Source organism: Bacillus sp. AY3-1 (genome assembly GCF_008368785.1).
GTDB lineage: Bacteria > Bacillota > Bacilli > Bacillales > Bacillaceae_G > Bacillus_A > Bacillus_A wiedmannii.
In genome coordinates this window covers 1-57,671 of sequence record NZ_QORZ01000011.1, presented here as the reverse complement: position 1 = coordinate 57,671, position 57,671 = coordinate 1, and the positions used below count along the sequence as shown (strand labels likewise).

General features: G+C 35.2%; 63 protein-coding genes, 5 tRNA genes, 3 pseudogenes and 4 riboswitches (1 of these 75 running past the window's edge). Of the genes and pseudogenes, 18 read left to right on the top strand and 53 right to left on the bottom strand.

The window, feature by feature from the left end; translation table 11 throughout:
* Nucleotides 1-971, bottom strand: the 5' portion of a protein-coding gene (locus DN389_RS07615; protein ID WP_061680157.1) for a DUF871 domain-containing protein. Its footprint begins 118 nt before the window's first position; 971 of the gene's 1,089 nt are visible here — the first part of the coding sequence; its start codon is at nt 969-971; the stop codon falls past the left edge of the window.
* Between the two features lie 319 nt (nt 972-1,290).
* On the opposite strand from DN389_RS07615, the gene DN389_RS07605 reads away from it, so the two are divergent.
* Both DN389_RS07605 and DN389_RS07600 read left to right on the top strand, forming a co-directional pair.
* Nucleotides 1,291-2,493 (top strand): MFS transporter, encoded by a 1,203-nt coding sequence (locus DN389_RS07605; RefSeq protein ID WP_149236984.1) that lies wholly within the window; start codon nt 1,291-1,293, stop codon nt 2,491-2,493.
* 332 nt (nt 2,494-2,825) lie between these two features.
* Nucleotides 2,826-4,481 (top strand): Na/Pi cotransporter family protein, encoded by a 1,656-nt coding sequence (locus DN389_RS07600; protein ID WP_000456277.1) that lies wholly within the window; start codon nt 2,826-2,828, stop codon nt 4,479-4,481.
* Between the two features lie 34 nt (nt 4,482-4,515).
* Here DN389_RS07600 and DN389_RS07595 read toward each other — a convergent pair whose 3' ends face one another.
* Complete coding sequence (locus DN389_RS07595) at nt 4,516-5,514, bottom strand: YhdH/YhfP family quinone oxidoreductase (RefSeq protein WP_149236983.1); 999 nt, start codon at nt 5,512-5,514, stop codon at nt 4,516-4,518.
* Between the two features lie 314 nt (nt 5,515-5,828).
* On the opposite strand from DN389_RS07595, the gene DN389_RS07590 reads away from it, so the two are divergent.
* Nucleotides 5,829-7,037: an LCP family protein gene (locus tag DN389_RS07590; RefSeq protein ID WP_048545734.1), complete on the top strand. Its 1,209-nt coding sequence runs from the start codon at nt 5,829-5,831 to the stop codon at nt 7,035-7,037.
* A 148-nt stretch (nt 7,038-7,185) separates the two neighbouring features.
* A complete protein-coding gene (locus DN389_RS07585) occupies nt 7,186-7,626 on the top strand; it encodes a hypothetical protein (RefSeq protein ID WP_000642361.1) in 441 nt (146 codons plus the stop codon).
* 81 nt (nt 7,627-7,707) lie between these two features.
* On the opposite strand, the gene DN389_RS07580 is transcribed toward DN389_RS07585, so the two are convergent.
* From DN389_RS07580 to DN389_RS07530, 11 genes and pseudogenes are all read right to left on the bottom strand, one after another.
* Nucleotides 7,708-8,472 carry a sulfite exporter TauE/SafE family protein gene (locus DN389_RS07580; protein ID WP_149236982.1) on the bottom strand — a complete coding sequence of 255 codons (765 nt, stop codon included), beginning with the start codon at nt 8,470-8,472 and terminating at the stop codon, nt 7,708-7,710.
* A 33-nt stretch (nt 8,473-8,505) separates the two neighbouring features.
* Nucleotides 8,506-8,985: a DsrE/DsrF/DrsH-like family protein gene (locus DN389_RS07575; RefSeq protein ID WP_000437728.1), complete on the bottom strand. Its 480-nt coding sequence runs from the start codon at nt 8,983-8,985 to the stop codon at nt 8,506-8,508.
* A 72-nt stretch (nt 8,986-9,057) separates the two neighbouring features.
* A complete protein-coding gene (locus tag DN389_RS07570) occupies nt 9,058-9,354 on the bottom strand; it encodes a rhodanese-like domain-containing protein (protein WP_000661815.1) in 297 nt (98 codons plus the stop codon).
* A 14-nt stretch (nt 9,355-9,368) separates the two neighbouring features.
* Nucleotides 9,369-9,728 (bottom strand): rhodanese-like domain-containing protein, encoded by a 360-nt coding sequence (locus DN389_RS07565; protein WP_149236981.1) that lies wholly within the window; start codon nt 9,726-9,728, stop codon nt 9,369-9,371.
* Between the two features lie 30 nt (nt 9,729-9,758).
* Entirely contained in the window at nt 9,759-9,989 is a 231-nt protein-coding gene (locus tag DN389_RS07560; RefSeq protein WP_002006967.1) for a sulfurtransferase TusA family protein, read from the bottom strand.
* Between the two features lie 27 nt (nt 9,990-10,016).
* On the bottom strand, nt 10,017-11,147 hold the full coding sequence (locus tag DN389_RS07555) for an MBL fold metallo-hydrolase (RefSeq protein ID WP_149236980.1): 1,131 nt from the start codon (nt 11,145-11,147) through the stop codon (nt 10,017-10,019).
* Nucleotides 11,148-11,185: 38 nt separating this feature from the next.
* A pseudogene (locus tag DN389_RS07550) lies at nt 11,186-11,747 on the bottom strand (sulfurtransferase TusA family protein).
* A gap of 88 nt (nt 11,748-11,835) precedes the next feature.
* On the bottom strand, nt 11,836-12,099 hold the full coding sequence (locus tag DN389_RS07545; RefSeq protein WP_000456206.1) for a metal-sensitive transcriptional regulator: 264 nt from the start codon (nt 12,097-12,099) through the stop codon (nt 11,836-11,838).
* 137 nt (nt 12,100-12,236) lie between these two features.
* Nucleotides 12,237-13,901, bottom strand: a complete 1,665-nt coding sequence (cdr, locus tag DN389_RS07540) for a CoA-disulfide reductase (RefSeq protein ID WP_098190515.1) — start codon at nt 13,899-13,901, stop codon at nt 12,237-12,239.
* 208 nt (nt 13,902-14,109) lie between these two features.
* Entirely contained in the window at nt 14,110-14,694 is a 585-nt protein-coding gene (locus DN389_RS07535; protein ID WP_098190514.1) for a DUF3238 domain-containing protein, read from the bottom strand.
* Between the two features lie 134 nt (nt 14,695-14,828).
* Nucleotides 14,829-15,413: a DUF3238 domain-containing protein gene (locus tag DN389_RS07530; RefSeq protein WP_149236979.1), complete on the bottom strand. Its 585-nt coding sequence runs from the start codon at nt 15,411-15,413 to the stop codon at nt 14,829-14,831.
* 146 nt (nt 15,414-15,559) lie between these two features.
* On the opposite strand from DN389_RS07530, the gene DN389_RS07525 reads away from it, so the two are divergent.
* A complete protein-coding gene (locus DN389_RS07525) occupies nt 15,560-16,030 on the top strand; it encodes a MarR family winged helix-turn-helix transcriptional regulator (RefSeq protein WP_046960273.1) in 471 nt (156 codons plus the stop codon).
* Nucleotides 16,031-16,092: 62 nt separating this feature from the next.
* Here DN389_RS07525 and DN389_RS07520 read toward each other — a convergent pair whose 3' ends face one another.
* The 5 genes and pseudogenes from DN389_RS07520 to DN389_RS07500 all read right to left on the bottom strand — a co-directional run bounded on the left by DN389_RS07520 (nt 16,093) and on the right by DN389_RS07500 (nt 19,467).
* Nucleotides 16,093-16,479: a DUF2606 family protein gene (locus DN389_RS07520; protein WP_098190512.1), complete on the bottom strand. Its 387-nt coding sequence runs from the start codon at nt 16,477-16,479 to the stop codon at nt 16,093-16,095.
* Between the two features lie 5 nt (nt 16,480-16,484).
* Nucleotides 16,485-16,757: pseudogene (locus tag DN389_RS07515) on the bottom strand (trypsin-like serine peptidase); the annotation flags it as partial.
* Between the two features lie 241 nt (nt 16,758-16,998).
* A pseudogene (locus DN389_RS07510) lies at nt 16,999-17,268 on the bottom strand (neutral/alkaline non-lysosomal ceramidase N-terminal domain-containing protein); the annotation flags it as partial.
* A gap of 108 nt (nt 17,269-17,376) precedes the next feature.
* A complete protein-coding gene (gene spoVR / locus DN389_RS07505; protein WP_001202728.1) occupies nt 17,377-18,792 on the bottom strand; it encodes a stage V sporulation protein SpoVR in 1,416 nt (471 codons plus the stop codon).
* 114 nt (nt 18,793-18,906) lie between these two features.
* Entirely contained in the window at nt 18,907-19,467 is a 561-nt protein-coding gene (locus DN389_RS07500; protein WP_000214808.1) for a nitroreductase family protein, read from the bottom strand.
* 238 nt (nt 19,468-19,705) lie between these two features.
* Between DN389_RS07500 and DN389_RS07495 the strand changes: the two genes are divergently transcribed.
* From DN389_RS07495 to DN389_RS07455, 9 genes are all read left to right on the top strand, one after another.
* Complete coding sequence (locus DN389_RS07495) at nt 19,706-20,302, top strand: hypothetical protein (protein ID WP_060487582.1); 597 nt, start codon at nt 19,706-19,708, stop codon at nt 20,300-20,302.
* 125 nt (nt 20,303-20,427) lie between these two features.
* Nucleotides 20,428-21,945, top strand: a complete 1,518-nt coding sequence (locus DN389_RS07490; protein ID WP_149236978.1) for a spore germination protein — start codon at nt 20,428-20,430, stop codon at nt 21,943-21,945.
* Nucleotides 21,942-23,024, top strand: a complete 1,083-nt coding sequence (locus DN389_RS07485) for a Ger(x)C family spore germination protein (protein WP_098802941.1) — start codon at nt 21,942-21,944, stop codon at nt 23,022-23,024. Before DN389_RS07490 ends, DN389_RS07485 begins: the two co-directional genes overlap by 4 nt.
* A 16-nt stretch (nt 23,025-23,040) precedes the next feature.
* Complete coding sequence (locus DN389_RS07480; RefSeq protein ID WP_098802942.1) at nt 23,041-24,150, top strand: GerAB/ArcD/ProY family transporter; 1,110 nt, start codon at nt 23,041-23,043, stop codon at nt 24,148-24,150.
* A gap of 45 nt (nt 24,151-24,195) precedes the next feature.
* A complete protein-coding gene (locus DN389_RS07475; protein ID WP_000761012.1) occupies nt 24,196-24,705 on the top strand; it encodes a PCYCGC domain-containing protein in 510 nt (169 codons plus the stop codon).
* 120 nt (nt 24,706-24,825) lie between these two features.
* Nucleotides 24,826-25,074, top strand: coding sequence for a YhdB family protein (locus DN389_RS07470; protein WP_001195461.1), 249 nt, complete (start codon nt 24,826-24,828; stop codon nt 25,072-25,074).
* Between the two features lie 164 nt (nt 25,075-25,238).
* Nucleotides 25,239-25,658, top strand: a complete 420-nt coding sequence (locus tag DN389_RS07465; RefSeq protein WP_000532270.1) for a disulfide formation protein C — start codon at nt 25,239-25,241, stop codon at nt 25,656-25,658.
* 12 nt (nt 25,659-25,670) lie between these two features.
* Nucleotides 25,671-26,123 (top strand): thioredoxin family protein, encoded by a 453-nt coding sequence (locus tag DN389_RS07460; protein WP_098190507.1) that lies wholly within the window; start codon nt 25,671-25,673, stop codon nt 26,121-26,123.
* A gap of 72 nt (nt 26,124-26,195) precedes the next feature.
* Nucleotides 26,196-26,411: a DUF1540 domain-containing protein gene (locus tag DN389_RS07455; RefSeq protein ID WP_001115398.1), complete on the top strand. Its 216-nt coding sequence runs from the start codon at nt 26,196-26,198 to the stop codon at nt 26,409-26,411.
* Between the two features lie 33 nt (nt 26,412-26,444).
* Here the strand turns inward: DN389_RS07455 and DN389_RS07450 are convergent, their stop codons facing one another.
* The 3 genes from DN389_RS07450 to DN389_RS07440 all read right to left on the bottom strand — a co-directional run bounded on the left by DN389_RS07450 (nt 26,445) and on the right by DN389_RS07440 (nt 28,498).
* Nucleotides 26,445-26,696, bottom strand: a complete 252-nt coding sequence (locus DN389_RS07450; RefSeq protein ID WP_000834190.1) for a hypothetical protein — start codon at nt 26,694-26,696, stop codon at nt 26,445-26,447.
* Between the two features lie 102 nt (nt 26,697-26,798).
* A complete protein-coding gene (locus tag DN389_RS07445) occupies nt 26,799-27,563 on the bottom strand; it encodes a L,D-transpeptidase (RefSeq protein ID WP_046960268.1) in 765 nt (254 codons plus the stop codon).
* 68 nt (nt 27,564-27,631) lie between these two features.
* Nucleotides 27,632-28,498 carry an SDR family oxidoreductase gene (locus DN389_RS07440; RefSeq protein WP_098190506.1) on the bottom strand — a complete coding sequence of 289 codons (867 nt, stop codon included), beginning with the start codon at nt 28,496-28,498 and terminating at the stop codon, nt 27,632-27,634.
* A gap of 203 nt (nt 28,499-28,701) precedes the next feature.
* Here DN389_RS07440 and DN389_RS07435 point away from each other — a divergent pair, with 203 nt between their 5' ends.
* Nucleotides 28,702-30,003, top strand: a complete 1,302-nt coding sequence (locus tag DN389_RS07435) for an NCS2 family permease (protein ID WP_088121330.1) — start codon at nt 28,702-28,704, stop codon at nt 30,001-30,003.
* Between the two features lie 111 nt (nt 30,004-30,114).
* On the opposite strand, the gene DN389_RS07430 is transcribed toward DN389_RS07435, so the two are convergent.
* Entirely contained in the window at nt 30,115-30,969 is an 855-nt protein-coding gene (locus DN389_RS07430) for a patatin-like phospholipase family protein (RefSeq protein WP_098190505.1), read from the bottom strand.
* Between the two features lie 128 nt (nt 30,970-31,097).
* The gene (locus DN389_RS07425) at nt 31,098-31,547 is read right to left on the bottom strand and encodes a MarR family transcriptional regulator (RefSeq protein ID WP_370512815.1); all 450 of its coding nucleotides are present in this window, start codon (nt 31,545-31,547) and stop codon (nt 31,098-31,100) included.
* 152 nt (nt 31,548-31,699) lie between these two features.
* Here DN389_RS07425 and DN389_RS07420 point away from each other — a divergent pair, with 152 nt between their 5' ends.
* The gene (locus tag DN389_RS07420; protein ID WP_098190504.1) at nt 31,700-32,881 is read left to right on the top strand and encodes an MFS transporter; all 1,182 of its coding nucleotides are present in this window, start codon (nt 31,700-31,702) and stop codon (nt 32,879-32,881) included.
* A 22-nt stretch (nt 32,882-32,903) separates the two neighbouring features.
* Here DN389_RS07420 and kdpDN read toward each other — a convergent pair whose 3' ends face one another.
* From kdpDN to tenA, 23 genes are all read right to left on the bottom strand, one after another.
* Complete coding sequence (gene kdpDN, locus DN389_RS07415; RefSeq protein ID WP_098190503.1) at nt 32,904-34,055, bottom strand: KdpD-like non-kinase potassium sensor; 1,152 nt, start codon at nt 34,053-34,055, stop codon at nt 32,904-32,906.
* Nucleotides 34,056-34,114: 59 nt separating this feature from the next.
* Nucleotides 34,115-34,696, bottom strand: a complete 582-nt coding sequence (kdpC, locus tag DN389_RS07410) for a K(+)-transporting ATPase subunit C (RefSeq protein ID WP_088082142.1) — start codon at nt 34,694-34,696, stop codon at nt 34,115-34,117.
* Nucleotides 34,697-34,712: 16 nt separating this feature from the next.
* Nucleotides 34,713-36,803, bottom strand: coding sequence for a potassium-transporting ATPase subunit KdpB (gene kdpB, locus DN389_RS07405; RefSeq protein ID WP_142343668.1), 2,091 nt, complete (start codon nt 36,801-36,803; stop codon nt 34,713-34,715).
* Nucleotides 36,804-36,816: 13 nt separating this feature from the next.
* Nucleotides 36,817-38,484 (bottom strand): potassium-transporting ATPase subunit KdpA, encoded by a 1,668-nt coding sequence (kdpA, locus tag DN389_RS07400; RefSeq protein ID WP_098190501.1) that lies wholly within the window; start codon nt 38,482-38,484, stop codon nt 36,817-36,819.
* 19 nt (nt 38,485-38,503) lie between these two features.
* On the bottom strand, nt 38,504-38,584 hold the full coding sequence (gene kdpF, locus DN389_RS07395; RefSeq protein ID WP_000972378.1) for a K(+)-transporting ATPase subunit F: 81 nt from the start codon (nt 38,582-38,584) through the stop codon (nt 38,504-38,506).
* Nucleotides 38,581-38,685, bottom strand: coding sequence for a hypothetical protein (locus DN389_RS07390; RefSeq protein WP_088121324.1), 105 nt, complete (start codon nt 38,683-38,685; stop codon nt 38,581-38,583). Before DN389_RS07390 ends, kdpF begins: the two co-directional genes overlap by 4 nt.
* A gap of 99 nt (nt 38,686-38,784) precedes the next feature.
* Nucleotides 38,785-38,930, bottom strand: a riboswitch (cyclic di-AMP (ydaO/yuaA leader).
* Between the two features lie 258 nt (nt 38,931-39,188).
* The gene (locus tag DN389_RS07385; RefSeq protein ID WP_097857501.1) at nt 39,189-39,419 is read right to left on the bottom strand and encodes a hypothetical protein; all 231 of its coding nucleotides are present in this window, start codon (nt 39,417-39,419) and stop codon (nt 39,189-39,191) included.
* Between the two features lie 15 nt (nt 39,420-39,434).
* Nucleotides 39,435-39,821, bottom strand: a complete 387-nt coding sequence (locus tag DN389_RS07380; protein ID WP_142306186.1) for a hypothetical protein — start codon at nt 39,819-39,821, stop codon at nt 39,435-39,437.
* 93 nt (nt 39,822-39,914) lie between these two features.
* A riboswitch (cyclic di-AMP (ydaO/yuaA leader) is annotated at nt 39,915-40,061 on the bottom strand.
* 543 nt (nt 40,062-40,604) lie between these two features.
* Nucleotides 40,605-41,180: a signal peptidase I gene (lepB, locus tag DN389_RS07375; protein ID WP_001230619.1), complete on the bottom strand. Its 576-nt coding sequence runs from the start codon at nt 41,178-41,180 to the stop codon at nt 40,605-40,607.
* Nucleotides 41,181-41,238: 58 nt separating this feature from the next.
* Nucleotides 41,239-41,901 carry an ABC transporter ATP-binding protein gene (locus DN389_RS07370; protein WP_000571593.1) on the bottom strand — a complete coding sequence of 221 codons (663 nt, stop codon included), beginning with the start codon at nt 41,899-41,901 and terminating at the stop codon, nt 41,239-41,241.
* Entirely contained in the window at nt 41,902-43,098 is a 1,197-nt protein-coding gene (locus DN389_RS07365; protein WP_088121322.1) for an ABC transporter permease, read from the bottom strand.
* A gap of 4 nt (nt 43,099-43,102) precedes the next feature.
* Nucleotides 43,103-44,089: an ABC transporter permease gene (locus tag DN389_RS07360; RefSeq protein ID WP_088121321.1), complete on the bottom strand. Its 987-nt coding sequence runs from the start codon at nt 44,087-44,089 to the stop codon at nt 43,103-43,105.
* Between the two features lie 117 nt (nt 44,090-44,206).
* The gene (locus DN389_RS07355; protein ID WP_088121320.1) at nt 44,207-44,548 is read right to left on the bottom strand and encodes a hypothetical protein; all 342 of its coding nucleotides are present in this window, start codon (nt 44,546-44,548) and stop codon (nt 44,207-44,209) included.
* Nucleotides 44,549-45,169: 621 nt separating this feature from the next.
* On the bottom strand, nt 45,170-45,991 hold the full coding sequence (thiD, locus tag DN389_RS07350; RefSeq protein WP_142954018.1) for a bifunctional hydroxymethylpyrimidine kinase/phosphomethylpyrimidine kinase: 822 nt from the start codon (nt 45,989-45,991) through the stop codon (nt 45,170-45,172).
* A gap of 6 nt (nt 45,992-45,997) precedes the next feature.
* Nucleotides 45,998-47,017 carry a thiazole biosynthesis adenylyltransferase ThiF gene (gene thiF / locus DN389_RS07345; RefSeq protein WP_046960253.1) on the bottom strand — a complete coding sequence of 340 codons (1,020 nt, stop codon included), beginning with the start codon at nt 47,015-47,017 and terminating at the stop codon, nt 45,998-46,000.
* The gene (thiG, locus tag DN389_RS07340) at nt 47,010-47,780 is read right to left on the bottom strand and encodes a thiazole synthase (protein ID WP_149236977.1); all 771 of its coding nucleotides are present in this window, start codon (nt 47,778-47,780) and stop codon (nt 47,010-47,012) included. Before thiG ends, thiF begins: the two co-directional genes overlap by 8 nt.
* Before the next feature lie 2 nt (nt 47,781-47,782).
* Complete coding sequence (gene thiS / locus DN389_RS07335) at nt 47,783-47,986, bottom strand: sulfur carrier protein ThiS (RefSeq protein ID WP_001049512.1); 204 nt, start codon at nt 47,984-47,986, stop codon at nt 47,783-47,785.
* A 15-nt stretch (nt 47,987-48,001) separates the two neighbouring features.
* A complete protein-coding gene (gene thiO, locus DN389_RS07330; protein ID WP_046960252.1) occupies nt 48,002-49,111 on the bottom strand; it encodes a glycine oxidase ThiO in 1,110 nt (369 codons plus the stop codon).
* Entirely contained in the window at nt 49,104-49,724 is a 621-nt protein-coding gene (gene tenI, locus DN389_RS07325; RefSeq protein WP_060487564.1) for a thiazole tautomerase TenI, read from the bottom strand. Before tenI ends, thiO begins: the two co-directional genes overlap by 8 nt.
* Before the next feature lie 10 nt (nt 49,725-49,734).
* Nucleotides 49,735-50,736: an ABC transporter substrate-binding protein gene (locus DN389_RS07320; protein WP_098190495.1), complete on the bottom strand. Its 1,002-nt coding sequence runs from the start codon at nt 50,734-50,736 to the stop codon at nt 49,735-49,737.
* Complete coding sequence (locus DN389_RS07315) at nt 50,733-51,485, bottom strand: ABC transporter permease (protein WP_098190555.1); 753 nt, start codon at nt 51,483-51,485, stop codon at nt 50,733-50,735. The genes DN389_RS07320 and DN389_RS07315 overlap by 4 nt, the downstream gene beginning before the upstream one ends.
* Complete coding sequence (locus tag DN389_RS07310) at nt 51,485-52,234, bottom strand: ABC transporter ATP-binding protein (RefSeq protein ID WP_098802953.1); 750 nt, start codon at nt 52,232-52,234, stop codon at nt 51,485-51,487. The genes DN389_RS07315 and DN389_RS07310 overlap by 1 nt, the downstream gene beginning before the upstream one ends.
* A complete protein-coding gene (gene tenA, locus DN389_RS07305; RefSeq protein WP_000666832.1) occupies nt 52,203-52,898 on the bottom strand; it encodes a thiaminase II in 696 nt (231 codons plus the stop codon). Before tenA ends, DN389_RS07310 begins: the two co-directional genes overlap by 32 nt.
* Before the next feature lie 82 nt (nt 52,899-52,980).
* Nucleotides 52,981-53,083, bottom strand: a riboswitch (TPP riboswitch).
* A gap of 60 nt (nt 53,084-53,143) precedes the next feature.
* A riboswitch (TPP riboswitch) is annotated at nt 53,144-53,255 on the bottom strand.
* 269 nt (nt 53,256-53,524) lie between these two features.
* On the opposite strand from tenA, the gene DN389_RS07300 reads away from it, so the two are divergent.
* A complete protein-coding gene (locus DN389_RS07300) occupies nt 53,525-54,679 on the top strand; it encodes an SH3 domain-containing protein (protein WP_060487562.1) in 1,155 nt (384 codons plus the stop codon).
* Between the two features lie 5 nt (nt 54,680-54,684).
* On the top strand, nt 54,685-55,023 hold the full coding sequence (locus DN389_RS07295; protein ID WP_060487561.1) for a hypothetical protein: 339 nt from the start codon (nt 54,685-54,687) through the stop codon (nt 55,021-55,023).
* Between the two features lie 228 nt (nt 55,024-55,251).
* On the opposite strand, the gene DN389_RS07290 is transcribed toward DN389_RS07295, so the two are convergent.
* From DN389_RS07290 to DN389_RS07260, 7 genes are all read right to left on the bottom strand, one after another.
* The gene (locus DN389_RS07290) at nt 55,252-56,403 is read right to left on the bottom strand and encodes a DUF3965 domain-containing protein (protein WP_149236976.1); all 1,152 of its coding nucleotides are present in this window, start codon (nt 56,401-56,403) and stop codon (nt 55,252-55,254) included.
* A 295-nt stretch (nt 56,404-56,698) separates the two neighbouring features.
* Complete coding sequence (locus DN389_RS07285) at nt 56,699-57,118, bottom strand: CBS domain-containing protein (RefSeq protein WP_087985846.1); 420 nt, start codon at nt 57,116-57,118, stop codon at nt 56,699-56,701.
* 130 nt (nt 57,119-57,248) lie between these two features.
* Nucleotides 57,249-57,320 (bottom strand) — tRNA-Glu (locus DN389_RS07280).
* A 1-nt stretch (nt 57,321) separates the two neighbouring features.
* Nucleotides 57,322-57,396: transfer RNA gene (locus tag DN389_RS07275), tRNA-Asn, on the bottom strand.
* A gap of 8 nt (nt 57,397-57,404) precedes the next feature.
* Nucleotides 57,405-57,481 (bottom strand) — tRNA-Ile (locus DN389_RS07270).
* A gap of 1 nt (nt 57,482) precedes the next feature.
* Nucleotides 57,483-57,558 (bottom strand) — tRNA-Trp (locus DN389_RS07265).
* Between the two features lie 10 nt (nt 57,559-57,568).
* Nucleotides 57,569-57,641 (bottom strand) — tRNA-Thr (locus tag DN389_RS07260).
* Nucleotides 57,642-57,671 lie beyond the last annotated feature (30 nt).

Genomic DNA, 57,671 nt, shown 5'->3' with positions numbered 1-57,671 from the left:
AACGCAATTTGTAATTCACCTTTATATTGACCATACTGTTCATTATCAATTAAAAGATCACCGCGTTTAATTTCGCGTGTATTATGCGGTTTGAACTCTTCTTTCTTATATTTCACACGACTTTGTGTCGAGCGAATCATATATTCAGATACATCTCCGCGGTAAAAATGAGGCTCGTCTAATACGATAATTTTTTCTAGTTCTGTTGTTGTATCATATAATCCTATATCAAATGTTTGTTTCTCTTTATTTAATGCACCTAGTGCTTGTAATTCTTCTTCTGATGCATACGCGTTCGCAATAATAACATCATCAATTAATTCTGTCGCAAATAAATGCTTCGCTTGTGTTGTCATCGGTAATTCACGATGCTGCTCTAACGTACATAAGCCTTCTGTTACTGGCCAAGGTCCGTACGTTGCATCAAAGGATGAAATAAACGCAGCCGTTCTCATACCGTAATCTTTAAATTGTTTCGAGCATTTAATGAAATGATCGTATGATAATCCTGAATAACGATGCGGATAAAAATTATGGCAACCAATTAAATTTTCACGGTTTGGTCTATGGCTCATAATGTTATCTACATATTTCGTACCGTTACTCATATTAATTTCAATTTTTAAGCCGTATGGATTGTAAGTCATAATCGATTCTTCTAAACCAGAGAATCCAACATCTAAACGAATGCCGTACGCTCCCAACTCATGGAAGAACGATAAATCATTATATGAAATACCTAGTTGTGTAAAAACAGACGGACTAATATCAACTAATACTTGGAACCCTAATGCATTTGCATGAGAGATCGTTTCTTTAAACTCTTCTATAATTTTCTCTTTTTCTCCATCTACAGACAATAAGCATGTGAATACACGATTAAATCCGTATTTACTTGCTAATGTTAAATATTCCTTATCTTTCTCTACTGTTGAATGTTCTGGATAAATAGAAATACCTAATCGTCTCATATGTACACGCCTCTTTCTTCATTGTTTTGTAAACCTTTTCAAATATATGTAGTGAAAAAGTATATTTCCCCTTCTCATTCACTACTTTTTGAATCCGCTTTCTTTAAAGAAAAACCAATTTCTATCATTCATAACAACTACAAGTCTATACATCTATACTTTACATCTTTTTTTCATAGTTGTGTAGCTTTTACACAAATTTGTCAGTTTTTTCACCGCAAAAATTGTTATACGTTTTCAAGGCACCTTCCTTGACTGTTACATTGACCAATACATATACTCGAAAGAAAAGAGAAAATTTTATATAGGGGATGAATATATGGGAGAAGCAATACTCGTAAAACGAGAATCGTTATGGACGAAAGAGTTTGTCGCTTTAATTTTTGCAAACTTATGTATGTTTTTAGGGTTTCAAATGTTAATTCCTACTTTACCTGTTTATGTGAAAGAAATTGGCGGCACAAGTTCTAATATCGGATTTGTTGTAGGCATGTTTACCGTGGCGGCACTTTTTGTTCGACCACTGACTGGAAACGCCTTGCAAAAATTCAACAAAAAAATCATTTTAATGATCGGTACTGCTATTTGTTTACTCGCTATGGGTAGTTATCTTTTCGCTTCAACCGTCTTCCTATTGCTTGCCGTGCGAATTTTACACGGAGCTGGCTTTGGTATTACAACGACTACATATGGAACTGTCGTTTCAGATTTAATTCCGCAAGCTCGTCGCGGCGAAGGCATGGGATATTTCGGTCTTTCTGGAACGATTGCAATGGCGCTCGGTCCACTTATCGGACTTTGGCTCATGCAAACATATAACTTCACGATTCTTTTTTTATGTGCACTTTCATGTACAATTGTTTCATTAATATTAACGAAACTACTTCAAATCAAAAAATCGCCGCAACCACCACAGCAAACATCTGGTACTTTTCTCGATGGATTTATTGAGCGCAAAGCTTTACTTCCTTCATTATTAATATTATGTATTACATTAATGTACGGCGGAATCGGGAGCTTTATTACATTATTTGCTACGGAAGTCGGAATTGCTGATATAAGCCTCTTCTTCTTATTTAATGCACTTGCAATCGCTGTCACTCGTCCGTTTTCTGGAAAGTTATACGATGCGAAAGGTCATGCATTCGTTATTATTCCAGGGGTTATCATTACGTTTACAGGTATTATTTTATTGTCGTATACAACTACAATTCCGAGTTTAATTATTGCAGCAGCATGCTACGGAAGTGGTTTTGGAGCGATTCAACCTGCACTACAAGCATGGGTGATCGACCGAGTAGCACCACACCGACGAGGAGTCGCAACAGCTACATTCTTCTCAGCATTTGACCTCGGCATTGGCGCTGGCGCAATTATATTTGGATTCATTGCACACTTCACCAACTATGCAACTGTATATCGATATTCCTCTCTATTACTTATTGCTTTCCTATTCATTTACATTACAAGTATAAGAAAGCAAAAGCATGGAGATAAAAACAGAGAAAAAGCTGCTGGATAATTTCAGTGGCTTTTTTTATCGTATTTTTGCTGTTATAAAACTACATGCATTTTCCTACATATTTTTTTAACTTTCATCAAAAAATATACGATGAACTCGCAGACGCCTTCCTTCATATCCACCTGAACAATACTATTCTAAAAAGTGTGATTTATTTACAAAATTAAGATTTATACAAGATGAAAACCAATAAAATACAGCTGTTTCTTTAAAGAATTGTAAACTTTTTGTCCCTTTGTAAAGTTAGTGTAAATTTTACTAGCAAACCGTTTACAGTGCCTCAAGGTTTAGTTAATAATTACAGCGTACATGAAATTTAAGGAGTGGAATGCGTGGAATATAATGTTCAAGATATGATCTTCCAGTTCATTGGTGGATTAGGTATTTTCTTATTCGGGATTAAATACATGGGCGATGGACTGCAACAAGCAGCTGGTGATCGTCTTCGCGATATTTTAGATCGCTTTACAACAAACCCACTTATGGGTGTACTAGCAGGTATGTTAGTTACTGTATTAATCCAATCAAGTTCAGGAACAACCGCTTTAACAGTCGGACTTGTAAGTGCCGGATTTATGACATTAAGACAAGCAATCGGTGTTATTATGGGTGCGAACATCGGAACGACAGTTACTGCATTTATTATCGGAATTAAAATCGGAGAATATGCGCTCCCAGTTATGGCAGTTGGAGCGATTTTACTATTCTTCTTTAAAAATAAAAAAGTACATTCTGTAGGTCAAGTTGTATTCGGTTTTGGTATGTTATTCTTCGGTTTAGAATTAATGAGCGCAGGTATGAAACCTCTTCGTTCTTTAGAGTCATTCCAAGAGTTAATGGTTAGCATGAGTGATAATCCAATTTTAGGAATTATTGTCGGTACAGTGTTCACTTTAATTGTACAAAGCTCAAGCGCAACAATCGGTATTTTACAAGAACTATTCGGTCAAGGTGCAATCGATTTACAAGCTTCTCTTCCTGTATTGTTCGGTGATAACATCGGTACAACAATTACAGCAGTATTAGCAGCAATCGGTACTTCAATTGCCGCAAGACGTGCAGCATTAGTTCACGTTATCTTTAATATTATCGGTACAATTATCTTTACAATTTTATTAGTACCATTTACAAGTTTAATCCAGTATTTCCAAACTTCATTAAACTTAAATCCGGAAATGACAATTGCATTTGCACATGGAACATTTAACGTAACAAATACAATTATTCAGTTCCCATTTATTGCAGTATTAGCATGGATCGTAACAAAAATCATTCGTGGTGAAGATTCATCTATTAACTTCAAACCGCAACATTTAAATCCAATCTTTATTGAGCAATCTCCAGCTATCGCTTTAACTGAAGCTCAAAAAGAGGTTGTGCGTATGGCTGAATTTTCATTACACGGCTTAAAAGAAGCGAATCAATATTTAAATACACAAGACAAAAAGCACGAAAACATGGCTACTCAATTAGAAGGAGCTATTAACAATTTAGATAAAAAAATTACCGAGTATTTAGTTTTACTATCAGAAAAGCCGCTTTCACCTTCAGACTCTGAAAAACACTCCGTTTTAGCTGGTGTTGTTGGGGATATTGAACGTGTCGGTGATCATGTAGAAAACCTTGTAGAACTTGTAGATTTCCAAATTTCAAACCGCGTTTCACTATCAGATGAAGCACTAGCTGAACTAAATGAAATGCTTGAATTAACGATTTCAACATTACAAGACGCAGTCGAAGCTTTAACAAACTTCGATACTGAATTAGCTCAAACTGTTATTGCAAAAGAACGTAAAATCGACCAAATGGAACGTGTTCTTCGTAAACGTCACGTATTACGTCTGAACGAACGTAGCTGTTCAGGTGATGCAAGTATCATCTTCGTCGATATGGTAAGTAACTTAGAGCGTATCGGTGATCACGCTGTAAATATCGCTGATGGTGTTTTAGGTGAACAAGGTAAAATCAATTTAAAACAATCATTATAATAGGAAAGAGACGCTAACGTGAGCGTCTCTTTTTTCATTTCATATTTACAACAGTTCTTCCTTTTAACTTTCCTTGCAATATAAGTGTAAACTTCTCATCTAACTCTTCTAATGTACATTCTTCTGTATAAGATAGTAACTCATTATTCTCCCATTCACTTGCTAAGAGCGTCCACACATCTCTTCTCACATCCACTGGGCATTGCACAGAATCTATTCCTAAAAGACTTATGCCTCGCAAAATAAACGGATATACCGTTGTTTGCAATTCTTGTCCTGCCACATTACCGCACGTCGTTACACAACCACCATACTTTACCGTTTTTAAAGCGGTTTCTAGCATATGTCCACCTACAGTATCGATAACCCCGGCGTATATCCCTTTTAACATTGGTCTTCCTGATTCATCATTCAACTCCGTACGATGAATCACTTGTTTCGCTCCTAGACATAGTAGCATCTCTTCTTCTTCCATTTTCCCTGTCGCTCCTACTACGTTAAATCCTAGCTTACTTAAAATACTAACAGCTACACTCCCTACGCCGCCTGTTGCACCCGTTACTAAAACATCTCCCATACTAGGCGTTATGCCTGCTCCAATAAGCTTATATACTGATAAAGCAGCTGTAAAACCTGCTGTCCCGTACATCATACTTTCCTTTAATGACATGCCCTCTGGTAAAGGGATGATCCAAGATGCTGGCACGCGAATATATTCTCCGAAACCACCAGAAGTATTCATACCTAAATCATATCCCGTTACAATAACTTGGTCTCCTACCTTAATGGTTTCATCTGCACTACTCACAACCACTCCTGCTGCATCAATTCCTGGCGTATGAGGATATGTTCTCGTAACCCCTTTATTACCCGTGGCTGAAAGTGCATCTTTATAATTTAATGAAGAATAATGAACCTGTATTAATACGTCCCCCTCAGGTAAACTACTTACTTCTCTCTCTACAACGTTTCTTACAAACTGCTTACTTTCTGTTTCTTTCACAACGATTGCTCGGAATGATGTATGATTCACTATGCCCTCTCCTTTATCCGTAAAATTCTTCTTTATTATATAGAAGAAATAAGTAAACCTACTCATTTCTTCTTGGCTATATTTCAACAAATCTTACTTCTCTATCACTTTCTCACAATACATGTTTTCATTTCCACTAAAACAACTTATACTTATTCTACATCTGAAAAATAAAATATAGAAAATCTGACTTTTTATAAATATATTGAATTTTTACGAAATGTAAATGATTTGTAATGTCTTTTTTCGTCAAATTTCATTATAATAAGTGGATATGAGTGTCGTATTTCAATCCAAATGAAGGAGTACAGGAAATGGAGCAAAACCCATCTTTGCAAGAAAATACACGCAGTAAACCGAAAAAAAGTAGGAAAAAAACAAAAATTATTATAAGCGTTATTCTATTCTTTTTAATAATAGGTGGCGGTTATACTTGGTTTTTAGTAAATAAAGCATCTTCTGCTGTTCGAAATGCCGCACACGATTTAGCGCGCGGTGATAAATCTGATTTACGTGATAAAGCTGTAAAACCTATCACAAATAACGTCTCCGTCTTAATCATGGGTGTTGATGAAAGCGATGTCCGCGGGAAAGAATATGGAGAAGCTATAAGAACGGATGCACTACTACTTGCAACGTTTAATAAAGATAGCAAAACTGTAAAACTATTAAGTATTCCACGAGATACATATACTTATATCCCAGTGGAAAAGAAAAAAGATAAAATTACACACGCTCATGCATACGGTTCTACTAAAAACGGAAAAGATGGTGGACCCCAAGCAAGCATTGATGCAGTTGAAAAATTAATGAATGTTCCCGTTGATTACTTTGTAAAGTTTAACTTCAAGTCATTTATGAAAATTGTCGACGATTTAGGTGGTATTGAAGTCGATGTACCAGTTGAATTTACTGAACAAGATAGTAATGATACTGCTGATGCGATTCACCTGAAGAAAGGTGTTCAAAAGCTAAATAGTGAAGAAGCTCTTGCCCTTGCTAGAACGCGCCACATCGATAGTGATGCAATGCGTGGACAACGTCAACAACTCGTTATTGAAGCAATTTTAAAGAAACTAACAAGCGTTGGATCTGTAACAAAAGTTGGTAACATCATAGATGATATTAACGGACAATTCGTTACGAACTTAACATTCGATGATATGCTTTCATTCTATAAGTACGGATCGGACTCGGAAATTGAGAAATTACAAATTCAAGGTGAAGACTGCTATATGGAAAAAGGTGACGATACATGTAGCAAATCTGCTGGTGGCGGCCGAACGTATTACTACAATCCAGATAAAAAAGAATTAGCAACTGTTACAAACGAACTTCGTACTCACCTTGGATTACCTGCATATACAAAAACAGACTCTGATTCAAAGAAAACAAGCACAGAGAAAACAAAAGAATCTAAGTCGGAAAATTCAAGTGAACGTGAATCAAGTAACAATGAATCTAAAAATAAGAATAAAAATAGCAGTGAAGATACAGAAACATCATCTAACGACAATGAATAAAAAAGAAGCAGTTCTCTATGGAGGTAGAGTACTGCTTCTTTTTATTTCTTCGGAATCAAAAATCAGAACTTTCTAACTATCTTTTTTAATATTTTTAAATTATAATAAATAGTAGCAATCTATTCCAATTATCAGGGGGCTCATACATATGAAAGCTGCAGTAAAACATAACATCTCAGATTTTAAAGACTACTTAAAATCCAACGATATATACATGGAAGAAAATATAGATGAAAATGACGGTTCTGTTCATTTTTCGGTAGGATTAGAGACCGAAGCTGGCGCAAAAATTCAACTTATCGCTGCATTCCAAAACGAACATCCTACTGTGGATATATACTGCTTCAATGTTGCTCACGTACCTGATGCAACATCAACAAATGATATTTTGCATGTCATCAATGAATTAAACACATCTTACCGATTTGCAAAATTCACGTTAAATAAGCAAAATGCAATTGATATTTCAGCATCACTTGCATTCTCAGAACCAAATTTCAATCCAGCACTTGTCTTTGAACATACGAGAATGCTATATAAATTAGCAAATGACGAATATAAAAACTTAATGAAAGTTATTTGGGCATAAATCAGCCTGCACCAATCGGGCGTTTACTACCTTCAAATAGCGGGATAGATAAAAGGATGGGCTGCAAGCAGCGCCATCCTTTTATTTCGATAACATATCAATCCACATCTTAACAGCAGTGCCTACAATCAAAATCGATAACATATATTGCAATGCTTTTTGATTGATCCTCTTCCCAACTCGTGCTCCAAGCGGCGCAGCAAAGATACTTGCAATCGCAATAATAAGAGCTGGAATTACAACTACTTGCCCAGTTATCACTTTTCCAGTCGTAATCCCTATTGAGGAAATAAACGTAATAGCGATAGATGTTGCTATTGTTGTACGTATCGGCAATTTTAAAATAACTAGCATAATAGGAACTAATAAGAAAGAACCTCCAGCACCTATAATGCCTGATGCGCCTCCTACAATAAACGCTAACAAGCTTGCTAACCATTTATTATATGTCACTTCACCACTATTATTTCGTTTCGGTACGAACATCATAATAGCAGCTATTGTTGCTAACGCTGCATAAACAACATTGACCGTATGTTCCGCTAATACGTTAGCACCAAAACTCCCTATGAAACTTCCTATTAATATACTAGCTCCCATATACACAACTAGCGTTTTATCCATATCATTACTTTTCCGATAGGCCCATGCCCCTGCAAAAGTTGCAAAGAATACTTGAATCGCTGTAATACCACTTACTTCATGTGACGTATAACTAGTAAATCCTAGCAATACCGGAATGTATAGGATCATTGGATAATTAATAATCGCACCGCCAATTCCAACCATTCCTGATATAAACGATCCTATAAACCCAATTATAAAAAGTAATACGACTAAGCTCATCTTACATCCCCTCCCTTCTAAAAAGAAGGTGAATTAAATGAATAAGTTTACATTCCCATCCGAAGCATCTGCTAAATAAGCTCCTACTCCTGCAAACTCTACCCCTTCCATAATCTCTTCCTCTTTTAACCCTAATAAATCTACTGTCATTTGACAAGCTACAAGTTTAATCCCCTGTTCTTTCGCCAAATCGATTAAATCTGGTAAAGGCATCGCATTATGTTTTTTCATAATACCTTTAATCATCTTTGGTCCCATACCGGCAAAATTCATTTTTGATAATCCCATCTTATCTGCACCACGTGGCATCATTTTTCCAAATACTTTTTCTATGAAAGTTTTCTTCACCTTCACATGCTCATCTTTCCTTAAAGCATTTAATCCCCAAAAAGTATGAAAAATAGTTACCTCTTGATCATACGCCGCTGCACCATTTGCAATAATATAAGCAGCCATCGCTTTATCATAATCTCCGCTAAATAAAACGATTGTTGTTTTCTTCTGTTGTTCCATGTTGTGCTCCCTCCAATTACCTATAGGGGTATTTTATTATTTATAAAAAGGCTCAAATCATTTATCTCTGTACTATACGACTTTCCCTTCCCACGCTAACATACCACCTACCATATTGATTGCTTGAAAACCGTAGCTCTCTAAAAACTGAACTGCTCTTGCACTTCTCCCACCAGAGCGACAAACGATAATATACTCTTTCTTTTTATCCAACTCATGCATACGAAATTCTAATAGTCCTAGTGGAATGTTACTTGCTTCTGGAATTTTCCCATCGGCGACTTCTTCTACTTCACGTACATCTACGATATTTACTGCCTCTTTACGTAACAATTTTTCTTCTAATTCTTTTACTGTCATTTCTTTCATTATAAATTCCCTCCTTACAAACCATTCATACCACTCGAAACATTGATAACGTGCTGAAACCCTAATTTCTTTAATACCTTTGCTGCTTGCTTACTTCTCATCCCGCTCTGACAAATAACGATTACTTCCTTATTTTTATCTAATTGATTTGCTTTACTAGCTAACTCATTTAATGGGATATTCTGAAATCCTTTCATATGATTTCCTCTATATTCACCTACTGTGCGAACATCGATAAATTGTTTTCCCTTTTTTCCTGCTATACTCTTTAATTCTTTCCCACTTATATTTTGAACACCTTTTACCGGTAAAAAACGTGAAATAACAAATCCTGCAGCAAGTACAATGAAGAGCGTACTTAATATTGTATTCATATAACCAACCTCTCTACATTTATAAAACTACTACGCCTTCTTAATCCAAAACTTCAGCACATCAGCTTCTTCAACATGCTTTACGATGTCATGACCACCTTTATTTGCCCACGCTGGAATATCCTTAACTGACCCTTTATCCGTTACATGTACTTCTAACACTTCTCCAGTTTGTAAAGTATCCATCGCTTTTTTCGTTCTTACAATCGGCATCGGACATGCTAAACCTGTCGCATCTAATACTTGTTTTACATTCATCATCTATTCCTCCATTTTTTATTTATTTTATTATTCATGAACTGCACAACGATTTGGACCAATTTCCATTTCACGCTCTTCATCTACACTCGGATGAATCTTCCCCATATTCGTTTGACGAATTTCTTCGTAAGCATTCGGCTGAGGTGGTAAATTCTCCGTTACAACTTTACGAAACTCTCCCTCATCCTCAATATTTAGTCCTGCATTATACGCAAATAAATCTTTTAACTTTGCGCTCACAACACCATTCTCATCCATTTCACTTATTTTTGAATAATGAGCTGGTAACACAATTAAACTTTGAGATAGCTCTTTATATCGGCTATATAAAGTATTACGTAAATCACTTACCCAATCTTCAGCCTTTCCAGCAAGATCTGGACGCCCAATTGAATCTACAAATAAAATATCGCCTGATAATAAATAGGAATCATCTACAATAAATGACGTACTTCCAATCGTATGCCCCGGTGAGTATAATGCGTCAATTTCAATTTTAGTACCCCCCACCGTAATAACAGATCCTTCAACAAGTGGTTTATATGAGAACACAACTTCCTCCGCATCTTTTGGCGGCAACCAATACGTACCACCTACTTTTTCTGCTAACTTACGTCCGCCAGAAATATGGTCTGCATGTAAATGTGTATCCATTACATTCGTAATCGTAACGCCATGCTCTTTCGCAAACTCTTCGTACGCTTCAACTGTTCTTACTGCATCAATAACTGCTGCTTCACCGTTTGAAATAACCATATATGATAAGCAACCTTTTCCAAGACGGTTAAACTGATACATACTTCCGCCATCTTTTAAATCTCCCACTTTTATAGGCTTTACATATTCACTCCAAGCCTTCATACCACCAGATAAATAGTAAATATTTTCTAATCCAGCCTCTGTTAATTGCTCTGCTACAAATATAGAAGACCCTTCTTTTGCACATACTACTAAAACATCTTTATCTTTAGGTAGTTCACTGACAATATGATCTACACCCTCTAATAAATCAAAGTACGGCACATTCATTGAAGTAACTTCTTTTCCTTCAATTTTCCAATCTTCATAATCCGCCTCATTACGAACATCTAAAATAAATAACTCTCCGAATAAAACTTTCTCTGCAACATCTTTTGCTTGTAACGGTTTAGCGTTCATCTCATTACCCCCATAGGTATATTTTTATTTAAAAAATTTTATTTTTCCACATTGCCTTGCCACTCTAACATGCCTGGAATGACATTTTTCACATTTGCATAACCTTTCTCTTTCAACATGTTGCAAGCTACATCACTACGGTTACCAGTTCGGCAAACAACATAAATTTGCTTCTTCTGATCTAACGCTGCACTGTCTAATTCTCCTAACGGCACGGAAACAGCCGATGGAATATGACCAAAAGCGAATTCCGCCGCTTCACGAACATCTACTATAATACACTCTTCACCACTTAATAATATCCTCATACAATTCCGAATTCGTAATTGTATGAGGATATTTCACTATTTCATTCATTTCATGCTCATTTGCTTTTCTAACGTAATGCATCAATACATCACCTTCTTGTTTCGTCCCGATATATTGATGACCTACTTTACTCGCCCAACTTTGTATATCTACAGTAGACCCTTTATCTGTTGCCTGAACTTCAATCACTTGCCCTGACGTCAATCCTTCCATCGCCTTCTTCGTCTTTACAATCGGCATCGGACAAGCCAAACCTTTACAATCTAGATTCATATCCACTTTTATACTCATAGTCGATTCCTCCATAATTTATATACATATACCTGTAGGGGTATATTAAAATGTTTTTGAAAATCTGTCAACAATTATGTCTGACAGATTATCGGCTTTTTACAAGTAATTGAACAGCTTCTTTAATTAACTCTTCATTTGAACCATTACCGCTTTCAAACTGCTCACGCAAACATTGCTCTAAATTCGTTCCCACAACAAGTCCAATTGTACGATCAAGTGCAGAACGAGATGCCGTTAACTGTGTAATAACCTCTCGGCAATCTTTTCCTTCTTCCATCATACGAAGCACACCACGAACCTGACCTTCAATACGTTTCAATCTATTTTTCATATCTTGATTATATTCCATTCTATAATCACCTCATTACCATTATGTCACTATTTATAACCTATGACAATATATTATACCCTATAGGGTATTTTGTAAACCCCTATTTTTAATGTTTATCTTATATGTTCACAAAACAAAAAGTGAAAGCTTATGTATTAATACGCAACACGTTCTGGTAATACTGTCCCATACAATTTAAAGCCACCATCTACATTCTTTACCTTATATCCTTTTTCCATTAACATGCGCGCTGCGACATAACCTCTCATACCAAGTTGACAGGTAATATATATTTCTTTATCTACCGGTACTTCATCCAATCGATCACGTAACTCATCTAAGGGGATATTAATAGAACCTTTAATCATTCCTTGTTTGAGTTCATTAGGCTCTCGAACATCAATAAGATATCCACCATTTTCAACAATACGATCTACCTCATGCCATTGTACTGTGTCCACAAAACCATCTACTATATTACTTGCCGCATACCCCACCATGTTTACTGGGTCTTTTGCAGAAGAATAAGGCGGTGCGTATGATAATTCTAAATCAGGCAAATCAATTACAGTTAAATTTGCTTTTATTGCCGTTGCAATAACATCAATACGCTTATCTACACCATCACGCCCTAACGCCTGCGCCCCATACATTTTTCCGCTTTCTTTATTAAAAATTAATTTTATTAACACTGGCGTCGCATTCGGATAATATCCGGCATGTGAATTCGCCTGTACATGTACTACCTCATAGGGTATATTTAATCGTTTTAATATTTTCTCATTTACTCCCGTCGCAGCAACTGTTAAATCAAAAACTTTAGCTACAGAAGTTCCCATCGTACCTTTATATAACGAATCTGTATGGCCATGAATAATATCTGCTAACATGCGACCTTGACGATTAGCTGGCCACGCTAACGGAATCATCGTTTCTGTTTCTGTAACAAAATCCTTTACTTCAATCGCATCACCAATTGCATATATGTGCGGGTCCGACGTTTGAAAACTCTCATCTACCTTTATCGTTCTTCTAACTCCTAGTGCTAACCCTGCATCCTTCGCTAAACTGCTCTCTGGTTGCACACCAATTGCTAAAATAATCATATCTGTCTTTGTGATTGAACCACTTTTTAAACGTACAACAGTCCCGTGCTCTTCTAATGCATCTACACCATCTTCTAAAACAAGCTCAACATTGTGCTTTTTCATATGCTCATGCACATATGCTGCCATTTCATAATCAATTGGTGGCATTACTTGATTTGCCATCTCTACAAGAGTAACATCAATTCCTCGTTCTCTTAAGTTTTCAACCATTTCAACTCCAATAAATCCACCACCAACAACCGTCGCATGACGTGGTTTCTTCTCATCAATATACGCTTTAATGCGATCTGTATCAGGTACATTTCGTAACGTAAACATCGCCTTCGCTTCTTCAATACCTGGAATAGGTGGAACGATTGGTTTTGCCCCTGGTGAAAGAATTAAAATATCATATTCCTCGTTATATGTTTCATTTGTAGTTACATTCTTTATCGTAATTGTTTTCTCTTCTTTATTTATCTTTACCACTTCACTCAATACACGTATATCTAAATTAAAACGCTTTGACATCCTTTCAACAGTTTGTACTAATAACTTTTGTCTTTCTGTAATGACACCGCCAATATAGTATGGTAAGCCACAATTTGCAAATGAAATATATTCACCACGCTCCACCATAATAATTTCATCTTCTTCGCTTAAACGACGAAGCCTTGCAGCTACTGATGCCCCGCCGGCAACTCCACCTACTACTACAATTTTTCTAGACATATTTCAAACCTCCATATTATTTATTATTGAATTCCCTCATGTATCACATATACAAACCATATACCCTTGTGGGTATATGATAGAGTATAAAAAATTTAATTTCAATCAATATGTCTTTCTTTCACAAATTCGAAACAAATAAAAAAGAACTTAGACATCTCCAAGTTCTTTACAAATGAAGCAACCCATCGTTCCATTGCCATACTTCCTATAATCTCTTTGTAAAACTATAATCCATGTTCCCGCCTAGCGCTGCCGCTGTATCACCAGTTTCTCTAAAATCATGTGTATATATTTTTTCAAATGAACCGAAATCTACTTGCTTATAAAATTCAAAACAAGGGAAACCATCATGCTCTCCTTGAACATCAATACTGCCGTCCTTTTTCACACATACATTTAATACATAATCCACAGGAGGTGCATATACATTTAATGGATTACTTGCACTCGCACTCATTTTGAATTGCACACCGTCAGAATTCCATGTGATATTAGTACACACAATATTTTCTGTACTTGCTTTCCCTGTTCTTTTACTCACAGAACCATCTGGACTTGTAACCTTCTCGGTCGTAATACCCGTGTTCGCATATGAAAACACTTCTTCTTTATAGAAATCAATTACTACCTCTTGCTCAACTCTAGAGCGCATCGTATTTACCGCATGTGGTGTAAATTCACGCGAATCACCTTCGAATTGAATTATTTTTCCTGTTTCCATATCCTTCTTAGCTTCTGTCCAAGAAATTGGAATAAAGACACTGGCTCTAATTTTTACGATATTAGTCATAAGAAACACCTCTATAATTTTATTTTAGATACTGAATACTATTAAATAAAACAAACCATAATTTCAATCCTAAAACCAATAGATTTCTCTTTTACTTTTCTACTTCCTTCTAAAAAATAGTGCTATATTTACATTTAGACTGTCATTTTAAAGTTATATTCCATCTCTCCAGCTAGTGCTGCTGGAGTATCATTTGTTTCTCTAAAATCATGTGTATATATTAATTCAAACGAACCAAAATCTACTTGTTTATAAAATTCATAGCAAGGGAAACCATCATGTACACCTTCAACATGCACAGTACCATTTTTATTAACTCGTATAGCCAACAAATAATCAGCTGCAGGTGCTGCCGCATTTAACGGATTACTTGCACTTGCTCTCATTTTAAAGGAAACTTCATCCTCGCCCCATACGATATTAGTACATACAATGTTTTCTGTACTTGTTTCTCCTTTTTGATACTCAGTTGATCCATCTGGATTTGTAATCTTCACTGTGACGATACAAGCATCTGCACATGTGAAAATTTCTCTTTTATAAAAATCAATATTCACTTCTTGTTCTAATCTTGAACGCTTTGTGTTCACAGCGTATGGTGTAAACTCACGTGCATCTCCAGCATATTCAAACACTCTTCCTGTTGCAGGATCCTTAATAGGTTCCAGCGATGCATATGGTGCAAAGACACTCCCTCTAACTTTTACGATATTGACCATATGAAACCTCCATTGATTCTATATTATATAAATCATTATTTGTTCTACCAACACAATATAGTCAATTTGATTGACTATATTGTGTATAGTACAATAAGTATTATATATAGTCAACTTAATTGACTACAAGCGCGGAGGTTATATACATGAATCAAACATTTAACGAGTTAGATCTTACTTCACTTTTATCATTATCCTTTAGTACATTAATTACTGAGCTACATGACAGATTAAGTGAATTGGGATTTGAAGATATTAGACCAGCACATGGTTTTATGTTCAAACGCATCCTTCCTAATGGAGCAACTGGTATAGAGCTAGCTGAATATTTAGGGATTTCCAAACAAGCTATAAGTAAAATGGTGGATTCTCTTGAGAATAGTGGCTACGTTACACGTAAAACACACCCTACTGATAAAAGGGGTAAAATCATTGTTTTAACCGAACGTGGTTTAGCAGTAATGAAAGCAAAAGAAGAAATAGTAGCTGAAATAGAGCAGCGATGGATTGAAAATATAGGTACAGAACGAATGCAAATGCTAAAAGAAGATTTAACAACATTCGTTACTAAAGAAAATACAGAGAAATTATCATCAAATATACGACCTGTCTGGTAAACAAAAACTCCATATAAAAACAAATCCATTTTGATTATTCTTTTTCAAAATGGATTCGTTTTCTACAATAATATATTTATTACTCTCGTTTCATCTCTATCATTGACCCTAACTATTTGCTTCTCACCATTTGGCAAAAATATGATATAATTTCCCTTCCTCACATTCCTCCAAATAACTTTTCCTTCTTCATCCGTTCTCCCTATGGAAATCCCAATTTCTTTACTGGGCTCAGGTGATGCATCTTTCATAAGTATAATTTCAAAATCTTTTACCGGCTGTTTTTCTTTATTATTCACGTAAAAGGTTACATAATTAACAACCTTACTAAACATCTTTTCATTATTTGCTATAAAACTAAATATTATGATTATGACCAATACACAACATAAAATCCATATAAGCTTACTATATTTATTCAGAGCATTTTTTAAGATTATTAAACACATTGTCTGTTATTCGATTTCCGAAAAGACTCCCAATCTTCCCCACCATGTTTACGCCCTTCAAATGAAGGTGAAACAAGATCTTCTCCCCTTCGATCATTACTATACAAAGATTGTTCTTGAAAAAGTACACGTTCTCCCTCATTTGAAACTGATGTCCACGGTACATCTTCTGCATACACCTTCTGATTCACCAAAAATACTATACAAAAAAAGATAACAAGAACACCAAGACTATAACGAGCCAACCTACATTTTATAGAAATAAAGCTATCCAACATAACTTACCTCCTATACAAATGATAGCGAACAATTGAAGATCCCTTTATAAATTCTAGTTTTTCTTTTTTTAGAAGTCAATGTAATTAATAATGATTATCATTATTAATTACATTGACTTAACAAACTCAAACAATAATTCATATTCTTTACTCTAATTATAAATGTAATTAATAATATTATTAATTACATTGACTTAACAAACTCAAACAATAATTCATATTCTTTACTCTGCGTTCAAAAATGCGTATGAGTATAAACAACTGTTATTTGCTCAAATGGCACATGAACCCTACTTGCTACTCGTTCACGAATCATATTCGTATCTTCTACTAACATTCCAATATTATCAATACTTATAAACACAGTTTTCATTTCATCTTTTTCAAATACAAAAACTGTCCCATACATACGCTCTTCAATATTGTTTATTCCTGTCTCTCTATGGTATCCGACAAAATCAATACCTACAGGCGGCGTAATATCCACCTTACATACCCCTATTCTGCTCATTTGAATCTCTCCATTTCTCTATGTAACTCCCTTTTTTCAAGAATAGCATATTTGGCCTTGTTCCAAATAAAAAAGAACGAACATAGCATTCTATGTCCGTTCTTTTCATCACACATACTTCCGATGTACCATCTTCCCATCATAAGAAAATACTACACCCTTACTTTCCACAATAGACTCCATATGCACCGTTCTTCCCCACAGCTGATGAAGATATGGTAATACCTTTTCTAAGTATTTTAAATCAAGCTCGATCCCTTCGTAACTATGTTTAATGTATAATTCTCCGTTCTTTAAGTAGTCACCATCTTCTACTACTAAGTACGGGAAGCCACCATTTGTACGCATATTTACGAGCTGATCACGTACATGTTCCCACTCTTTATCTATTACTTTATATTCTTTTCCTTGGCGCTGGAATAAGTACATATCTTCTCTCATTACGAGGTCTTTATTTAAGTAGTTTCTTAAGAACGATACGTCCCACTCAATTTCGCGTACTTCAAAGATTTTGTCTCGACCAGATCCGGGTTTTACACCGCGTCGTTTCATTTCTTCTGTCGGGTTGTTGTAGCGCTCCTCTATATCTTCAAACATTTTAATACCGAGGTAGTATGGGTTAATGCTTGTTTTTGATGGTTGAACTACACCTGCATTAAGCTTTGCGAATTCAATCGCTTCAGAAGATGTTAAGTCCATTTCACGGAGTATGCGTTGATGCCAGAAGGAAGCCCAGCCTTCATTCATAATCTTCGTTTCAAGCTGTGGCCAGAAATATAACATTTCCTCGCGCATCATCGTTAATATGTCGCGCTGCCACTCTTCTAGCTCACGGCTATATTCTTCAATAAAGAGGAGTAAATCTTTTTCTGGCTGCGGTGGGATTTTCTTCTTTTTATGCATATTAGGTCGTTCCCTCTTTTTGTTTCGATCATCTAAATTCCATAAATCATCGTACTGTGATATCTTTTTCTTTTCTACATCCTCTTCTAAATCTCCAATACTCCAAGCAAGTTTCGGACGCATAAGCGATGGATCAATATGTTCTTGAATGGCAAGTACTGCATCCAAGAACGTTTCTACCTCTTCTCTTCCATACTTATGTTCATACGCCTTCACACGATCTGCTGTCGCTGCCATACTCTCCACCATATCGCGTTTCGTATTAGAGAAACGAATATTATTTTTGAAGAAATCACAGTGCGCTAAAACGTGCGCCACGATTAATTTATTTTGAATTAAAGAATTCGTATCTAATAAAAAGGCGTAACATGGATTAGAGTTAATAACGAGTTCATAAATTTTACTAAGTCCTAAATCGTATTGTAATTTCATTCTGAAAAATTGCTTTCCAAAACTCCAATGCGAAAACCTCGTCGGCATCCCATATGCACCAAATGTATAAATAATTTCCGCTGGACATACTTCATAACGCATCGGATAAAAATCAAGCCCAAATCCAGTCGCAATTTCCGTAATTTCCGCAATCGCATATTGCAGCGCTTTATCTTCACTTGCTCTCATTATTTTCCCTCCTTACACTTTCCCTTAAGAAAGTGTATGATGAGGAACAAGCTTTCATGAGGATTGATTGCATAATAAAAAGACATCCTCATAAAAACGAGAATGTCTCATCTATTAACCTTCAATAATCTCCATCTTCTCAGTAATCGGCGTACGAGCTTTTCCTTCTGGTGCTTTATCGAAATAGCCAAGGTGAAGAATTCCAACGATGCGTTGACCTCTTGTTAAACCAAGTCCTTCTATAAATAATGGATTGTAGTTTAATCCGCCTGATTTCCAAACGCAACCTAAGCCACGTTCCCAAGCAAGCAGTTGGAAGTTTTGCATAAATGCACATGTTGCAGCGTAATCTTCGTCGCGTTGAATTTGACGTGGATCTTCATTAATATAAACAACAATTTGTGCCGGCGTGCTTAAGAAACGATCTGATAAAATTTTGCCGCGTTTCGCTCTTTCTTCTTCTGTGAAAGAGTTTAATACTGCATCTACTAATTTTTTGCGGCCTTCTCCAATGTATAATTTACAATTCCATGGTTCACGGTGTTTATGATTCGGTGCCCACGTTGCGTCGTTTAATAGTTCAATTAATAACTCTTTATCTACAGCTTTATCTGTGAATGTACGTACAGAGCGTCTTTCTTTAATCACATTTGCGATGGAAGTATATGTAGTCATAGTCATATTTTTCTCTCCCTTATTTTCATCTATATGTATACGTTTGTTATTGATATTGATTTTCAATTTCGATTATACCCTAGTTTTTTACTATTAATCAATGTTTTATGTTGGAAAACTTCCAAAAACGTCATTTTATACTGTGAATAAAAAAACTTAGCTTGTTCACAAGTTTTTCACATTTTATGGAAATGATATGTGTACAGTTTTCCACATTATCTATCTAGGAGGAATTTACATGTACAAAAAAATCGTAGTAAGTATGACTATGGCAGCATTATTATGCGGGATATCTACCTTCCCTGCTTCCGCTGCCACGCCAAAAGAAGTAACATTCCATCATCATAAACCAATTTCAGAAGAAGAAATGCAGTCGCTCGAAAAACTCGGCTATAACAAACATGAAATTTGGAAAGCTGCCCACATTGCAAAAATGAGTAAAAAAGAAATGAAAGATGTTTTAGCTTACTATAAACAAAATAAATCTTGGGAAACAACAGCCGAGCATTTCGGTGTAGATCCAAGTAAGTTGAAAAAGCATCATATGAATAAAGAAACAAAAAAAGCACTACTGCAAGAATTAGCAAATATGCAAAAATCTACACCAGACGGACTAAAACAAAAAATGAAAGATTATAATATCGGATTACGTCAGCTCACGGTATTAACAATCATCTCTCAAAAAAGTAACACTCCTCTTGATGATGTACTAAAAATGAAAAAAGACGGAATGGATATTAAACAAATTGCAGAAAAATTAAATGTAAAAAAAGAAGATATACGAGCTGAAATGATTAAATTAGTAAAGTCTATTAAAGAAAAGAAAACAAATTAATACGCCAAAAAGGAAGAGGTATTCACTCCTCTTCCTTTTCTCTATGAACTTTCAATTTTCAAGTATAAATTCCCGTCTTTCCCAAAAACTAACACAAGTAAATGATATATGTTAGGGGTGAGAAAATGTTCGGTTTATCATCTAAGAAATCCAAAAAGACTAATACAAAAACAATTTGTTCTATTCCAGAATTTATAAAAACCATGAAAGAATCTAGCGATTTTGTCTCTTATAACGTACTTGAAGATGAAAGGTTATGCTTGTTTTATTATAAATCTGTCGTGGAAGCAATTATTATTAAACAGTTTATTTTAACTCCTATGAAAAAGGAATCAGAACATATTCAAAATATCTCTGACTTATGTAATATTGTCTCCATTGAAGATATTATTACCTCTCCCTCTATTGATGATATTCGTGAGAAATTATTAGGTGGATATATTTTAGTACGCTTAAAAAGCAATTCGAATCCCGATCAATATGCTTTAATTCGTGCCGAAAGTACTGTTTTAGGAACACGATTATATAACGATACCGAAAATGAGTATAGCGTAATTGGACCTAAAATCGGTTTCGTTGAAAACCTTGATACAAATATACACTTATTGCGCCGAAATATTGTAACGGAGCAACTCATTTTCAAAGAAGTTATCGTTGGATCTATGTCAAAAACAAAAGTAGCAGTTGCTTATATTGAAGGGGTTACAAATGAACAATTTATCAACACTGCAATACAACGACTAGAAGACATTGACTTTGATGTTCCATTTGATTCGACTATGATTGAGCAATTTATTAGTGATAATAGCAATTCCCCATTCCCTGTCCTATTACCTACAGAACGATTAGATCGAGCAGTATTTGCATTAATTAACGGGGAAGTTTTAATTTTAACAGATGGCTCTCCATATGCTTTATTAGGACCGACAACGTTACTAGATTTTTTCATTTCACCAGAAGATTATTATTTACCGTGGATGATTGGATCGTTCTTTCGCGTTATCCGTTTTTTCGGAGCTATATTTTCTCTTTTTTCCTCCGCTATTTATACAGCGGCTTTAACATATCATTATCAAATGATTCCTGCTGATTTACTAGGACCTATTATTTTCTCGAGAGCGAACGTACCTTTCCCGCCTATTCTAGAAGCACTCTTTCTAGAGATTACAATCGAATTGCTTCGTGAAGCGGGAGCACGTTTACCGACGAAAGTCGGACAAACAATTGGTATTGTTGGCGGAATTGTAATTGGGCAAGCATCAGTTGAGGCTGCTTTAACGAGCACCATCTTACTAATTGCAGTTGCTTTATCCGCTCTTGCATCTTTCACAACGCCGACTGTAAAAATGTCTTCTACTATTCGGTTGTTACGATTTCCGCTTATTCTTTTAGCTGGTGCATTTGGTGGATTAGGTCTTATTGTCGGGTTTGTGTTTATTTTAGCTCATTTAATTAAATTAAAATCACTTGGATCACCTTATTTATTACCTTTATACCCATTTCGTGGTTTAGGTACAGCGGAAGGTTTTTTCCGTTTACCGTTTAGCCAAGCTGCACAAAGGCCTTCTTTCCTTAGACCAAAATCTAAATGGCGCTATAATCCGAACAAAGCGAAGCAAAAACGTGATGGTGATAATGAATGAAAAAACTCTTATTGTTCCTTATTATAACCCTTTTTGTTCTACAAACTGGCTGTACACAAACGTATATAGTGGATACACAGCGTATTATTCATATTGCTGGATTTGACATCACAAAAAACAAAAGATTCCAAGGAACGATCTTATTTCCAGAGTATACACATGGTGTGAAATCGAAACCAGAAACTCAATCAACATCTGCCCGCTCACTTGAAACAATCGCTTCACGATTAAATGCAAAATCCCCCCACAATGTTGTTGTAGGTCAAATGCGTGTCGTTCTATTTGGAAAAGATCTAGGAGAACAAGGAATGGGGGAAATTATTACTAACTTACAACGTGACCCAAATATCGGGCGTGATGTACAACTAGCAATTGTAGATGGATCGGCTGAAGAGCTTTTAAATTATGGAAAAAAAAATGGTTCGTTATACATTGCTGATTTACTTGAACAAAATATACGAAACGAGAACATTCCACAAACCACATTAAACATTTTTTTATATAATTACTACTCTTCTGTATGTGATGCGTATGTTCCTTATATTAAAATGGACGATAATCATTCCGTGGCTGTCAAAGGACTTGCTTTTTTAAAAGGTGATAAAGTCGTTATGTATACAGATAAAAGACATTCTGTTTTAGCAAAATTACTTATTAACCCTACGAAAAATGGACGTTACGAAGCAGCGATAAAGAAGAACAAACATAAAGGTATGGTTGTCATACAAAACTTAGCTGGGGAAAGCAAGTATGATATTGATCAAACTGGTGACATACCAAAAGTAAAAATCCATTTAAAACTAAATGGATTAATTAAAAACTCCCCTAATTGGATTGATTTAAGAAAAAAAACAAATATCAATTATATAAAAAAACAAATTGAACGAAACGTTGAACAAGATTGTGAAGAATTAATAAAACAATTTCAACAAAAGAGAATTGATCCTTTAGGAATACGCGATGAAATTAGAAGCCATACGAGAAAATGGAATATAAACCAAATTCGAAATATGTACCCGAATATAGCTGTGGATATAAATTTAGATATTAACATTGTACAATCTGGAATTGGAGAATAGTGAGGTGAAATAAGCAATGCATACAATGAATAAAACAAAGACTGTCTCTCCATATTTTGCATTTGTTTTGTTACATTCTCTTCAAATTGGAATAGGAATTCTAGGATATCAACGGGTAATTTTAAAAAATGCTGGTTATGACGCTTGGATATCTCTAATCATAGCAGGTATTGCAACTCATATTGTACTGTTTTGCATGCTAAAAATGTTAGAAAAAGATGGCGATTTAATTAGCATTCATACAACGAGCTTTGGAAAATGGATCGGTTCTATATTTTCTGTAATTTTTACTCTTTATTGCTTATTATTTTGCCTTACTGTTCTTCGTACATATATGGAAGTAATACAAGTTTGGATTTTCCCTACCATTAAGTTATGGAAACTAACCTTTATGTTTTTATTAGTGACTTACTATATTATAAAGGGAGGATTTCGCTCTGTGACGGGAATATGTTTTTGGGGAGTCGTTCTTCCTATTTTCGTTGTATTCTTTTTAATTTATCCAATGAAATATGCACATTTCCGCAATATTTTACCTATGTTTACACATTCACCTTTTGACATGCTTATATCTGCAAAACACTCTGCGTTAGAGTTTCTTGGTTTTGAGACAATCTTAATCTTCTATCCATTTATTGAAAAAGGAAAATCCTTAAAAAGATGGGCTCATGCAGGTATTGCTTTTAGTACCTTAATTTATGTAGTTTTAGCCATCGTATCTTTTATGTATTATAGCGAGGGCCAATTAAATCACACGATTTGGCCTACTTTAACAATGTTAAAAATCATTAAAGTCCCTTTCATTCAACGCTTTGAATATATTATTATTTTCGTTTGGTTTTTAATTATTTTGCCAAACCTTTGTTTAACCATTTGGTCATCATGTCAAACGATGAAGCGTTCATTCCATATTCCCTTTACATTCACATTACCATTTTTTATTTTCATGGTCTTTACAGCTTCCTTATTTTTCACAAACCGAGAAAGTATCAATGTATTAAATACCGTGCTGTCTCAGGCTGGCTTATATATTGTATACGCTTATATCCCGATTTTATTTTTATTCCATTCACTACGATGGCATTTCAAAAATCAGTCGAAAAAATCTTCAACCGATACACCATAATCTCTGATACAATTTGATTAATACATTTGTAAAGGGGACAAGCGTATGAAGAAATATGTATTTTCTTTACTTGCAGTACTGAGTTTAATTCTTGCTGGTTGCGGAGCTACTAGTACAAATGAAAAAAAATCACCTGAATCAAAAGAAGAGCATGACCACGCATCGCATACTCAACAAGCTGACATTCAAGAAAAAACAAAAGGAGTCGACACACTTCCTACCTTCCTAGACAAGCTTGATCCACAAATGAAAGATATCTACACTGTCGCTGGGCAAAATGCAGAGCTATTAGATTGGATTCCATGTTACTGCGGTTGCGGTGAGAGTGTAGGACATAAAAATAATAAAAATTGCTTTATTCGTGAAATTAAAAAGAATGGTGAAGTTGTTTGGGATTCCCATGCAACGACTTGCGTCAATTGCCTAGAAATCGCAGTTGAATCTGCTTCGATGAAACAAAAAGGAAAATCAACGCTGGAAATTCGCAACTATATTGACAATAAGTATAAAGAAGGATATGGAAAACCAACACCTACGCCAATGCCAAAAGCTTAAAAACGAGGATACACCTCGTTTTTTCGTTTCATTCACTTTTTTTCTTAACAAATTCTTTCAAGTGTATTTCTCCTTACTTGTCACACACTATATATAACTCCTCAGTAAGGAGGGTACACAGTGCAAACATATAACGACTATGACAAAGCTCTCTATTACACATATAGCTGTAATTGGGATAAATTACTCGTTCTTATGGTTCAAACGAACGATCAACTATTTTCTAAGCGTATTGAACATTTTTTACACGCTTATCAATACAGTAAAGAAATGCCAGAAGTTGATAAACAATTGCAGCTCCTATTTCAATATATTGACCACGCATCCCAAAAGTCACATATAGAAGAAGTAGAGCAAATTCAAATGTAAAATATAGCGCTATTCTCTTCAGGAGAATGGCGCTTTTTTAAATATCGATATCAATAAAAGTTTTTCCTTATAAAACTTTTATTGATAAACATATTTTTTCTTTCTTTTCTGTGCCACTTCATACTATAATTTAGTATGTAACTATTATAAGAGAGGTATAAAATATGGGACGAGAAAAAAAGCAAGAATATGCTTTACTTACCGCATGGGGAGCTTCTTTTATCGCTACACTAGGAAGTCTTTATTTTTCCGAAATCATGAAATTTGAGCCTTGTGTACTTTGTTGGTATCAACGTATTATTATGTATCCATTCGTTTTATGGCTTGGTATCGCTGTAGCAAAGAAAGATTATCGCATCGCAAGTTATTCTTTACCAATTGCAAGTATTGGTGCTTGTATTTCTTTATATCACTATGCAATTCAAAAAGTCGCTGCATTTTCAGCAGCTGGGGCAGCTTGCGGCCGTGTACCTTGCACCGGAGAATTCATAAACTGGTTTGGTTTTATTACAATCCCGTTTTTAGCACTTATCGGCTTTATTACAATCGCTGTTTGTAGTTTTATTGTAATAAAAAACAAATAAGGAGATGAACAAATGAAAAAAATGCTTATATTTGGTGGTATTATTATCGCCTTGTTTGTAGCAATTTTCGCTGTCACACAAATAGAAGAAAAAAATGCTACTAGTCAAAAAATTGATAATCCTACTGATAGTAAGACCAATGGCCCTGACTACTACACAAATAAAATCTCTCTTTCAGATCTTCAAAAGAATTTAAAAGAGAAAAAAGAAGAAACAGTATACTTTTATCAAACATCTTGCGTTCATTGTCAAAAGCTATCTCCTGTCGTAGTACCAATGGCTAAAGATTTGAACGTCGATATGAAAGTTATGGATATTGAAAAACTAGATGTTCCTTGGGATGAATATAAAATTAAAGGAACTCCAACAATCATTCACTTTAAAGATGGCAAAGAAGTAAGCCGTATTAGTGGTGAACAGCCGAAAGACAAATTAAAAGAATGGCTTGAGCAAACGAAGAAATAACGAGAAAAGGAAACTCCTTCTACACATGAAATGGGCGTAAAGTCCCAAACTAATGTATAAGGAGGGGGTTTTATGCCAGAAGTGAAATGCTCTGTTTCCAATTGCTCATTTTGGGGACAAGGTAACTTTTGTCAAGCTAGTGCAATCATTGTTCAACCAGATGCACAAGAAACTGGTTCGGATACAAATGATTCATATACAAGCGCGGTTTTAACAAACGAGACGCTAGAAAGTTCTGTAACAACGAGTGTAGAGACTTGTTGTCATACATTTAAGCCAAAATATTAAACAAAAAAAGCATACGAGTACTCGTATGCTTTTTTACATTCCTCTCCAAAAATCATGCATGATAAAAAAGTACAAAATAACGAGAACAACTGTCCCACATAAGGTAATGCGCCGATATATACTCTTCTCTCCTTCTCTTGCTTTCACAAATGCCCAAATAAATCCGAAGAACAATATTAAATCAACATATGGAACATAAAAAGAAAAAACGAGAAACGCATACAAATACACGATGAATAAACAGGTCGTTACTAAGAAAATTTTAAAAGCAAATTCACTTTTCATAATGTAACCGTCCCCCTATCTGTACTGTATTATATTCAGCAAAATACAATAGTTGCAGTTAAACTCGAAGTAGAAATAAGCTACCGTCTATAATACGGTAGCCTATAACGGAACATTATATTTCCGTTTATATATATTACTTAAAACCGAAGAAGGAATTTGCTCATAACGAATTTTTTCTCCTGTTTCATCCACAATATACAAATTGTTTCCTATATAATATATTCCATCTTTTCGTTTTGAATACACTGGATATCTTTCGTTTGGCAATACCGTTTTCACTTTTGTTAACTGCCCATTTGGTTCTTGCCAATATATATCGGCACGGTCTACTAACGTAAGCATGCCAATTTGCTCTTCTTCTACTTTACGACCATTCCAGCTCACAACGCGGTAACCAAGCTTATTCGCTTCATATTCGGGGCTCGTATGAAAGCGAGAAATGATCACTTTTGTTTGCAATTGGACTCGGTCATATAACCATTGTATATCCCTGTCATGCATGCGAATACAGCCATTCGATTCTCGGCTTCCAATCGTCCATTCCCGATTTGTTCCATGAATCGCGTACTCCTTTTTATCCAAACCTAACCAACGCGTACCGAGAGGATTATTCGGTGCACCCCCAGCTATTTTTTTTCGATGATATTCTTTATTTTTAAATTTAGTTATAATACAAAAACTACCTTCAGGCGTAGGTGTACGGTCTCTTCCAGTTGTTACGGGGAATGTCTTTGTATAATTTCCATTTTCAAAAAAAGATAATTGGTTTGTCGTAAGATTCACTAATATTAGATGATCTGTATCAGCAAAAGCACTAACCGGTAGGATGAAAAATAATAGTATGACGAAACATAATTTTTTCATCTATATCCCTCCCCTAGCGCTCAATATAATAAGTGGAATTAGCTTTACTTTGCTCTTATAAATGAAAACTATCCATTTACAATAACGCCCCCATTTACATGTATCATTTGTCCGGTAACATAGGATGAATCGCCAGACGCTAAGTATACGTATGCTGGCGCTAATTCATATGGTTGACCAGGTCTTTGCATCGGGACATTGCTTCCAAACTGAGAGACTTTCTTCTCATCAAAGCTTGACGGGATAAGTGGTGTCCAAATTGGTCCCGGCGCAACACCATTTACACGAATTCCTCTTTGCACTAACGACTGAGAAAGTGATCTTGTAAAAGCTACGATTGCTCCTTTCGTTGCCGAGTAATCAATTAACGTTTCATTTCCTTCATATGCAACGATAGACGCCGTGTTTATAATGACATCGCCTTGCTTTAAATGAGAAAGTGCTGCTTTCGTAACGTGAAAATAAGAAAAAATATTAATACGAAACGTCTTTTCTAGCTGTTCTGCTGTAATATACTCTAGCCCTTGCTGTGGATATTGCTGCGCGACATTATTTACTAAAACATGTAAACTACCTAGCTGCCGGACGGTCTCTTCTACAATATCTTTACAATGTTGTTCATTACTTAAATCACCCGGCAACAATACACACTTTACCCCTTCTTTCTCAACATGTTGTTTCGTCTCATTTGCATCTCCATCTTCATCTAAATACGCAATCGCAATATTCGCTCCCTCTTTCGCAAAAGCGATGGAAACAGCTCGTCCAATCCCACTATCCCCTCCTGTAATTAATACATTCTTTCCTTTTAACTTTTCGCTTCCTTTATAATTTGCATCTTCAAACTGGGGAAGTGGATTCATTAATGATTCAACACCGGGCTGTTTATTTTGATGTTGGGCTGGCATTGTTACAAAGTTTTTTTGCTGTGGCATATCTTCTTTCAACTCCTTTTCCTTATAATATGCGCACAATAAAAACTGAAATTCACACGTCGTTTTACGATTAATATTCGAATTTAAGACACAAAATATGAATTGTTGTAAACTTTTTATGCAAAACTATTGCAAAATAGTTAAAAAACGAATATTATATATAACTGTTGTGAAAATTATTCGTAAACAGAAAGGATGTTTATATGTTTAACCTTTCAAAACATAAAACTTCTATTAAAACTGAAATTATGGCAGGTATTATTACCTTCTTAACAATGGCATATATCATTGTCGTAAACCCTGTCATCCTTGGGGATGCAGGAGTTCCATTTGAACAAGCATTTACAGCAACAATTATCGCTGCTGTTGTCGGAACATTATTTATGGCGATCTTTACAAACTTACCAATCGCAATTGCACCAGGTATGGGATTAAATGCTTACTTCTCTTACTCTGTTGTAAAAGCTCATGAAGGCATGACTTTCGCAATTGCATTCTCTGCTGTATTCGTGGCAGGTATGATTTTAATTTTGTTATCATTCACATCTTTCCGTACAAAATTAATGGAAGCAATTCCTGAAAACTTAAAGCATGCAATTACTGCTGGTATCGGTCTTTTCATCGCCTTTATCGGTTTACGTTTGACAGGTATCGTTACAAAAAACGATGCAAACTTAGTTGGACTTGGTGATCTTCACTCCGCTCCAGTATTACTAGCATTAGCTGGACTTGGAATTACAATTGTCCTTATGTCTTTAAATGTAAATGGTGCACTATTTATCGGCATGCTATTAACTGGTATTATCGCTTACTTCACAGGACAATTATCGTTCTCAAACGGTGTTACATCAATGCCGGGATTACCAGAAGGAATTATCGTTTCAAATCCAATTACTGCTGTATCTGATGTAATTAACTACGGATTATACGGCGTTGTATTTTCATTCTTCCTTGTTACATTATTCGATACAACAGGTACATTACTTGGTGTAGCTCAACAAGGTGGATTTATGAAAGACGGAAAACTTCCAAAAGCTGGACGAGCTCTTCTATCTGACTCATTCTCAGCAACAATCGGTTCTATGTTCGGAACAACACCATCAACAGCTTACATCGAATCATCTGCTGGTGTTGCAGCTGGTGGTCGTACTGGGTTAACAACTGTTACAGTAGCTGTTCTATTCGCACTAGCAGCATTCTTCGGACCATTAGTAAGTGCCGTTTCTGGTGTATCAGCTATTACTGCACCATCATTAATTATCGTTGGTAGTCTTATGATGGGTTCAGTTCGCCACATCGATTGGGACGCATTTGATGAAGCATTCCCAGCATTCTTAGTAATCTTAAGCATGCCACTTACATCAAGTATCGCAACAGGTATCGCACTTGGATTTATTTCATACCCACTTATGAAAGTGGCAAAAGGTAAATTCCGTGCTGTTCACCCACTTGTGTATGTATTCGGAATCTTGTTCGCTTATCAATTAATTTTCTTACCACATTAAAATCCCTCATAAAGAGGGATTTTTTCATAAATAAAAAAGTAGAGCATCGAATTCGATGCTCTACTTTCCTTTTGCAACAATCATACGAAAGTCTTCTCCACAGCCTAATTATTATTGTTGCAAGAACGCCTGTAAATCTACAAATTGTCTCTTTGCATCTTCATAGCCTTGCTCATATAAATTTTGTAGTTTTGCTGTATCTTTTTCCATACGATCTACTTGAAGCGGCACTTCTGGACGAATAACAAATAAGTTCCCAGCTTGCTCTTCTTTTTCAATGTAGTGAAGTGTTTCATTATATACTTCATAACGATTCAACATCGTGTTAACAAGTTTCGGATATTTTTTATAAGCTTTCGATGCAATCCAGCCAAATTTTGATTTTTTCTTCGCATAACCATGGTTTCTCGTCAAGATAACGACTGATTTTTTAAACCCATCTTCCTGTGCTTTACGAACTGGAATCGGATCAGAAATCCCGCCATCTAACAATTGCTTACCTCGGTAATTTACTACTGGTGCAATGAAAGGTAATGAACTAGATGCTTGTAATAAATTTAGTGCATCATCATTCGTTCCTTCTTTTTCAAAATAAATAGACCTTCCTGTTTCACAATCCGTCGTCCCTACAAGGAAACGCTCTGGGCTATTAAAGTATGTTTCAAAATCAAACGGTACATGCTTTTCTGGAATCTCATGAAAAATGAAATCCATATCAAATAGCTGACGTTTTCTCCATAAGTTTTTATATGATAAATATTGTGGGTGTGATGCATAATCAATATTGACCGTTTTATTTCTATTTCTTTGTCTGGAAAGATACGACGCTGCATGACAAGCACCAGCTGATACACCGATTACATATGGAAAATATAAATCTTGTTCCATAAAGTATTCTAATATCCCGCCCGTATATACACCACGCATACCGCCGCCTTCTAATACTAATCCCGTATTTTCAAGCATGTTATTCTCTCCTCTTTATATATTGACTCTTTAAATATTCACTATGTTAAGTATCTTTCTCTATTATATATGAGTTTTTTTAGAAATTATATTCAAAAGGCTTGAAATAAAGGAGTTTTTTCTTCCAATTATATTTCAAAATGTTTGGAGACATCCTTTATAAACCTTTGAATAAAATCTTGCTCTTCTTTCGTATATCCATCTAACAGTAGCAGCCACTTTTCTTCAGCTTGTTTATGCAATTTATCATGAGCTTTATATATTTCATTTCCGCTTTCTGTTAAGCGAAAGAAAATTTCTTTTTGATTATCTAACATTTGCATCTTCTCAACGAATTGCTTTTGAAACAACTTTGTACAAATTTTAGAGATTGCACCCTTTGTCATCCCCATTTCTGTCGTAATAGCAGTTACATTCATCAGAGCATTTTTTCCGATACACTCGATCACATGTAGTTCAGATAAAGACATACCACTTATACCTGTTTCACGAAGAAACTTCTCATTTTGCCCTTTCAAATGTTCTTCTTTTTTATGCAAAAGTGTACGAATGTCCGAAAGTATTTCCACTTGTTTCATTGTACGTTCCAATCCGTTCGCCCCCTAGGTTTCCAAAGAAACAATTTAACTATATACCATTTTAAAATCATTTTTTCATATTTACAAGTGAGAAAATTATGTTAAAATAAATTTAGTTTCCAAGGAAACTAAATTACAAGGAGGTTAACATAATGGAAAAATCCAAACTACATTTCATTTTATACGTTGTCTGTATGAGTGCCTTACTCGGTTCCTTCGCTCAAAATATTTACACACCTATTTTGCCTATGATTCAAGATTCTTTTCACACTTCTCTTTATCTTATAAATTTAACAGTTTCACTTTTCACATTCGTTCTTGCAATTATGCAGCTCATATATGGACCTTTAATTGATACAAAAGGGAGAAAATCTATCCTTATCCCTAGTTTAATCATTAGTACAATTGGTTCAATCGGATGTGCTTTTTCGGCGAACATTTATTTATTTCTATTTTTTAGGGCTATTCAAGCTATAGGAATAGCGGCTATACCTGTAGTCGCGGCAACAATTATAGGCGATTTATTTGAAGGAAAAGAACGTGGAGAAGCAATGAGCCTTTATCAAATGTTACTTGCTCTCGCACCTGCGATTGGCCCTCTCATTGGTGGTTATCTCGGCAGTATAAATGGCCACGTATCCGTATTTCTGTTTTTATCTACACTTGGCATTCTCTTATTAATTATAAACATTTCACTACTTCCAGAAACAAAACCAACTGTAATTAAGCAACCGCAAGCAAAAAAGAAGTACTCGTTTATCTTAAAAAATAAAACTGGATTTTCTATTACTCTTATTGGCTTTATTCAATTTTGTATTTACTTTTGCTTCCTCGTTTTTTTACCGAGTATTTTAACAAATTTATTTCACTTAACTATAAGTAAAATTGGTCTTATATTTGTACCAATGTCCCTTTCCATCATGTTAGGAAGTTATTGCTACAAGTTTTTGCAAAAACGCCTCACGACAAAGCCAGCTTTATTCATCACTAGTTTCTTCAATATTATATGTGTCACTTTATTCTCTTTCACATATAGCATCAATATCTCATTCATCATTATCGTTACATCTTTATACGGTTTTAGTATGGGACTTTCTATGCCAACTCACACTACTTTATTAACGGAGGAATTCGTACAAGAACGCGCAACAGCCATCGGTATGTACAACTTCATCCGCTATCTCGGTATGGGCACAGGGCCACTTGTAGGTGGATTTCTTGTATTTAATCAAAATTACTTTTGGATTTTCTTCCTAGGTGCAATTACATTTCTATTTATCATTTTATGCGCAATGAAAATGCTACGTTTTCAGGCTGTACAAAAAGCAAAATAGAGACCTATAGATGGTCTCTATTCTAAACTCTTTGATCTGCAACGATATGAATATCAATATACTTCGTTTCTCTCATAATTTCATTTACAATTGAACCTTTTCGTATTTCTTCCCAACGTGTTCTTGCCGATTGCCCGAGTAAAATTTGTGTTACTTGTAGTCTTTTCGCGACTTCAATAATAACATCCGCTGGCTTTCTTCCTTTTGCCTCTTCTAAAACAAAACTCGCATCAAATTGATTCGTTAGCAACTTCCACTCTTCAATCGTTTGCTTTTTCCCTGCTGAAAGGGACTCTATATTTTCTCTTTCAACATTTAATACATACAATTCAGCGTTTAACCGATCCGCCATGCGCCATCCCCGTCTTATTAATTTCTCTGCTGTTGAACTGTATTGTACACAAACGAGAATTTTTTCTTTTACACCAATCGGTTCTATAACGGTTTGACTAATTTTCTCGTCCATATCATCTGCCACTTCACGAAGCGATAATTCTCTTAGTGCCCCTAAATTATTAAGTGTAAAGAAATTTTGTAAGCTTTGCTCTATTTTTTCTTCCTTATATATCTTTCCGTCTATTAATCTCTTCCTTAATACTTCCGGCGTTGCATCAACGAGCTGAATTTCATTTGCTTTTTGTAAAATAAAATCTGGAATACGTTCTCGCACTTTAACATTCGTAATTTGAGCTACAATGTCATGTACGCTTTCTAAATGTTGAATATTAAACGCTGATAATACGGATATACCAGCATCTAGCAATTCCTGTACGTCCATATAACGTTTCTTATTTTTAGATCCAGGAATATTACTATGCGCAAGTTCATCCACAACAACTACTTGCGGTGCACGTTTTATAATTCCTTCCACATCGAGTTCATAAAATACTTTCTCTTTATAATCTATTTCTTTTAAAGGAACCTTTTCTAAATCAGCAATTGCGTCTTCCGTCTCTTTTCTCCCGTGTGTTTCAATTAAACCAATTACAATATCCATACCGTCCTTTTTCATCTCTCTAGCATCAAGTAGCATTTTATAACTTTTCCCTACTCCTGGAGCTGCTCCTACATATAGCTTTAACTTCCCGCGGTTTTGCTGACGAATATATTCTAAATATTCCTCTGGCGTTCGTCTTTGAAACGTCGGTTTATAGTCATCTGCATACAAAACAATCGCAACCTTTCTTTCGAAACAACACTACCTCAATCCGTTAGATTGAGGTAGCACTGTTACTATTTCAGTAGTTTCTGCAATTCTAAATTTAACTTTAAAACGTTTACGCGGTTCTCTCCAAATAAGCCAAGTGCCGCACCTTCCGTTTGATCTTTAATCAATTGATCTAACGTTTCTTTCGGAATTTTCGTTATTTTCGAGATACGCTCTACCTGTACAGAAGCTGCCTTCGGACTAATATCAGGATCAAGCCCTGAACCTGAATTCGTCACTAGATCAATCGGCACTTCTGTTACCGGAACAGTTGGGTTTTGTTTCTTCAATTCTTCAATACTTTTCTCTACTCGCTTCTCTAAATCTGGATTAGACGGTGCATAGTTATTTGAACCAGATGCTTCTGCCTTATATTCAATACTAGAAACACGTCCATGAAAATAACGTGGATCCGTGAAATTTTGACCGATTAATTTAGAACCAATCACTTCATTTTTATCATTATATATTAGACTTCCATCCGCATTATCCTTCATTACTGCTTGTGCAATACCAGTAACAATAAGCGGGTATACAAGGCCGCACAACACTATAAATGTAAAAGTAATACGGACAATCGGTGATAGTATACTTTGTTTCTTCGCCATCTTTTTCCCCTCTTCCTTATATGAACAAGCCGACAATTATATCAATTACTTTAATTCCAATGAACGGTACAATAACCCCGCCAAGTCCATAAATAAGTAGGTTTCGGCTAAGTAGTGCATTCGAACTCATCGGTTTATATGCGATACCTTTCATCGCCAATGGAATGAGTAATGGAATAATAACTGCATTAAATATTAATGCTGATAAAATCGCTGACAGTGGTGATGTTAGTTTCATAATGTTTAATGCTTCCATTTGCGGAATTGCAAGTGTAAACATTGCTGGAATGATTGCAAAATATTTTGCAATATCGTTCGCAATACTAAACGTCGTTAACGCACCGCGCGTCATTAACAATTGCTTACCAATCCCTACAACCTCAATAATTTTTGTCGGGTTCGAATCTAAATCAATCATATTCGCTGCTTCTTTCGCAGCTGTCGTACCACTATTCATTGCTAATCCAACGTCAGCCTGCGCTAATGCCGGCGCATCATTTGTACCATCACCTGTCATCGCTACAAGTTTCCCTTTATCTTGCTCTGCTTTAATAACCGCAATTTTATCTTCTGGCTTACACTCAGCAACAAATTCATCTACTCCTGCTTCTTTTGCAATCGTTGCTGCTGTTAACGGGTTATCACCTGTACACATAACCGTTTTAATCCCCATTTGGCGCAATTGTTCAAAACGCTCACGCATACCTGGCTTTACTGTATCCTTTAAATAAATTAAACCGTAAATACGATTACCCACTGCAACTACAAGTGGTGTCCCACCCTCTTTGGAAATGGAATCTGCTTTTTGATTTACATCTTTCGGAATCGTTCCACCTTGTGACCTAACCCATTCAATTACGCTACCTACAGCACCTTTTCTCACTTTCGTTCCGTCCTGTAAATCAACACCACTCATTCTCGTTTCTGCTTTAAACGGAACAAACTCACCTTGTTCTGCAATTTCTCGATTATATGATATAGATTTCATTTTTACATATTCTATAACTGATCGACCTTCTGGTGTTTCATCTAAGACTGAACTAATCGCAGCCCATTTCCCTACTTGCTCAATCGTCTCATTTCCTACAGGAAGCAATGTATGTGCCATTCGGTTCCCGAAAGTAATCGTACCTGTTTTATCTAAAATGATTGTATTAATATCACCCGCAGCTTCTACTGCTTTACCCGACATCGCTAACACATTGAACTTTGTCACGCGGTCCATCCCGGCAATACCAATTGCTGATAATAAACCACCAATTGTCGTTGGAATTAAACAAACTAACAACGCTACAAGTACAGCTGTATCAATTTGAAACCCTAAATAGTTTGTAAAAATCGGCAACGTCACAACAACGATTAAGAAAATAAGCGTTAAACTCGTTAATACTGTATTTAAAGCAATCTCATTCGGCGTTTTTTGACGAGCAGCTCCTTCTACTAACGAAATCATTTTATCAATAAATGATTCACCAGGATTACTCGTAATGACAATTGTAATCTCATCACTTACGACCATCGTCCCGCCTGTTACGGAACAAAAATCGCCGCCCGCTTCTTTTATTACAGGAGCTGATTCCCCTGTAATCGCAGATTCATCAACAGACGCTAATCCTTTAATTACTTCCCCATCACTCGGAATCATTTCTCCTTGTTTTACAATAACAACGTCATCTTTTCTCAGATCAGTTGCTGAAACTTGAACAATGTCTCCATTTTCTTTTACAACATTTGCAAACACATCTTTCTTCGACTGTTTTAAAGAATCGGCTTGCGCTTTCCCCCGTCCTTCCGCTAACGCTTCTGCAAAGTTAGCAAATAAAACTGTAAATAATAGAATGAGAGAAACTGTTATATTAAACCATCCTGGTACACTACTAGAATGACTTGGAAGAAACGATAAAATGAACGTAATGATAAATCCAATTTCTACAACGAACATAATCGGATTCTTTATCATGACTTTCAGATTCAATTTCGCAAAGGATTGTTTTATCGCATGTGTCACGATATCACGATCCATCGTTTTCGCTTGTCTAACTTCATCTTCTACAGCATGTATTTGTGACTGATTTACTTGTTTTTCTTTTACTACTACCGGTCTCATCATTTACCCTCCATTACTTCAATGTAAGAAATTCTGCAATTGGGCCAAGTACTAACATCGGGAAAAATGTTAACGCACCGACAATTACAATCGTTCCTATGAAGATACCTCCAAATAAACTATTATCTGTACGAAACGTTCCGACTGTTTCTGGCACTACCGTCTTCTCTTTCAACGAAGCTGCAACAGCTAACATCGTAATTAAACTGAAATAGCGCCCTAAAAACATAACTAAGCCAGTTGTAATATTCCAAAATGGTGTATTATCCGCTAACCCTTCAAATCCAGATCCGTTATTCGCAGCTGACGATGTGTATTCATATACCACTTGCGTTAAACCGTGGAAACTAGAATGAGAAATGGCATCCGTTCCTAAACTTGTTGAAAGAGCTAATGCTGAAAATCCTAAAATAAGCAGTGGATGAAATAGTATCGTTACCGCAATTAATTTCATTTCCTTGCCTTCAATTTTCTTACCTAAAAACTCGGGTGTCCGTCCAACCATCAATCCAGATATAAAGACTGCGATAATCGCATACATAATAATGTTCACAAAACCTGCCCCAACGCCCCCATACACTGTATTTAACATCATATTTACGAGTGGTACTAACCCGCCAATTGGTGTTAACGTATCATGCATCGTATTAACGGCTCCTGTTTCAGCAGCTGTCGTCACTGTTGCGTATAGGGAAGAAAATACTGTTCCAAATCGTACTTCTTTTCCTTCTGTACTCCCTTGTACATGTTCGATGCCCATTCCATTTAACGCTGGATTCCCATGTAATTCAGATGTAGTAATCGTTATAAACCCTAGTAAAAACACCATGAATAGTGATACGAAAAGGATACGACCTTGTTTTTTATTTCCTACCATTCGTCCGTACGTAAATGGAAGTGCTGTTGGCAATAACATCATAAGCATCATTTGTAAAATATTACTCATTTGCCCTGGATTTTCGAAAGGATGTGTAGAGTTTGCTCCGAAAAATCCACCGCCGTTATTTCCGAGTTCCTTAATGGACACGAATGATGCAACAGGCCCACGTAATATACTTTGCTTTGCTCCATCGATTGTTTGTGCTGTAACGGCCCCGTCTAACGTTTGTGGTACACCAAGTGTGACAAAGACTAGTGCCGCAATAAATGCGATAGGAAGAAATACTCTCGTTAGTGCTCTCGTAAAATCAAAGAAAAAGTTACCGAGTTCCTTCCCAGCAAGCCCTCTTATAAACGCCATTACAAGTGCTAAAGTCGTTGCTGGTGCTGCAAACATTAAAAATGTAATTCCGATTAATTGTGATAAATAAGATAAACCATTTTCACCGCTATAATGCTGTAAGTTTGTATCAGCCATAAAACTAATCGCTGTATTAAAAGCAAGCGTAGGCTCCATCCCTTCAATGTGTGCTGGATTTAATGGCAATACTCCTTGTAGTCTGAAAATGAAATATACGACAACAATCATAAATCCATTTAATAAAACTAATGACAATGCGTACTGTTTCCACGTTTGATTGTATTCTTTTACACCCGTAATTTTAAAAATAAGTTTTTCAAAAGGCCCGAATACTTTATCTAACTTTTTACTACCTTGAAAGGCTTTCTCTAAATAAATCCCCATTGGCTTTGCCACAACAATAAACAATAGCATTGTAATAACGACTGCAACCCAAATCATAATGAATGATTCCCCCTAATTAAAACTTTTCCGGATTTAATAATGCATACACTAAGTACACCGTAATTGCTGCAACAATAACCGATAAGGCAATCATCATGATTGCTTCCCTTCTTTCACAACTTTATCTGACCAACTTGTAAGACTTACCATTGATGCAACTAACACAACAAAAATCCCGATCATTACAACATCTAACATAGCTATCCCTCATTTCTAATTGTTAAAATTTACCATTAAAATATTAAAAAAGAACACTGAGCTCTACTCAGTGTTCAAAAAATGAACAACAAAAAGTAAACCTCCTCTCTAAACGCTTACGAGGTTAGCTGTCGGATTCGGGCCTAAAGAGTAGCCCTACTTTCAAAACTGAAAGATTCACCCCAAGTGACGATGCACAAAATTGGTTCCCCCGCTCCATTTCTGGAACTCAGCGATTTTAGGTTTTTTTGGAAATTTTATGAATGATTTATGAGAGTAAATATACTCCTCTATATTTAACTTGTAAAGAGCCAAATTACTGAAAATAAGAGAATATCCATCTATTTAAACGCTTACATTGAGTGTTATTAATATGATTTCATCTGTTTTCTCGTCTTTTCTTTCTTTTTCACAGAAATGATCTTTTAAATACGAAATAAAAAGAGCGAATGACATGAAGTGCATAGCTTGTTGCACTCAGCATTCGCTCTTTTTTTCACTATTTATTCTCCACGCAAAAACGCGCGCAAATTTCTCCCGCGAATATAAACTTGTGACAATTCTGCATATAGCTGCTCATATTCGATAACATCTGTTTTTAAATATAAAGCTTCTTTCGATGGCAATATGATATAGGGCCTTGGAAAAATAGGATCAAGCACCACCAATTCTTGAACTCGCTCTACTGATACCGCCCAACGATTCGCTATATCTCCTAGTAACAACACCTTCATCTTTTTTCCCCCGCCCTATTCAAAAAATAAAAAAGAAATATTATTACAATTCGTAAACACGACAAATGTAGCCCCAATTGTTTCATAGAGCCTCGCTGGATATCGTTTATTCCTTGTAACAACAGTAATAGGTGCTTGAAAAGAAAAGCGCATGTGTTCTGTGAAGAAACTAATGATTGGAAGCTCATCCCCTAGTAAAATCACCTTCTTAATACACTCACAAATACTAGTAAAATCTTGCGCCTTACTACAGCTATAAGTCCAATCAAACCCACAATTCCTAACTTCAGCAGCTATCTCTTCATTTGCTGTAAAAATAATTAACTCATGTTGAAACGCTACTAAATCTCTTAAACTATTTACCTTGCTTTCTTCCCCAACACAAATAAGTGTTAATTCCATGTACCTCATCCTCCTTAGCATAAAAGAACTCAAACATAGATTGATATTCCCCTATACTAATCAGATCGATGAAGTGATGTATCCATCATGGCACCGTCCTCTCTCAAGACGCTTACGAAGTTAGCTGTCGGATTCGGGCTTTGAGAGTAGCCCTACTTTCAAAATTGAAAGATTCACCCCGAGTGACACTGCACAAATTGGTTCCTCCGCTCCATTTCTGGAATTCAGCGATTTTAGGATTTTTTGAAAATTTTCAAGAATGATTTATGAGAGTAAATATACGCCTCTATATTTCACTTGTAAAGAGGTAAATTACCTAGAATAAGAAAACATCTCATTATTTAAACGCTTATAATATGTATTTTTAATACCCTTTCATCTGTTTTCTTATCATTTCTTTTTTCACAGAAATGATATTTTACATACAAAAAAGCAAATGTATATAAGCACCTATCTTAGGTGTACTTAACATTTACTCTCTCTTTCTTTCAAAATTTATCCCGCGAATGCAACTTACAAAAATTCTGCACGTAAGGTAATATCCGCCTCTAAATATATCGTATTTTATTATAACGATATAATATATAACTTCAAGAATATTATATACTCACAATCTAAACTACACTTGCAAAAAAACTCAAAAATATTCTTCCTTTAATTTTTTTGCAAGTGTAGCAAGAGAATTACAATAGGTAAACAAACTGATTTTATTTATTTTCTTAATCCTACGATAGCCGTTAGCCTATAATGTAACTTATCATCCAATTCATTAACCCATGTTTTTTATTTAACAATCTTCATCTCATTCAAAGGCCAATAAACAACATTTGCTTTTCCAATAATATTATTTGCCGGTATAAAACCAATATCGCGACTATCTTTACTACCACGGCGATTGTCTCCTAATACAAAATAATGCCCCTCTGGAACTATAGGACTAAGAGTTGATGGCAATGTTTTTATATTAAAGTCATCAGTAAGTAACTCCTCCCTTTCCAAATCTTTCTTTTGACTTTCCAAATAAGCCTCACTATATTTTTTACCATTTATATATAGCTGGTCATTTTTATATTCAATATAATCCCCTGGAAGGCCTATAATACGCTTTATATAATTCGTTCCATCTTTATGCTTGAATACAGAAATATCAAATCGTTCTAGACCATTTAATTTGTATCCAATTTTATTCGCTACCATTCTATCTCCGTCCTGAAGAGTTGACATCATTGAGCTTCCCTCAACTACTACAGGAGTAAACATAAAGTGGCGTAGCAAGAGAATCAATATAACTATTATTAAGGGTAGAATCCAACTTCCTTGTATTCTTTTTTTAGATTCATATGGCTCATTTTTCCTCATTATCTACCATCCCTTCCACCTTTGAAAAACCTATAAAAAATTTTCAATTCAATATTTTTTAGTAAACCTTTCCATCTACTATATTTATTATTCCATCACACTGTTTCGCAACCCTATCATCATGGGTTACAATTAAAATAGTTTTTTTCTGTTCTTGATGTATACTTTTAAAAATATCTAAAACTTGCTGACCTGTTCTTTGATCCAATGCTCCAGTTGGTTCATCAGCTAGAATAATATCTGGATTGTTAATCAATGCTCGGGCAATTGCCACACGTTGCCGTTGTCCACCTGATAAATTATATGCATATTCAGATGCCTTTTCCTTCATACCAAGCCTTTCAAGTATTGATAGCACTCTTTCTTTTTTATTAGTTTTGTCCTTACTATATAGAATTGGAATTTCAACATTTTTCATAACAGTGTAGTCCTCAATAAGTGCAAAATCTTGTACAACAAAACCAAAGTGCTCATTTCGTATAGTAGCTAATTTCCTTCGATTTAAAGATTGCAATTCTTGATTATACAACTTATAAGTACCCATACTCGGGATATCTAAGCAACCAAGTATATTCAACAATGTAGATTTCCCTGAACCTGATGGACCCATAATCGCTAACATACTACTTTTTTCTATTTTCAAGTCAATATTTTGAAGAACTTTCACTTCATTGGCCTTCGATTTATTATAAACTTTTGAAATATTATTCAGCTCAATCATTTATTCTTTTCTCCTTAATATGTCACTTATCTGTAAACTAAAAAGTTTAATAAAGCTAGGAATACATGTTATTAAACAAAGAAATAAAATCGCTCCTGAAACCCCTAATACTATGAAAGGTTGATTGGATACTAGCACAGAAATAATAGAAGCAAGGATCCAAACAATAAATATTTGTAAAAAAATCCTTAATGCAATATCCGATCTGTTTCCACCACAAAAAATATGAATACTAAATTCTCTTAAATTTTTTCTAACAAATTCTAATGTATTAATAATAACTAATGAAAAGGCAAAAATAATTACCCATATTGATATAAACAAAAATACACCTACAGATTTTTTGGTAGACATCTCCATATACTTTGAGACGCCACCTACATTATTGAAGTTATAATTATATAGTCGTGATTTTTCTGTAATATTTCTAAGTTCTGTTATATCATTTTTATTCTTTGTTATAATTGTTGCATTTTCAAGATAGGTTTCATATGCATAATTTCCATTCACATACATATCATCAAATTTTGTAACATCCATTGGTATTAATACCGTGTCATCCAGCTCTATAACACCTTTGCCGGATGATATATCAACGAAACTTTGTCCTTCTTGTAAAAAACCAACCACCTTATACTTTAAATTATCTATATTAACAAACTCATCATTGATATTCATAAACTTTTGATAAGAATGCCCCAGTACAACTGGTATACTCTCGTTACTTGTATACTCCCAATCGGAATCAAAAAATTCTCCCTTTGATAAAGCTAAATCAAAAACATCTATAAAACTATGTGAAATAGCTAAACTTTTATAGGCTTGAACCTTAGTTTGTCCTTGCTCTATTTCAACGGAAAGAGAATTTTGTGGAATACCCTTTATTTCTATATAATCTTCAATATCAGAAAAAATTGTATACTTCTCATTTTCATTGACATATGTATATAAATCTTTCATAATACTTTCTTCATATTCGCCACCTACATACTTTTCTTTTTCTGCAAGTGATACATAATAAACATTAGAAATATTAAATGTCTTAGATAAATAGTTAAACGCATCTTGCTTTTTATACATTAAAGAGAAACATTCCGTAATTAACAATGTGATAATCATAATCTGAGTAAAAAACAAAATAAAATAAAGCTTTTTCCTCCAAATATCTTCAAGAGCATATTTTAATTGAGTTGACATCTTCCTACCTCATTATCTTGATTAATTGTTTCCTTTGATTGATAAACAACATCGGGAACGTGTAAAATATATCCATAAGAAAGAATAGTATGATACCTACAACGATTGATTCCAAACGAAATACAGTATTATACGGTAATAGGTTTAAAACATCAGTAATCAGAAATGTTATCGAGCTTCCAATTATGATCCCTATTACTCGAATAACTAGCATATTAGTATAAACTCTTAATAATAAACTTGTTTCTCCCGCACCTGATAATCGCCTAACAAACATCTCACGCTTATATTTTTCTACCCATGAAAGCACGATAGTAAATCCTGATACAAATAGCATCGCACTAGTTCCAAGAAATATAAAAAGCGCATATTTTTGGTTTAATAGATTATTTATCCATGTTTGCTTAACCTTTTCATAAGAAATTGTAATTGTATTATCTGTTTCTTGTATAGTAGTTAATAAATCCTGTATAAGGGACTCACTATTTCCTCCTGCATCCAAGAAATACTCTCCCTTTATTGATTCTTTTGGGGTTGCTTCTAACGACGACTCAAGATTCGCTACTACATTAGTAAAAGTATCAATATAGCCAATTACTTCATACTCCCTACCATCAAAGTAAAAGTACTTTTTACCATTTTTAACAACTTGATCATCTTTGTTCCAAACATTAATATAAGCTTTTCCCTTCTCCACGCTATACATAAAAGTATTTTCATTTGAAAAGCTTAATCGACTAGCTTCTTGCGGTATATTCTTATAAAATGTAAAATTGCCACGTTGTTTATTTAACCATGATAGTAAGTCTTGGTTTGTAAAATTTGTTTCTACTTCATTTTGGTTAATAGAAATCCGATACGTATTTTTATTAATATTATTTGACATCTGTTCTTCTACAGATAAAATCATCGAAATTCCGCCAGCAATAGTCCCAAATACAATGAATGTAAAAAAAAGAGGTAACCATGATTTTTTCATTATTTTAGACATTATACTCATTATCCTTCACGTCTTTATCATGTTTAATAATAAAGTTATTCTTTATAAATGAAACTATTTCTAACAGTAATGTACATACTGTTAGAAATAGTTTTGTAAAAGACTAAACTAGTATCTCCAACTATAGTTTGTATAAGCCGTGTTGAATGGATTATTGACTTTTGATAATTTCTTTGTCCATCCTCCTCTCTTGGCATAATTGTTAGCTGACTCATTAAAACTGCCTTCTTTTAAAGTTACTTTAACACCCGTCACTACTTTATTTTTGTTTGTACCATAAGCACCAGTACCTTTGTGACCAACTTCGTTAAACCCTTGAATGTAAACAGTGGCACCAGAACCCATAGAAATATGCTGTAGTCCCATTGCTTGTGCTGAAACAGCACCAGTACCTATAATCCCTAACGCCGCCGCACCAACAATAAATGTCTTCATTTTTTTCATTTTCATGATAAACCCCCATTCAATAATTTTATCATTACGTTTTATTAGTATTACATATAGATTAATAGTTATAAATTATACTTCACCAATAATCCCAGAGAAAATACTAGTCAAATATAATCATTTGTTCTAAATAATCTAAATTGATAATAAAATCCGCAACAACTTAATAATAAATTAACATATTTTAAAAGTAAAGGAATAAATTACATTTTTTACTATTATTTTAAATAGCATCCTTTTTTACCTATATTAGTGTTTTTTAGATTATCGAACAAGGCAGGCAGTTGATATGAAATATATAAAATAGTTTCCGAGGGGGAACTGTGGAGTAATTATCAGATAGTAATATGAAGGAGTACGTACAAATTATTAGTGTTTATAAAAGACTTTTCAATTTTATAAATGTAGCAGTGAAAATATTCGTCTCATCTATTTGCTTCGTTCAAGAATAATCTATGTTCTATGAATTCAGCCTTGCTTAAAACAATATATTCTTTCACTATTTTTTTATTAAAATGTTATATTTTACTGCTATTTCTATTTTCTCCTCGAAAAAAACAAGCCCTCCATCCTCTTAGAAAATATAAGGGATAGAGGATTTAATTGTCTTCAAAATTCATTTCTTTATGCTTTTGTTATACTCAACTTATATGCAAAATGATTCGTCGGCCCATGACCACTTCCAATATTCAAAGGCTCTTCAATTGCTATACTAATAAATCGTTTAGCTTCTTGAACTGCCTGTTCAATCGAGTATCCTTTCGCAAGTCCTGCTGTAACCGCTGAAGCAAATGTACACCCGCTTCCGTGCGTTTGCTTTGAAGGAATTCGTTCACTTCTAAATTCGATAAACGTTTTCCCATCAAAGAGTAAATCAATTACTTCATTACCTTGATACTCTGCATGGCCGCCCTTCATAAGCACGTATTTCGCACCTAATTCATGCAGTACTTTCGCAGCTTCCTTACTATCTTCAACATTATGAATTTCCATCCCAGTTAACACTTCTGCTTCAGGAACATTCGGCGTTACAACTGTTGCTACTGGTAATAAATATTCCTTTAATGCTTGTACTGCTTCTTGTTGTAATAATGATGTACCACCCTTAGCAATCATAACAGGATCTAGTACAATATTATTCCACCCAAATTTATTAATATATTCTGCTACAATTTGAATAATTTCACTGCTAAATAACATTCCTAGTTTCACAGCATCTGGTGTTAAATCCGTACCAATTGAATTCAGCTGTTCCGTAATACCTTCTAACGGAACTGGATATACCCCTTGAACGCCAAGCGTATTTTGAGCAGTAATTGCCGTAATAGCCGTCATCCCATACACACCAAGCTCTTGGAAGGTTTTTAAATCTGCTTGAATGCCGGCACCGCCTCCACTATCAGATCCTGCAATTGTTAAAGCTTTATTTACTTTCATCCCACTCATCCTTTTCTATCCAAAATAGCGATGATAAATTGTTTTTGCTTCACTTATATCTTTCGTTCCATGTACGAGTACACGTCCATCTTTGAAAGCAACTAATCTCTTTTCTTCAACTGAAAATGATAATAAATATGGATTTACATTTAAATCATTTACGCGATCTTTCAGCAGCTCTTTATATCGTTCAAAATCCATTTCTTCTTTATGAGGTGGTCTAATTTGAACTGTATTTCTCCCGCATAAAACTGCTGTTTTCGATGTGTTTTCTTTATTTAAATACGGGTATATCGCATTCTCTCCGCACGAAGGACAATTATGCTTACGAAGCTTTTGCACATTCATACATGAATATTCATTCTTCCACACATCAAACGACACAAGTCCATCTCGAAGTGATTCATAATCTTCCACTAACAATTTAAGAGCTTCCGTTACTTGATGAGAAACGACGAGAGATACAGCAGGTGATATAATGCCCGCTGTATCACATGTCGCCCCGCCAAGCGGAATCGATTGTAATAAACAAGATAAACATGGCGTTTTACTAGGAAGAATTGTGTAAGAAAGGCCGTAACTCCCTACACATGCTCCGTAAATCCATGGAATAGAATGTTTTTGCGCTATATCATTCACAATAAAACGTGTTTCGAAATTATCAGTTGCATCAATCATTACATCTACGTTTGTAACAAGCTCTTCTAATTCCTCAGCTGTTACATCTTGAACGAGAGCCTCTACTCTTACTTCACGATTGATCTCTGCTAGACGTTTTTTTGCCGCTACAGCCTTCGGAAGATTATTTTCTACATCACTCTCTGCGTACAATTGTTGCCTTTGTAAATTACTCCAATCGACATAATCTCGGTCAACAATCGTTACTGTGCCAACACCTGCTCTTACAAACATCTCTGCATTTGCACTACCTAATGCACCTGCACCGATAATGAGTACATGCTTTTCTCTTATCTTTCGTTGCCCCTCTTCTCCAATTGGAGAAAATAATTCTTGGCGAGAATATCGATTATTCAACTACGCTCATTCCTTCTAAAGGACTGCTTGCTGTTGCACAACGTTTACGTGCAATACGCCCCGCTTCAAATCCTAATCGTCCTGCTTCAATACTTAATTTCATTGCTTGTGCCATTTTTATTGGATCTTTTGCTCCCGATACAGCCGTATTTAATAACACACCATCCGCTCCTAATTCCATCGTAAATGCCGCATCAGCCGGGCTACCAATACCAGCGTCAACGACAACTGGCACTGTCGCTTGTTCAATAATGAAACTTAAATTTAATGGATTTACAATACCAAGCCCTGAACCGATTGGTGATGCTCCTGGCATAATTGCATGCACACCTAGTTCTTGTAATTTACGTGCTAATACAACATCATCAGATGTATACGGAAGAACGATAAATCCTTCTTCTAGTAACATTTCAGATGCCTTTAACGTTTCTACTGGATCAGGTAATAACGTTCTATCATCACCAATAACTTCTACTTTGATCATATCGCAAAGCCCCGAAGCTTTTGCTAATTTTGCAATACGAACAGCTTCTTCAGCATTTTTTGCTCCAGCTGTATTCGGTAATAACTTATATTTTTTCACATCAAGTTTCTCTAATAAATTAGGCTGCTTTGCATCAAATATATCCATACGACGTACTGCGAACGTTAAAACCTCAGCCTCAGATACATCAATTGCCTTTTGCTGTACATCAAAATCAGGGAATTTCCCTGTTCCTAATAAAAGTCTAGAATGAAATGAAAATGGTCCAATGTTTAACATAATCAACCGCCTCCTACGAAAGTTACAATCTCAATTTGGTCTCCATCAAAAACAGATGTATCTGTATGATCATCTTTTTGTAAAATATCTTTATTACGCTCTACTACTACAATTCTGTTATCTAACTCTAAATGTGTAAGTAGCTCAGCCACTGTTTTTACACTCTCTGGCACTTCCATTTGATTACCATTAATTTTTAAATTCAAACTTCCATCCCCTTTCTAAACCGGTTTAGAAAGCAATGAATCTAGCAAGTGATTCTCCTGCTTTCCTTCTATTAAATCAGCCATATACTGACCAGAAACCGGGCTTAATAAAATGCCATTTCGATAATGTCCAGTACAAGCATATAAACCTTTTATTTCTTCATGCTCTCCCATATAAGGAGCTTCGTGATTTGATTGTGGCCTTAATCCTGCCCATGTGCTTTCCCACTCTGCTTCTTTTAAAGCTGGCAATATTGTATAAGCACGCTCTAATATAGAAGTAATACTTTCTGGTTGCACTGTTTTATTAAACGTATGAGGCTTCATCGTTGCTCCAATTACGTAACGTCCACCACGCTTTGGGGCAATGTAAAATCTTTCTTGGAAAATAGGCGCCTTTAAAAGTGGTTTTCTACTTCTTACCGCTACTACTTCTCCTTTAACTGGATATGTACCCCATTCGCGGTGAAAATAACCTAGTAACTTCGTGCTCCATGAACCACCCGCAATCACAACCTTCTCGCACGCGATAATACCTTCGCTTGTAACAATCCCAGTCACTTTATTATTTTCAATACGAATATCAAACACTTCTGTCTGTTCATATATATCAGCACCCGAGAATGATGCGGAATGTGCGAATGCTTTCGTAAGCTCTGGTGCAATAACATGACCGTCTTTTGGATAATATACAGCACCTATAATTGACTCAGATAGAAACGGCTCTTTCTCTCGTAAAAGGTCGCCTGTTAGAAAATAAGAATCTTCACCTGTTTTCTGCTGCCAATCCATAATGTGAAGAATTCTTTCCTTCTCATCTTCATTTTGGGCAATGCGATAAATGCCTTTCTCTTCATACCCAATATCGATGCCTGTTTTTTCACGTAAAACTTCTGCAAGTTGTGGAAATATAGCACGGCTTTCTCTAGCAAGTTCAAATAGTGGGTCATACGCATCCCATTCTGCCTGAACCCCAAGTAAACCAGCGGCTGCTTTCGAGGCTTCAGATGCAATTCTTTGCTTCTCTACAATCGCTACTTTATGTCCTCTTTCTGCTAGAAAATGTGCAACTGAACTACCAATTACACCTCCGCCAATAATCGCTACATCATACTTCTTACACATGTTTTTCCGCCCACTTTCTTATTGATTCCTTATAAGATTTTGCTTTGCTATATGGATTACTACTACTTATAATCCCAGACATAACAGCAATACCACTGACACCGTTAGTAAGAACATCCCCTGTGTTTTCCGTGGTGATTCCTCCAATTGCTGTAATCGGTATGGATAAACACTTTGCAATGTCTAAAACTTCTTCAAGCCCTCTCGCTGGCACACCTTTTTTACAATCTGTCGGAAATACATGACCATAGACGAGTGAATCCGCTCCATTCTTAAATGCATCGATTGCCTCTTCTAAGGAATGCACAGAATAACCGACATGCAAATAAGAAAACTTTTCTTTCACTGACCTTACATCTGCGCTTCGATATCCTAGCTGCACGCGCGGAATGTTTAATAAAATAGCAATATCAATTCGATCATTTATCACTATTTTCGATGCCGGAAAACCTTTCTTCAAAAGACTTTCCACACCTTCATACAATTCCTTCGTACTTTTCTCACGTTCACGAATATGCAAATAATCAATCTCACTTTCAATTTGCATCGCTACATTCACTAACTCTTCGAATGACATGTGACCATTTGAGATTACATGAAGCTCATTTTTCATATTCATTCGCCTACTTTAAAATGTTTTCGAATAATTCCTCAGCCGGAATGATTTCTTTCGTCATTCCTTTATCTTTCAGCCATTTATTTTGTTTCTCCCATGACTCTTTTGAATCCGATAAGAATGGCTCATCTTTCGTTTCCATCTTCTCTAATAAAATTTTCATACTTTCTTTTTCAACTTCTGGTACAAGCGGGAAGTTTTCTTTTTCTTGATGATTTAATAAAATATTTAATGCTTCATCCGGATTTTTCTTCATGAAATCATAGCCTTTTTTCGTACCACGTAAGAAGGCTTGCAACGCTTCTTTATCTTTTTTCAACGTTTTATCACCTGTTACAAATACAAGCTCATGATAATTCGGTACACCGTAATCGGCTGGATTAAAGTATGCTGGTTCATGACCTTCATGACGCATAACAGGTACTTCATGGTTAATGTATGCCCCTGTTACCGCATCCACTTTCTTCGTAATTAATGCTGGTACTAAATCAAAGCCAACATCGACTACTTTCACTGTATCTGGATTACCACCAGCTTCTTTTACCATCGTTTTTAAATACATCTCACTTAAAGGTGTTCCAGAATATCCAACTGTTTTCCCCTCTAAATCTTTTGGCGATTGAATGCCTGCTGATTTCAGCGATACAACATGATTTAATGGTGAACGTACGACAGCTCCAATTGATTTCACTGGAATTTGTTCATTTGCTTTTGCAATGACAACATCTGGCTGATAATATAAGCCAACCGTTACTTTTCCTGCAGCTGCTAAAGTTAATGGATCAGTCGGATTAGAAGGGAATTTTATACTCACCTTTACTCCTTCTTCTTTAAAATAGCCTTTTTCAATTGCTGCATAAATAAAGCTATGTACCGCATTTGGGTACCAATCAAGCATGACCGTTATTTCTTTTTCCTTTTTACCCTTATCTGACGCTGAATTACTAGAACATCCAGTAATCATTGCAACTAATAATGTAAACACAAAGATGCGTTTTAAAAATTTCATGAATACTTCCTCCAACTAATAAATTTCTTTTCTAATACTGATATAAGTATGACGAAGAAAATAGCTAATAATGATAACAATACAATGGGTGCAAATACACCTGCTCCGTCTAACTGCGTCATCATTCTTTTACTGAAATATCCAAGCCCAGCTTGTGCACCGAGCCATTCACCGATTGCTGCCCCAATTACACTAAGCGGAACTGCAATTTTTAAAGCTGAGAAAAAATAAGGAAGAGCAGACGGCAATTTTAATTTAAGAAAAACATCTTTTTTCGTTGCCCCATACGTAACTAATAGCTCCTCCCATTCTTTTTTCGTACTGCGTAGTCCATCATACGTATTGACCGCAATTGGGAAAAACGTAATTAAAACCGTAACAACAACCTTACTCCAGATCGTATATCCAAACCATAAAACAAAGAGCGGAGCAAGCGCTGTAATCGGAATCGTTTGTGAGGCAACTAATAGTGGATAAAATGCTCTCTCCATCCAATTACTCGCATTCATTAACATCGCTAGCCCTACCCCAAGTACGATAGAAATAGCCACCCCTATTAAAACGACGGATAAGGTTGCCGGCAAATGAACCGTAAATAATATATCTTTTAGTTTCCAGATCTTCATCACAATTGCAGACGGTGACGGTAAAATGTACATTTCGTCTACGATTCTTGCGCCTACTTCCCAAAAGGCAAGTAAAATACTAGTAAGTGTAAGGACAGGTAATAGCTCCTTCAACCGGTTCATCATACGAGTACCTGCCTTTGTAACATACTAAGAAGCTCATCTTTAAGCGCTAACACTTCAGGCTTATATAAATCTTTTCTTGTTCGATTATGATCAAGTGGTACGACCCTCTCGGTTAAAGTAGTTATCGGTTGCTGCTCTACTACTAAAATTCGATTAGAAAGAAACAACGCTTCTTCCACATCATGAGTGATAAATAAAATTGTTTTTTCCCACTCTTTCCATTGTTCAAATAGCCATTCTTGCAAAGATGCCTTCGTTAAAGCGTCCAACGCGCTAAACGGTTCATCTAACAACAATATCTCCCCGCCTGTTAATAAAGTTCGAATAAAAGATACGCGTTGTCTCATACCACCAGATAAATCTTTCGGATATTTTGTCTCATACCCTTGTAAGCCAAATTTATGTAACAGTTCCTTTACCTTTATTTGTGCTTCTTTCTTCTGTACACCTTGGCACTCTAGCGGTAGGGCAGCATTCTCAATAATCGTTCTCCATGGCAGGAGCATATCTTTTTGAGGCATATATCCTACAGGATGGCTCTTTATTTCTGTCAGCTCTATCTGTCCCGTACTTGCTTCTTCTAAACCTGTAATAAGGCGAAATAGAGTACTTTTGCCGCATCCACTCGGTCCGATAATACTTACAAACTCTTTATCTTGTATAGAAGCATTTAATTCATTGATGATTGGTTTCTCATCATAATGAAAAGAAACATTATGAAACTGTAGTATGTTCTTGCTCCTCAAATCCCCACATCTCCTTACGATAGGACATATCCCAGAATAAATATTCAAATCGACTGGAATATAGGAATATCTCCTCTAATCGATCTAGCTCTTTGTCAGACTTTCCAACTGCCATTTCATTTAATAAATCGATTAACCAAATACAAAGGCTACCGTATTCTTCCGAACTATATCCTTGAATCCACTCACCAAAGAACTCATGATCTCTTGCTCCAGGAATATCGTTTAAACGCTTTCCAATTTCCCAGTAGCTCCACATACATGGAAGAAGTGCTGCTATTAATTCCGCAAGTGTGCCATTTTGAGATACAGACATCATGTAATTTGTATAGGCTAAATTTTTAGCAGATGGTTTTGCAGATTCTATCTCCTCTATAGAAATACCAAGTCTTTTTGCATATTGTTTATGGATTGTCATTTCTCCATTTAATATGCCATCAATTTGTTCAGCAAATTTCCCCATTACTTGTGGATTCGTTGCTTTTACAACACCAATCGCATATAGCTTTGCATAATCTAACAAATATAAATAATCTTGAATAATATAATACTGAAACTTATCTTTTTCTAACGTGCCATCTCCCATACCTACTACAAACGGGTGATTATGACTCATCTCCCAAACTGGTTGTACAGTTTCTAATAATCTATCGCAAAATTTCATTTCTCTATCCCCTTTCAATTTATATATCTAAATAAAAAACCACTTCTAAATAAGAAGTGGTTACAGCAAATAAAATTATAATTTATTCGTTGCTCCACTTCCCTTCGCTAGTATTACCTAGATCAGGTCTGTAAGGGTTAAGGATTATTCCTCTCTCAGCACAACAAGCACCCCTAGTGGTTTCAATATGAAATTTTCAAACAAAAAAGCCCCATTTCTATACGCAAAGAAACGGGGACTCATTATTAGTGTCCGTATTGCTTCCCTACGCTAGCATAATCTAGATCAGGTAATGAAAAGGATCAAAGGCTTACGGCCTACTCTCAGCTGGCAACACCAGCTCTCCTAGCAAACTATGAAATTAACACTGTCAGTATAACACCGTAATAAGACATCATCAAATATTTTAATTTTCTCAATTGTCAATAAAATAACAAAACTATATAATACTTATATTCTATGTTAGAAATTATTATCCTAATTAATTGGATAAAAAGGAATCATTATCCTCAAAAAATTTATTTTTATATTGATTTCATATTACATTTATGTGAATACACCCACTATATTATATCTTTATACTATAATAAAATTACAACTATACAACTAGAGGAGGTCTCTATTATATGAATATGAAAGCTACTGCTTTAACAGCAACTACTGTCGCAATTGCCTCTTTACTTCCTTCTATGGGAGAAACAAATGTACAAACAGCCAAGGCTGAACAATTATCTAATGTGAAAACTGGATATGTCAAAGTCGATCAAGTAGCCTTACATACAAAAGATAACGCAAATAGCTCATCAATTGATACAATTCGCTTTAATACGAAAGTAAACATACTTGAAACAACTAATGGCTGGTATAAAGTATCTGTTAATAATAAAGTAGGTTACGTACAAAAAGATGCTATTCTACTAAAAAACAAACTTCAATCTAATAATCAATACATCGTTAATGCCAATGCATTAAACGTTCGTTCTGAACCTAATTTAGAATCTTCAATTTTAGATGTATTACCAAATGGAAAATTCGTTACCATTCAAGAAGAACAAGGCGAGTGGTATAAAATTTTACATAATGGCAAAACAGGTTACGTACAAAAAGCATTCGTATCTAATGGTTCACAGCCTTTAGTAAAAGGCATCACAGTTCAAAATAATACGAAATACACAGTTGCAACACCTAAACTTAATGTACGTGGCAACGCTAGTACAAGTAGTGCACTACTTGGTTCATTACAAAATGGTACACAAATACAAGTAGTGGAAACTGTAGGAACTTGGTATAAAATTCGTTTTGGCACAGGATACGGATACGTAGCAAAACATTATGTGATGCAAAATCAATCACAAGCTCAAACGGCTCAACCTACTTCCATTCCAGCAGTTTTCAAATTCCCTACTCAAGGAAGAATTAGCTCAACCTTTGATATACGCTGGGAACAAATGCATTATGGTATAGATATTGCAGCTCAAGGTAATGTCTCTATCCAGGCGGCGGCTGCAGGTAAAGTTGTAAAATCATATTATTCAGCTAGCTATGGCAATGTTGTGTTCATCGCCCATCAAATAAACGGGAAATTATATACGACAGTCTATGCTCACATGAAAGATCGCACTGTACAAGCTGGTGATCAAGTACAAGCTGGACAATTAGTAGGTCATATGGGCAACACAGGTCATTCATACGGGCAACATCTTCATTTTGAGTTACACAATGGAGAATGGAATTTTGAAAAAACAAATGCAGTAAACCCACTGCCATATTTAGTTAGGTAAATTGTATGCAACGCAATATCAATATACCTCTCTTAATTGAATACTTAGCCTTTTTAGCTTTAATCTGTTGTTTAATCATTTACAATACAAACACTGTATTTTTATCTATTATCATTGCTTTTGTGGCTTTAGAAATTATGATGGAATCCTTTCAAGTACAACTAAAACAAAAAATTGCCCATATATATAATGCCATCTTTCTATTAAGTGCCCTAATAACAAATATTATTAGTAATGGTTTTTATTTATCTACCGTGTTTCCTGTATTCTTTATGGCTGTTTTATTATTCATAGCTAGATACATTCATGTCCCTAATACCAAAAAACACGAACAAGAAGCTTAGAAAGAGGAGACACTGTGTACCGATCTTTCAAAGATAATCCGATAAAATATATATTGAATTTATACACAAAAATAAATACTTTTTTTGGTATACAAGGAAGTAATACGGCACAATTTCTCCTTTATGGAATGTTATTTCTCGTCTTAATTGCGTTCTCCTTGCTTTACTAATAAAAAAAGGATCTCACATAAACTTGAGATCCTTTTTAATTTATATAGAAAATGCTCTTTATCCGCAAGCATATTTTTCATAAATAAAGCTAAGATTATATTTTTTCTCTAAGCTCATTCTTTGTTCATCATCACACCAATAGAACAGAATATCATGAATTGTTGCATAACGCTTATTTTTAAGAAATAGTTTAAAGAATGATGGTAAACAATCATGTAATTGTATAAATATATAATTGCGTAATATTTCTTCTTTATATTCAATGCCCTTACAAATATACAATAATTCTTCACAATAATACGCATGTTGTGGAACTTGAATCATTTCGAAAAATGGCACATATGATAATAACTTCCCGATAAAATGATCATATCGATCCATTATTCCTATCGTCATATGCTCCATCATTTCTTTCATTACATATAAATAATCATCTACATGAGTAGTTTTCAATGGGTCTAATCGATCTGAAATTTGAGAAAGTACAGCTCTTTGACAAGCTAACACCGCTTGACTAGGTCCATAATATGATAGGAAGTCTGTACACTTACGATATTTTCGTAATAAGTCATGTGTATATAAGTCATATACAAAAGTATTACAATACATTGCTAGACTCATCATATCACTATTTAATTGCTCTTTTGATAGAGATTTAGCTCTCTTACACATATAAAAGAATGTAAATTCTAATACTTCTTTATGGGATAATAAATGTTTACAATCCGTTATACATTTCTCATTAAATTTAACCCTATCCCAAATTTCTACATCCCCATCAGTCAATTCACCAATACGATATTTAATAATTAAATAGTTTAAAGCAACCGCTTGTGTCAAAAGATCCCACGTTTCATATTCCAATGAAGTGTGAACAAACTCAGCTAGTCCTTGAGTTATCATAAACGTATTTGCTTCTTCATACCAACCAATCTCTTGGCATAAGCGAAGAATACGTACTAGAGTTGGAATTTCATCTTTATGAAACTGCGGCAAATTCTTTACTTTATCCATTCCATATACGATAAATGCCGCTAAATTTTCTTCTTTATAAAATTCTTTTTCTTTCCACACTAATATAGTTCGTTCTTTCCCTTCGCCTTTTGGATGACAAGGTACAAGCAAAGAAAATAATTCAGCGAAATTATTTGGTTCTATATATGTATCTGTAACCAAATTCCAATTTGGATCGCGCTGTACAGCCCTCATATAATTCCCCTTCCCTTTTATCTACATAGGAAATATTAATCCATTATTACATCATTAACGATGAATATTGTTATATTCGAAATCTTTCATAATACTTATATCTATCAGTATATCATTTTTTCTCTTATTAAAAATTAAGAATGACAAATTTAAAAAAAACTGTCGAAATTACTAACCATATATTTATTATATAATGTCTCAGATACATCATGCTAACATATTAGCTTAACCCTATATACTAGAATAATGTATCTGATTTTTATACGTAACTTATTCCACTAATTAAAGTCTCACTTCATTCCGTATGCTCTGATATTTCACTTAAAGCAAATCCCGCTTGATCATCTGCCGATTCTTTTATAGCTAAATCTCCTAGTGCTAACATCCCAACGAGTTGACCACTCTCAACTACTGGCAATCGTCTAATTTGATACTGTGCCATTAACTCTGTAGCCTTTTCAATAGGTTCATCTGGAGAAACTGAAACAATGTTTGTTGTCATTACATTTGTAATTTTATTAGATCCAGGATGTTTCTCAGCAATCCCTCGAACAACTAAATCTCGATCCGTAACAAGACCAACAACTTGCTCATTTTCAACAACCGGAATCAATCCAATCGATTCTTCTTTCATCTTTACAGCAGCTTCATATACATTGTCTAGCGGTGTACAATGTACAACATCAGTACTCATAAAGTCTCTCACTCGTGTCATTTTTGTCTCCTCCTTTTTATACATACCATAGCTTTTCCTAAATCCCTTTATTTATTTCAGGAAAATCAGTTGATAAAGGAGGATTCCACAAAATAAAAAAGAGTCAGCAATATGCTGACTCTTTTTTTTATGACCCGTACGGGATTCGAACCCGTGTTACCGCCGTGAAAGGGCGGTGTCTTAACCACTTGACCAACGGGCCATGGCTCCGCAGGTAGGACTCGAACCTACGACCGATCGGTTAACAGCCGATAGCTCTACCACTGAGCTACTGCGGAATAATATATGGTGGGCCTAAATGGACTCGAACCATCGACCTCACGCTTATCAGGCGTGCGCTCTAACCAGCTGAGCTATAGGCCCATACAAATTGCAGGATTTATTTATATCGAACCCACACTGGAGGTTTTGGAGACCTCAGTTCTACCTTTAAACTATGCCCCTAAAGGATGCCGACTAGAGGACTTGAACCCCCAACCTACTGATTACAAGTCAGTTGCTCTACCAATTGAGCTAAGTCGGCATAAAAAAATGGTGGCTCGGGACGGAATCG

Excerpts from the sequence above, each read along its gene's own strand:
- DN389_RS07290 (WP_149236976.1), bottom strand. The coding sequence starts at position 56,403 with ATGAGGGCTGTACAGCGCGATCCAAATTGGAATTTGGTTACAGATACA.
- DN389_RS07580 (WP_149236982.1), bottom strand. The coding sequence starts at position 8,472 with ATGAGCTTAGTCGTATTACTTTTTATAATTGGGTTTATAGGATCGTTT.
- DN389_RS07435 (WP_088121330.1), top strand. The coding sequence starts at position 28,702 with ATGTTTAACCTTTCAAAACATAAAACTTCTATTAAAACTGAAATTATG.
- kdpF (WP_000972378.1), bottom strand. The coding sequence starts at position 38,584 with ATGATGATTGCCTTATCGGTTATTGTTGCAGCAATTACGGTGTACTTA.
- DN389_RS07490 (WP_149236978.1), top strand. The coding sequence starts at position 20,428 with ATGTTCGGTTTATCATCTAAGAAATCCAAAAAGACTAATACAAAAACA.
- DN389_RS07495 (WP_060487582.1), top strand. The coding sequence starts at position 19,706 with ATGTACAAAAAAATCGTAGTAAGTATGACTATGGCAGCATTATTATGC.
- DN389_RS07530 (WP_149236979.1), bottom strand. The coding sequence starts at position 15,413 with ATGGTCAATATCGTAAAAGTTAGAGGGAGTGTCTTTGCACCATATGCA.
- DN389_RS07555 (WP_149236980.1), bottom strand. The coding sequence starts at position 11,147 with ATGAACGCTAAACCGTTACAAGCAAAAGATGTTGCAGAGAAAGTTTTA.
- DN389_RS07440 (WP_098190506.1), bottom strand. The coding sequence starts at position 28,498 with ATGCCACAGCAAAAAAACTTTGTAACAATGCCAGCCCAACATCAAAAT.
- DN389_RS07570 (WP_000661815.1), bottom strand. The coding sequence starts at position 9,354 with ATGAAAGAAATGACAGTAAAAGAATTAGAAGAAAAATTGTTACGTAAA.
- DN389_RS07485 (WP_098802941.1), top strand. The coding sequence starts at position 21,942 with ATGAAAAAACTCTTATTGTTCCTTATTATAACCCTTTTTGTTCTACAA.
- DN389_RS07460 (WP_098190507.1), top strand. The coding sequence starts at position 25,671 with ATGAAAAAAATGCTTATATTTGGTGGTATTATTATCGCCTTGTTTGTA.
- kdpC (WP_088082142.1), bottom strand. The coding sequence starts at position 34,696 with ATGGCGAAGAAACAAAGTATACTATCACCGATTGTCCGTATTACTTTT.
- cdr (WP_098190515.1), bottom strand. The coding sequence starts at position 13,901 with ATGTCTAGAAAAATTGTAGTAGTAGGTGGAGTTGCCGGCGGGGCATCA.
- DN389_RS07585 (WP_000642361.1), top strand. The coding sequence starts at position 7,186 with ATGAAAGCTGCAGTAAAACATAACATCTCAGATTTTAAAGACTACTTA.
- DN389_RS07360 (WP_088121321.1), bottom strand. The coding sequence starts at position 44,089 with ATGTCTAAAATAATGAAAAAATCATGGTTACCTCTTTTTTTTACATTC.
- DN389_RS07295 (WP_060487561.1), top strand. The coding sequence starts at position 54,685 with ATGCAACGCAATATCAATATACCTCTCTTAATTGAATACTTAGCCTTT.
- DN389_RS07565 (WP_149236981.1), bottom strand. The coding sequence starts at position 9,728 with ATGAATACAATATTAAGTACGCTCTTCATTGTACTTGCTGCAGGATTT.
- DN389_RS07315 (WP_098190555.1), bottom strand. The coding sequence starts at position 51,485 with ATGAACCGGTTGAAGGAGCTATTACCTGTCCTTACACTTACTAGTATT.
- kdpB (WP_142343668.1), bottom strand. The coding sequence starts at position 36,803 with ATGAGACCGGTAGTAGTAAAAGAAAAACAAGTAAATCAGTCACAAATA.
- DN389_RS07450 (WP_000834190.1), bottom strand. The coding sequence starts at position 26,696 with ATGAAAAGTGAATTTGCTTTTAAAATTTTCTTAGTAACGACCTGTTTA.
- spoVR (WP_001202728.1), bottom strand. The coding sequence starts at position 18,792 with ATGAGAGCAAGTGAAGATAAAGCGCTGCAATATGCGATTGCGGAAATT.
- DN389_RS07385 (WP_097857501.1), bottom strand. The coding sequence starts at position 39,419 with ATGAAGGTGTTGTTACTAGGAGATATAGCGAATCGTTGGGCGGTATCA.
- DN389_RS07525 (WP_046960273.1), top strand. The coding sequence starts at position 15,560 with ATGAATCAAACATTTAACGAGTTAGATCTTACTTCACTTTTATCATTA.
- DN389_RS07500 (WP_000214808.1), bottom strand. The coding sequence starts at position 19,467 with ATGACTACATATACTTCCATCGCAAATGTGATTAAAGAAAGACGCTCT.
- DN389_RS07545 (WP_000456206.1), bottom strand. The coding sequence starts at position 12,099 with ATGGAATATAATCAAGATATGAAAAATAGATTGAAACGTATTGAAGGT.
- DN389_RS07520 (WP_098190512.1), bottom strand. The coding sequence starts at position 16,479 with ATGTGTTTAATAATCTTAAAAAATGCTCTGAATAAATATAGTAAGCTT.
- DN389_RS07560 (WP_002006967.1), bottom strand. The coding sequence starts at position 9,989 with ATGATGAATGTAAAACAAGTATTAGATGCGACAGGTTTAGCATGTCCG.
- DN389_RS07420 (WP_098190504.1), top strand. The coding sequence starts at position 31,700 with ATGGAAAAATCCAAACTACATTTCATTTTATACGTTGTCTGTATGAGT.
- DN389_RS07480 (WP_098802942.1), top strand. The coding sequence starts at position 23,041 with ATGCATACAATGAATAAAACAAAGACTGTCTCTCCATATTTTGCATTT.
- DN389_RS07465 (WP_000532270.1), top strand. The coding sequence starts at position 25,239 with ATGGGACGAGAAAAAAAGCAAGAATATGCTTTACTTACCGCATGGGGA.
- thiD (WP_142954018.1), bottom strand. The coding sequence starts at position 45,991 with ATGAGTGGGATGAAAGTAAATAAAGCTTTAACAATTGCAGGATCTGAT.
- DN389_RS07320 (WP_098190495.1), bottom strand. The coding sequence starts at position 50,736 with ATGAAATTTTTAAAACGCATCTTTGTGTTTACATTATTAGTTGCAATG.
- kdpA (WP_098190501.1), bottom strand. The coding sequence starts at position 38,484 with ATGATTTGGGTTGCAGTCGTTATTACAATGCTATTGTTTATTGTTGTG.
- DN389_RS07355 (WP_088121320.1), bottom strand. The coding sequence starts at position 44,548 with ATGAAAATGAAAAAAATGAAGACATTTATTGTTGGTGCGGCGGCGTTA.
- thiO (WP_046960252.1), bottom strand. The coding sequence starts at position 49,111 with ATGTGTAAGAAGTATGATGTAGCGATTATTGGCGGAGGTGTAATTGGT.
- DN389_RS07285 (WP_087985846.1), bottom strand. The coding sequence starts at position 57,118 with ATGACACGAGTGAGAGACTTTATGAGTACTGATGTTGTACATTGTACA.
- DN389_RS07575 (WP_000437728.1), bottom strand. The coding sequence starts at position 8,985 with ATGGAACAACAGAAGAAAACAACAATCGTTTTATTTAGCGGAGATTAT.
- DN389_RS07455 (WP_001115398.1), top strand. The coding sequence starts at position 26,196 with ATGCCAGAAGTGAAATGCTCTGTTTCCAATTGCTCATTTTGGGGACAA.
- DN389_RS07475 (WP_000761012.1), top strand. The coding sequence starts at position 24,196 with ATGAAGAAATATGTATTTTCTTTACTTGCAGTACTGAGTTTAATTCTT.
- thiG (WP_149236977.1), bottom strand. The coding sequence starts at position 47,780 with ATGTTAAACATTGGACCATTTTCATTTCATTCTAGACTTTTATTAGGA.
- DN389_RS07605 (WP_149236984.1), top strand. The coding sequence starts at position 1,291 with ATGGGAGAAGCAATACTCGTAAAACGAGAATCGTTATGGACGAAAGAG.
- DN389_RS07430 (WP_098190505.1), bottom strand. The coding sequence starts at position 30,969 with ATGCTTGAAAATACGGGATTAGTATTAGAAGGCGGCGGTATGCGTGGT.
- DN389_RS07365 (WP_088121322.1), bottom strand. The coding sequence starts at position 43,098 with ATGTCAACTCAATTAAAATATGCTCTTGAAGATATTTGGAGGAAAAAG.
- DN389_RS07390 (WP_088121324.1), bottom strand. The coding sequence starts at position 38,685 with ATGTTAGATGTTGTAATGATCGGGATTTTTGTTGTGTTAGTTGCATCA.
- DN389_RS07370 (WP_000571593.1), bottom strand. The coding sequence starts at position 41,901 with ATGATTGAGCTGAATAATATTTCAAAAGTTTATAATAAATCGAAGGCC.
- DN389_RS07445 (WP_046960268.1), bottom strand. The coding sequence starts at position 27,563 with ATGAAAAAATTATGTTTCGTCATACTATTATTTTTCATCCTACCGGTT.
- DN389_RS07425 (WP_370512815.1), bottom strand. The coding sequence starts at position 31,547 with ATGAAACAAGTGGAAATACTTTCGGACATTCGTACACTTTTGCATAAA.
- DN389_RS07535 (WP_098190514.1), bottom strand. The coding sequence starts at position 14,694 with ATGACTAATATCGTAAAAATTAGAGCCAGTGTCTTTATTCCAATTTCT.
- tenI (WP_060487564.1), bottom strand. The coding sequence starts at position 49,724 with ATGAAAAATGAGCTTCATGTAATCTCAAATGGTCACATGTCATTCGAA.
- DN389_RS07380 (WP_142306186.1), bottom strand. The coding sequence starts at position 39,821 with ATGGAATTAACACTTATTTGTGTTGGGGAAGAAAGCAAGGTAAATAGT.
- lepB (WP_001230619.1), bottom strand. The coding sequence starts at position 41,180 with ATGAGGAAAAATGAGCCATATGAATCTAAAAAAAGAATACAAGGAAGT.
- DN389_RS07300 (WP_060487562.1), top strand. The coding sequence starts at position 53,525 with ATGAATATGAAAGCTACTGCTTTAACAGCAACTACTGTCGCAATTGCC.
- DN389_RS07590 (WP_048545734.1), top strand. The coding sequence starts at position 5,829 with ATGGAGCAAAACCCATCTTTGCAAGAAAATACACGCAGTAAACCGAAA.
- tenA (WP_000666832.1), bottom strand. The coding sequence starts at position 52,898 with ATGAAATTTTGCGATAGATTATTAGAAACTGTACAACCAGTTTGGGAG.